This window comes from Azospirillum sp. BE72, from assembly GCF_031455875.1.
Taxonomy (GTDB): Bacteria; Pseudomonadota; Alphaproteobacteria; order Azospirillales; family Azospirillaceae; genus Azospirillum.
Genome location: NZ_JAVDTO010000016.1, coordinates 1 through 57671 on the forward strand (window position 1 = coordinate 1; position 57671 = coordinate 57671).

Annotated in this window: 50 protein-coding genes (1 of these 50 running past the window's edge); 17 read left to right on the top strand and 33 right to left on the bottom strand. The window is 67.9% G+C overall.

What is annotated here, in order from left to right; all coding sequences use genetic code 11:
• Positions 1–230: 230 nt before the first annotated feature.
• From J2Y49_RS26395 to J2Y49_RS26435, 9 genes are all read right to left on the bottom strand, one after another.
• Positions 231–1697, bottom strand: coding sequence for an AMP-binding protein (locus J2Y49_RS26395; protein WP_310118268.1), 1467 nt, complete (start codon positions 1695–1697; stop codon positions 231–233).
• 25 nt (positions 1698–1722) lie between these two features.
• Positions 1723–2271, bottom strand: a complete 549-nt coding sequence (locus J2Y49_RS26400; protein ID WP_310118269.1) for a biotin transporter BioY — start codon at positions 2269–2271, stop codon at positions 1723–1725.
• Between the two features lie 27 nt (positions 2272–2298).
• Positions 2299–2946, bottom strand: a complete 648-nt coding sequence (locus J2Y49_RS26405; RefSeq protein WP_310118271.1) for an energy-coupling factor transporter transmembrane protein EcfT — start codon at positions 2944–2946, stop codon at positions 2299–2301.
• A complete protein-coding gene (locus J2Y49_RS26410; RefSeq protein WP_310118273.1) occupies positions 2946–3620 on the bottom strand; it encodes an ATP-binding cassette domain-containing protein in 675 nt (224 codons plus the stop codon). The genes J2Y49_RS26405 and J2Y49_RS26410 overlap by 1 nt, the downstream gene beginning before the upstream one ends.
• A gap of 256 nt (positions 3621–3876) precedes the next feature.
• Positions 3877–4704, bottom strand: coding sequence for an amino acid ABC transporter ATP-binding protein (locus tag J2Y49_RS26415; protein ID WP_310118274.1), 828 nt, complete (start codon positions 4702–4704; stop codon positions 3877–3879).
• Positions 4704–5408, bottom strand: coding sequence for an amino acid ABC transporter permease (locus J2Y49_RS26420; protein WP_149225857.1), 705 nt, complete (start codon positions 5406–5408; stop codon positions 4704–4706). Before J2Y49_RS26420 ends, J2Y49_RS26415 begins: the two co-directional genes overlap by 1 nt.
• A gap of 4 nt (positions 5409–5412) precedes the next feature.
• The gene (locus J2Y49_RS26425) at positions 5413–6060 is read right to left on the bottom strand and encodes an amino acid ABC transporter permease (RefSeq protein ID WP_310118277.1); all 648 of its coding nucleotides are present in this window, start codon (positions 6058–6060) and stop codon (positions 5413–5415) included.
• Between the two features lie 187 nt (positions 6061–6247).
• Positions 6248–7078 (bottom strand): transporter substrate-binding domain-containing protein, encoded by an 831-nt coding sequence (locus J2Y49_RS26430; protein WP_310118278.1) that lies wholly within the window; start codon positions 7076–7078, stop codon positions 6248–6250.
• A gap of 66 nt (positions 7079–7144) precedes the next feature.
• The gene (locus J2Y49_RS26435; protein ID WP_310118280.1) at positions 7145–7987 is read right to left on the bottom strand and encodes a GntR family transcriptional regulator; all 843 of its coding nucleotides are present in this window, start codon (positions 7985–7987) and stop codon (positions 7145–7147) included.
• A gap of 211 nt (positions 7988–8198) precedes the next feature.
• Here J2Y49_RS26435 and J2Y49_RS26440 point away from each other — a divergent pair, with 211 nt between their 5' ends.
• From J2Y49_RS26440 to J2Y49_RS26450, 3 genes are read left to right on the top strand one after another with little or no spacing between them, the layout of a single operon-like run.
• Entirely contained in the window at positions 8199–9485 is a 1287-nt protein-coding gene (locus J2Y49_RS26440) for a paraquat-inducible protein A (RefSeq protein ID WP_310118281.1), read from the top strand.
• Entirely contained in the window at positions 9478–11157 is a 1680-nt protein-coding gene (locus J2Y49_RS26445) for an MlaD family protein (protein ID WP_310118283.1), read from the top strand. Before J2Y49_RS26440 ends, J2Y49_RS26445 begins: the two co-directional genes overlap by 8 nt.
• A 15-nt stretch (positions 11158–11172) precedes the next feature.
• Positions 11173–11763, top strand: a complete 591-nt coding sequence (locus tag J2Y49_RS26450) for a PqiC family protein (protein ID WP_310118285.1) — start codon at positions 11173–11175, stop codon at positions 11761–11763.
• Positions 11764–11797: 34 nt separating this feature from the next.
• On the opposite strand, the gene J2Y49_RS26455 is transcribed toward J2Y49_RS26450, so the two are convergent.
• Both J2Y49_RS26455 and J2Y49_RS26460 read right to left on the bottom strand, forming a co-directional pair.
• Entirely contained in the window at positions 11798–12337 is a 540-nt protein-coding gene (locus J2Y49_RS26455; RefSeq protein ID WP_310118287.1) for a hypothetical protein, read from the bottom strand.
• A gap of 89 nt (positions 12338–12426) precedes the next feature.
• Entirely contained in the window at positions 12427–13326 is a 900-nt protein-coding gene (locus J2Y49_RS26460) for a LysR family transcriptional regulator (protein WP_310118289.1), read from the bottom strand.
• A gap of 165 nt (positions 13327–13491) precedes the next feature.
• On the opposite strand from J2Y49_RS26460, the gene J2Y49_RS26465 reads away from it, so the two are divergent.
• Both J2Y49_RS26465 and fghA read left to right on the top strand, forming a co-directional pair.
• Positions 13492–14610 carry an S-(hydroxymethyl)glutathione dehydrogenase/class III alcohol dehydrogenase gene (locus J2Y49_RS26465; RefSeq protein WP_045583058.1) on the top strand — a complete coding sequence of 373 codons (1119 nt, stop codon included), beginning with the start codon at positions 13492–13494 and terminating at the stop codon, positions 14608–14610.
• An 87-nt stretch (positions 14611–14697) separates the two neighbouring features.
• Entirely contained in the window at positions 14698–15549 is an 852-nt protein-coding gene (fghA, locus tag J2Y49_RS26470; RefSeq protein WP_310118295.1) for an S-formylglutathione hydrolase, read from the top strand.
• A gap of 143 nt (positions 15550–15692) precedes the next feature.
• On the opposite strand, the gene J2Y49_RS26475 is transcribed toward fghA, so the two are convergent.
• The 8 genes from J2Y49_RS26475 to J2Y49_RS26510 all read right to left on the bottom strand — a co-directional run bounded on the left by J2Y49_RS26475 (position 15693) and on the right by J2Y49_RS26510 (position 26183).
• Positions 15693–16838 carry a DUF1513 domain-containing protein gene (locus tag J2Y49_RS26475; protein WP_310118296.1) on the bottom strand — a complete coding sequence of 382 codons (1146 nt, stop codon included), beginning with the start codon at positions 16836–16838 and terminating at the stop codon, positions 15693–15695.
• A gap of 3 nt (positions 16839–16841) precedes the next feature.
• Complete coding sequence (locus J2Y49_RS26480) at positions 16842–17954, bottom strand: imelysin family protein (RefSeq protein ID WP_310118298.1); 1113 nt, start codon at positions 17952–17954, stop codon at positions 16842–16844.
• Positions 17955–18004: 50 nt separating this feature from the next.
• The gene (locus J2Y49_RS26485) at positions 18005–19276 is read right to left on the bottom strand and encodes a di-heme oxidoredictase family protein (RefSeq protein ID WP_310118300.1); all 1272 of its coding nucleotides are present in this window, start codon (positions 19274–19276) and stop codon (positions 18005–18007) included.
• The gene (locus J2Y49_RS26490) at positions 19269–20753 is read right to left on the bottom strand and encodes a multicopper oxidase family protein (RefSeq protein ID WP_310118302.1); all 1485 of its coding nucleotides are present in this window, start codon (positions 20751–20753) and stop codon (positions 19269–19271) included. The genes J2Y49_RS26485 and J2Y49_RS26490 overlap by 8 nt, the downstream gene beginning before the upstream one ends.
• A gap of 134 nt (positions 20754–20887) precedes the next feature.
• A complete protein-coding gene (locus tag J2Y49_RS26495) occupies positions 20888–22162 on the bottom strand; it encodes an imelysin family protein (RefSeq protein ID WP_310118304.1) in 1275 nt (424 codons plus the stop codon).
• A gap of 179 nt (positions 22163–22341) precedes the next feature.
• Positions 22342–23499: a PLP-dependent aspartate aminotransferase family protein gene (locus tag J2Y49_RS26500; RefSeq protein WP_310118308.1), complete on the bottom strand. Its 1158-nt coding sequence runs from the start codon at positions 23497–23499 to the stop codon at positions 22342–22344.
• A gap of 102 nt (positions 23500–23601) precedes the next feature.
• Positions 23602–24696 carry an AbrB family transcriptional regulator gene (locus J2Y49_RS26505; RefSeq protein WP_310118309.1) on the bottom strand — a complete coding sequence of 365 codons (1095 nt, stop codon included), beginning with the start codon at positions 24694–24696 and terminating at the stop codon, positions 23602–23604.
• Between the two features lie 122 nt (positions 24697–24818).
• Positions 24819–26183, bottom strand: coding sequence for a globin-coupled sensor protein (locus J2Y49_RS26510; RefSeq protein ID WP_310118311.1), 1365 nt, complete (start codon positions 26181–26183; stop codon positions 24819–24821).
• 573 nt (positions 26184–26756) lie between these two features.
• Here J2Y49_RS26510 and J2Y49_RS26515 point away from each other — a divergent pair.
• Complete coding sequence (locus J2Y49_RS26515) at positions 26757–27947, top strand: glycine betaine/L-proline ABC transporter ATP-binding protein (protein ID WP_310118314.1); 1191 nt, start codon at positions 26757–26759, stop codon at positions 27945–27947.
• Positions 27940–28851, top strand: a complete 912-nt coding sequence (locus J2Y49_RS26520) for a proline/glycine betaine ABC transporter permease (RefSeq protein ID WP_310118315.1) — start codon at positions 27940–27942, stop codon at positions 28849–28851. The genes J2Y49_RS26515 and J2Y49_RS26520 overlap by 8 nt, the downstream gene beginning before the upstream one ends.
• 2 nt (positions 28852–28853) lie before the next feature.
• On the opposite strand, the gene betI is transcribed toward J2Y49_RS26520, so the two are convergent.
• Entirely contained in the window at positions 28854–29429 is a 576-nt protein-coding gene (betI, locus tag J2Y49_RS26525; protein WP_149225872.1) for a transcriptional regulator BetI, read from the bottom strand.
• Between the two features lie 349 nt (positions 29430–29778).
• Here betI and J2Y49_RS26530 point away from each other — a divergent pair, with 349 nt between their 5' ends.
• Positions 29779–30753 (top strand): choline ABC transporter substrate-binding protein, encoded by a 975-nt coding sequence (locus J2Y49_RS26530; RefSeq protein ID WP_310118319.1) that lies wholly within the window; start codon positions 29779–29781, stop codon positions 30751–30753.
• A 119-nt stretch (positions 30754–30872) separates the two neighbouring features.
• Positions 30873–32525 carry a molybdopterin-binding/glycosyltransferase family 2 protein gene (locus tag J2Y49_RS26535; RefSeq protein WP_310118321.1) on the top strand — a complete coding sequence of 551 codons (1653 nt, stop codon included), beginning with the start codon at positions 30873–30875 and terminating at the stop codon, positions 32523–32525.
• Here J2Y49_RS26535 and J2Y49_RS26540 read toward each other — a convergent pair.
• Complete coding sequence (locus J2Y49_RS26540; RefSeq protein ID WP_310118322.1) at positions 32482–33180, bottom strand: type 1 glutamine amidotransferase; 699 nt, start codon at positions 33178–33180, stop codon at positions 32482–32484. The two genes, J2Y49_RS26535 and J2Y49_RS26540, sit on opposite strands and share 44 nt — an antisense overlap.
• A 187-nt stretch (positions 33181–33367) precedes the next feature.
• On the opposite strand from J2Y49_RS26540, the gene J2Y49_RS26545 reads away from it, so the two are divergent.
• The 4 genes from J2Y49_RS26545 to J2Y49_RS26560 all read left to right on the top strand — a co-directional run bounded on the left by J2Y49_RS26545 (position 33368) and on the right by J2Y49_RS26560 (position 37852).
• Positions 33368–34894, top strand: coding sequence for a 5'-nucleotidase C-terminal domain-containing protein (locus J2Y49_RS26545; protein ID WP_310118323.1), 1527 nt, complete (start codon positions 33368–33370; stop codon positions 34892–34894).
• A 109-nt stretch (positions 34895–35003) separates the two neighbouring features.
• Entirely contained in the window at positions 35004–36059 is a 1056-nt protein-coding gene (locus J2Y49_RS26550; RefSeq protein WP_310118324.1) for a hypothetical protein, read from the top strand.
• Positions 36060–36064: 5 nt separating this feature from the next.
• Positions 36065–37063 (top strand): hypothetical protein, encoded by a 999-nt coding sequence (locus J2Y49_RS26555; protein ID WP_310118326.1) that lies wholly within the window; start codon positions 36065–36067, stop codon positions 37061–37063.
• Between the two features lie 66 nt (positions 37064–37129).
• Entirely contained in the window at positions 37130–37852 is a 723-nt protein-coding gene (locus J2Y49_RS26560; protein ID WP_310118328.1) for a fused DSP-PTPase phosphatase/NAD kinase-like protein, read from the top strand.
• Between the two features lie 15 nt (positions 37853–37867).
• Here the strand turns inward: J2Y49_RS26560 and J2Y49_RS26565 are convergent, their stop codons facing one another.
• The 12 genes from J2Y49_RS26565 to J2Y49_RS26620 form a co-directional block, all read right to left on the bottom strand.
• Positions 37868–38524: a YitT family protein gene (locus J2Y49_RS26565; RefSeq protein ID WP_310118329.1), complete on the bottom strand. Its 657-nt coding sequence runs from the start codon at positions 38522–38524 to the stop codon at positions 37868–37870.
• A gap of 221 nt (positions 38525–38745) precedes the next feature.
• A complete protein-coding gene (locus J2Y49_RS26570; protein WP_310118330.1) occupies positions 38746–39726 on the bottom strand; it encodes a pyridoxal-phosphate dependent enzyme in 981 nt (326 codons plus the stop codon).
• A gap of 381 nt (positions 39727–40107) precedes the next feature.
• Positions 40108–41532 (bottom strand): diguanylate cyclase, encoded by a 1425-nt coding sequence (locus J2Y49_RS26575; protein ID WP_310118331.1) that lies wholly within the window; start codon positions 41530–41532, stop codon positions 40108–40110.
• 47 nt (positions 41533–41579) lie between these two features.
• Positions 41580–43202, bottom strand: coding sequence for an ABC transporter substrate-binding protein (locus J2Y49_RS26580; RefSeq protein ID WP_310118334.1), 1623 nt, complete (start codon positions 43200–43202; stop codon positions 41580–41582).
• On the bottom strand, positions 43203–45878 hold the full coding sequence (locus tag J2Y49_RS26585; RefSeq protein WP_310118337.1) for a HAMP domain-containing sensor histidine kinase: 2676 nt from the start codon (positions 45876–45878) through the stop codon (positions 43203–43205).
• A 208-nt stretch (positions 45879–46086) separates the two neighbouring features.
• A complete protein-coding gene (locus J2Y49_RS26590) occupies positions 46087–46803 on the bottom strand; it encodes an XdhC family protein (protein WP_310118339.1) in 717 nt (238 codons plus the stop codon).
• Positions 46800–47129, bottom strand: coding sequence for an XdhC family protein (locus tag J2Y49_RS26595; protein WP_014249406.1), 330 nt, complete (start codon positions 47127–47129; stop codon positions 46800–46802). The genes J2Y49_RS26590 and J2Y49_RS26595 overlap by 4 nt, the downstream gene beginning before the upstream one ends.
• Positions 47126–48343, bottom strand: coding sequence for a VWA domain-containing protein (locus tag J2Y49_RS26600; RefSeq protein ID WP_310118341.1), 1218 nt, complete (start codon positions 48341–48343; stop codon positions 47126–47128). Before J2Y49_RS26600 ends, J2Y49_RS26595 begins: the two co-directional genes overlap by 4 nt.
• Positions 48344–48350: 7 nt before the next feature.
• Complete coding sequence (locus J2Y49_RS26605; RefSeq protein WP_310118343.1) at positions 48351–49274, bottom strand: MoxR family ATPase; 924 nt, start codon at positions 49272–49274, stop codon at positions 48351–48353.
• Between the two features lie 186 nt (positions 49275–49460).
• Positions 49461–50252 carry a xanthine dehydrogenase family protein subunit M gene (locus tag J2Y49_RS26610; protein WP_310118345.1) on the bottom strand — a complete coding sequence of 264 codons (792 nt, stop codon included), beginning with the start codon at positions 50250–50252 and terminating at the stop codon, positions 49461–49463.
• A 25-nt stretch (positions 50253–50277) separates the two neighbouring features.
• Positions 50278–52680, bottom strand: coding sequence for a xanthine dehydrogenase family protein molybdopterin-binding subunit (locus tag J2Y49_RS26615; protein WP_310118347.1), 2403 nt, complete (start codon positions 52678–52680; stop codon positions 50278–50280).
• A gap of 64 nt (positions 52681–52744) precedes the next feature.
• Positions 52745–53245 (bottom strand): 2Fe-2S iron-sulfur cluster-binding protein, encoded by a 501-nt coding sequence (locus tag J2Y49_RS26620; protein ID WP_310118349.1) that lies wholly within the window; start codon positions 53243–53245, stop codon positions 52745–52747.
• A gap of 346 nt (positions 53246–53591) precedes the next feature.
• Between J2Y49_RS26620 and J2Y49_RS26625 the strand changes: the two genes are divergently transcribed.
• The 4 genes from J2Y49_RS26625 to J2Y49_RS26640 all read left to right on the top strand — a co-directional run.
• Entirely contained in the window at positions 53592–54566 is a 975-nt protein-coding gene (locus J2Y49_RS26625) for a TAXI family TRAP transporter solute-binding subunit (protein WP_310118351.1), read from the top strand.
• 25 nt (positions 54567–54591) lie between these two features.
• Positions 54592–56688: a TRAP transporter permease gene (locus tag J2Y49_RS26630; RefSeq protein WP_310118353.1), complete on the top strand. Its 2097-nt coding sequence runs from the start codon at positions 54592–54594 to the stop codon at positions 56686–56688.
• Between the two features lies 1 nt (position 56689).
• Complete coding sequence (locus J2Y49_RS26635) at positions 56690–57067, top strand: DUF1850 domain-containing protein (protein WP_310118355.1); 378 nt, start codon at positions 56690–56692, stop codon at positions 57065–57067.
• A 113-nt stretch (positions 57068–57180) separates the two neighbouring features.
• Positions 57181–57671, top strand: partial view of a sodium:proton antiporter gene (locus tag J2Y49_RS26640; RefSeq protein WP_310118356.1) — the start only. Its footprint extends 985 nt past the window's final position; the window shows 491 of its 1476 coding nt (coding positions 1–491); the start codon lies at positions 57181–57183; the stop codon falls past the right edge of the window.

Sequence of the window (57671 nt, forward strand, 5' to 3'; positions counted from 1 at the left end):
GGCCCCGGCGGTGGCGCCGCCGGGGGGGGCGCGGGGCGCCGACGTTTTGGGGCGGGGCACGGGGGGGTCCCCCCCCGCTCCCCCCCCCCCCCGGGGGTTGTGGTTTGGGGGGGGGGGGCTCCGCAGCTTGGATCTCTTCGGCTGATCCGGCGCTTCCCCCCACCCCGGCCCTCCCCCGCTGGGCGGGGGAGGGGGATTGGCGTCGGGTCGGTTAAGTCGACGCACGACTGTCACTCCACCACCTCCAGCCCGCCGGTCTTCGCCCGCTCGCGCACATCGGAGCGGGCGATCTTGCCGCTGCCGGTCAGGGGCATGTCGGCCGCCGCGAAGACGCGCCGCGGCGCCTTGTATGCCTCCAGCCGCTCCTGGCACCAGCCGCGCAGCTCCGTCAGCGATGCGCGTCGGGATCCGCGCCACCAGACCACGGCGGACAGGGCGTCGCCCCAATAGGGATCGGGCAGGCCGAACACCACCGCCTCCGCAACCGCGGGATGGGCGCGCAAGGCCGCTTCGACCTCCGCCGGGTAGACGTTCAGGCCACCGGTGATGACCATGTCGCCGGCCCGTCCGACCAGCCGCAGCCAGCCCTCGCCATCGATCCAGCCGTAATCGCCGACCGTGCCCCAGCCGTCCCGCTCGCGATAGCCGGCGCCGTCGGTGGTGCCGAGATAGCCGTCGCTCAGCATGCCGCTCCGCACCCAGACGGTGCCGGGCCGGCCGCGCTCCACCGGGGTGCCGTCATCGTCGCGCAGGCTCAGCTCCACCCCGTGGAAGGGCCGGCCGACGCTGTCCGCCGGAGCGTTCTCGTGCGACGAGCGAAGACTGACGAAGCTCAGTTCCGATGCGCCGTAATATTCCAGCACCGCGGCATCGGGGCACAGCGCCGCCAGCCGGTCATGCACCGCCGGCGCCAGCTTCGCGCCGGAGCAGATCACCCGGCGCAGGTTGGGGAAATGCCGGCCTTCGCGTTCCGCCGCGTCGAGGATGCCGACCAGCATCGTCGGCACCAGCACCAGCGTGGTGACATCGCACTCGGCCAACTGCGCCGCCGCGTCTGAGGCGTCGAACTTCGGCTGCACGCGGATCGTAGCGCCGGCCGACAGCCCTTCCACCGCGCCATAGAGGCCGAGGCCGTGGACGAGCGGCCCCGGCACCAGCACGACATCGTCCGGCCCGATGCCGAACTCCACCCGGCTCGCCTCCAGCGTCGCCAGCCACGACCCCTGATTGCGGATGAAAGCCTTCGGCCGCCCGGTGGTGCCGGAAGTGAAGCCGACCAGAAAAGGCGTCCTCGGGTCGACCGCCGGAATACGCCAGTCCGCCGGCTGTCCGGCGATCCAGGCGGCGGCGGTCTCCGTCGTCAGGTGCAGGTCGGGACGGAAGGTTTCGAGCGCGGCGACGGTCTGCGCCGCGCTCCATTTCGGGTCGAACAGCCCGACGATCCCGCCGGCCGCGACGATGCCGAAGAACAGCGCCGGCAGCTCTGCACGGTTGCCCAGGCTGAGCGCCACGCGCGGCGGCTCACCCCCTGCCCGCAAGGCGGCCACTCCGGCTCCGGTCCGCCGCGCCTGATCCAACAGGGCAGCATAGGACATGGCGACGCCATCGAACACCAGGGCGGGATGGTCAGGGCTGCGCCCGGCGGCCAGCGCGAAGGGGCGGGCGAGGTTGTCCGCCCCAAGATAGCCAATGCTCAAGGACGGTCGATCGGTCGCCATTCTCTCAGGCATGGATCGGCAGGATGCCGGCGCGGCGGACGCCGGCCGCGGCCACGGCGGCGATACCGGCCTTGATCAGGTCGCCCGGCACGAAGGCCAGCGAGCCGAAGACGGCCTTCTCGATCGGCAGGCCGGCGACCAGCCACAGCCAGGGAATGCCGCCGGCATAGACGACCAGGATGCCGCCGACGACGCTGACGGCGAACAGCCGGATCGGGTTGGCGTTGGTGGCGAAGCGCTCCGCCAGCCAGCCGGTGACGAAGGCGGCGACCGGCCAGGACAGCACGAAACCGCCGGTCGGCCCCATCAGCACACCGATGCCGCCACGCCCGCCCGCCAGCAGCGGCAGGCCCGCGGCCACCAGCAGCACGAACAGCAATGCTGCGATGCCGCCGCGCTTGGCGCCCAGGATGGTGCCGGCCAGCATGACGCCCAGCGTCTGCGCGGTGACCGGCACCGGCAGGAAGCCGAGCGGGATCGGCGGCGCCATGCCGAGCCCGCCCAGAAGGGCGGCGAACAGGGCGCAGAGAACGAGGTCGCGGGTGGACAGCATTGCGGACGCTTCCTTCGGCTGGTGACGTTATCGTTGTGTACTGTTCTTTGTTGCGGCTTGTGATCCGGAGTCTGCCGGATCGTAGCCGCGCGCCTCAAGTGCGGCGGTCAGATCATCGGCCATGGTGAGGATCTTGACCAGCAGCGGAACGAACAGGGCGGCTATGTTGCGCTCGACCCCGCGGGCGCGCTGGGCCATCCGCACCTCGCGCACCTGCTCGCCCAGCAGGGGGATGAAGCGGATGGTCAGCGCCAGCATCAGCGCCATCTTGGCCGGGTTGACCCCGACCGGGCGCAGCAGGCCGAACAGCCGCTCGAACAGGTCGACCATGTCCATGACGCGGGTGGTCAGCGTGACCAGGGTCGCCAGCAGGATCAGGGCGGCGAAACGGGCGACGGCGACCGCGGTTTCCTCCCACCCGCCGCCGGACAGCAGGGCCTGGAAGCCGAACAGCAGGGTCAGCATGACGACCGGCGCCCGCAGCTCCTTCAGCACCCGCCCGGTGGGCAGCTTCGCCGCAGCCAGCACCGCGGCACCGATCAGCCCGGCGGCTGCTGCCCCCCAGGCACCGGGCAGCGCCAGCACGACGACGGTCACCAACAGCAGCCCGCCCAGCTTCGCCCCCGCCGGCAGGCGGTGGATGACCGACTCCCGATGCAGGTAGAGCCCCAGCATCAGCCGAGCCGCTCGATATAGGCCGGCACCGTCTCTGCCGGCGGGCCGTCGGCAACGACGCGGCCCTCCTCCAGCACCAGCGCCCGGTCGAAGTCCTTCACCATGTCCAGGTCATGGGTGACGACGATCACCGTCTGCGGCAGTCCGCGCAGCAGTTCGATCACCTTGCGGCGGTTGCGCAGGTCGAGCAGCGTCGTCGGCTCGTCGAAGATCACATAGGCCGGTTCCAGCACCAGCACCCCGGCGATGGCCAGCAGTTGCTTCTCGCCGCCGCTCATCTGGTGGGCAGGCTGGTGGCGGTAGCGGTCGAGGCCGTAGCGCTCCAGCGCCCCGGCGACGCGGCGGGCGATCTCGTCCTTCGGCAGCTTGCGCGCCTTCAACCCGAAGGCGATGTCCTCCTCCACCGTCGGATAGACGATCTGGGTATCGGGATTCTGGAAGACGAAGCCGACCCGCCGACGCACCGCGCGCCCCTCGGTTCGCGTGTCGAGCCCGTCGACGGCGACGCTGCCGGCGCTCGGCACGATCAGCCCGTTCAGCAACCGCGCCAGCGTGCTCTTGCCCGACCCGTTGCCGCCGAGAATGGCGATGCGCCGCTCCGTCAGCCGGAGCGACAGGTCGTGCAGGACGGGACGGTCGCCATAGGCGTGAGTAACGGACCGGAGTTCGATCATCGACGGGGAGCGAGCTTTCGCGTTGCAGTTCTGTTGCGCATGCGAAAGGTTCTTAGCGAGTATATGAAGCGCGTGCCAGGGGGGAAGTTGCCAAATTCGCAACTTATGCCCCCTCCCTAACCCTCCCCCGCTCCGCGGGAGAGGGGACTGCCGCTATAACGCAAATCCACCCTCTCCCGCGAAGCGGGGGAGGGGAGGGGTCCATGCGTCAGCATGGGAAGGGAGGGGGCAATGCCAGGTGGTGCACTGCAAGAACTTAGAAGCTGTTCCGCTCATGGTACGTCTGCAGGAACTGCTGCACCCGCGGTTCCGTGGATTCGTGGAAGACCTCGCGCGGGGTGCCGAAGGCGGCGATGCGGCCGTGGTCGAGGAAGGCCACCTTGTCGGCGACGTTGGCGGCGAAGCCCATCTCGTGCGTCACCACCACCATGGTCATGCCGTCGGCGGCCAGATCGCGCATGACCTGCAGCACCTCGCCCACCAGTTCGGGATCAAGGGCGGAGGTCGGCTCGTCGAACAGCATCAGGTGGGGTTCCATCGCGATGACACGGGCGATGGCGACGCGTTGCTGCTGGCCGCCGGACAGGCGGGCGGGATAGCTGTCGGCCTTGGCGGACAGACCGACGCGGTCCAGCATCCGGCGGGCGTGGGCGGATGCTGCGGCCTTGTCCATGCCGCGGACCTGCACCAGGGCTTCGGCCACATTCTCCAGCGCCGTCATGTGGGGCCACAGGTTGAACTGCTGAAACACCATGCCGACGTTGCGCCGCAGATCCCGCAGGTCGCGGTTCGACAGGCGGCGGCGCGGCGTCTCTTCGGTGTAGCCGACCAGCTTGCCTTCGATACGGATCTCGCCGCGGTCGTAGACCTCCAGGAAGTTGACGCAGCGCAGCAGCGTGCTCTTGCCCGACCCGCTGGGGCCGATCAGGCAGACGACCTCCGACTTGTTGACGGTCAGGTCGATGTCGCGCAGCACCTCGTTGGTGCCGAAGCTCTTGCTGACGCCGCGGATGGAGACCATCGGCGCGGCATCGCCGGCGGTGGCGGAACGGGGCGAGGTGGCGGTTTCGGAAACGGTGGTCATCACGCCCTCGCTGTTGCGGTCTGGGTCGAGGATCCCTGCGGCGACGCATGGGTCAGGAAACGGGTGACGCGGGCCTCCAGCCGGCGGCCCAGGCGCGACACCACCTCCACCAGCAGCCAGTAGAACAGCGCCATGCCGACGATGGTCTCGAAGGTGGCGAAGGTCTCCGCCGCCATCGTCTGCATCTCGTACATCAGTTCGGGTACGGTGATGATCGACAGCACCACCGTCTCCTTGGTCAGGATCGCCATCATGTTGACGATGGACGGGATGGTCGACACCAGCATGGCCGGCACGATCACCCGGCGCAGGATCGAGCCGTAGGACATGCCGAGGCTGAGCGCCGCCTCCACCTGCCCCTTCGGCACCGCCTGATAGCCGGCGCGGAAGATCTCGGCGAAATAGGCGCTGCCGTAGATGCCGAGGCCGAGGATGCCGGCCGCCGTCGCCTCCAGCCGCAGGCCGATGGACGGGCCGCCGCTGTAGAGCAGGAACAGTTGGATCAGGAAGGGCGTGCCGCGGATCACCTCGATATAGGCGCGGATGACCCAGCGCAGCGGCTTCACCGGGATTTGGCGCAGCAGCATCAGGATGAAGCCCAGCACCATGCCGATGAGACAGCCTGCGCCCCAGCACAGGATGGTGACGCCGAAGCCGCGCAGCAGCGCCGGGCCGTACTGGACGAGAAGGGAGAGGTCCAACATCGGATCAGGCCTGTTGCAGGCGGCGTTCGACCAGCGTGCCGAACAGGGCCAGCGCGCCGTTGATAGCCAGATAGATGACGCCGGCCGCGAGGTAAATCTCAAGCGGTCGGTAGTTGGCGGCCGAAATGGTCTGGCTGGTCCGCGTCAGCTCCGCCACCCCGACGACGGAGATCAGCGAAGATGCCTTCAGCAGCAGGATCAGTTCGTTCACCAGGGCCGGCACCGAGATGCGGAAGGCCTGCGGCAGCAGGATGCGCGTCCAGATCGACGATCCGGGGAAGCCCAGCGCCAGCGCCGCTTCCGACTGGCCGTGCGGGACGGCATTCAGCGCGCCGCGGTAGATCTCGGACACATAGGCGCCCGATGCGAGGCCGAGAGCGGCGATGGAGGCGACCAGCGGCGGCACGTCGATGCCGATCAGCGGCAGCATGTAGTAGATCAGCAGAAGCTGGATCAGCAGCGGCACGCCGCGGAAGAAGCTGACATAGACGCCGCCGGCCATGTCCGCCGCCCGGCCGCCGGACTGCCGCGCCACGCAGACGGCAAGGCCGATCACCTGCCCCAGCAGCACGCCGAGCAGCGAGACCCAGACGGTCGTGACGGCCGCCCCCAGCAGATGGGGAAGGGCGTCGATGATGACGCTGAACTTCATGGATGGGCCTTCGTCGAACAATCCTGTCCCTCTCCCGCCCCGGGAGAGGGAAGGGGCCCAAGCAGAGCTTGGGAAGGGTGAGGGGTGATGCGAGGGTTAGAGAATCCATGTTCGGATTGCCCCTCACCCTCCCCACTTCGTGGGTCCCCTCCCTCTCCCGGGGCGGGAGAGGGAAGGTCATGGCCCCTTACAGCTGCGGTTCCGGAACGGTGGTCGGCAGTTCCTGCGAGACGCCGAACCACTTCTTCTGGATGGTCGCCATGCGGCCGTCCTTCTGGATCTTCACGAGAGCGGCATTGACCGCCTCGATCAGGCTCTTGTCGTTCTCGTCCAGACGGCCGACCCAGGAGAAGTAGGAGGGCTTGCCGAAGGGCGGCAGGACGACGGCGAAGGTTTCCTTGCGCTGGGCGGCGGCGAAGGCGAGGTTCGGCAGCGAGTTGACCGAGGCGTCGATGCGGCCGGCGGCCAGATCGGCGTAGGACTGGTTGCTGTCGACATATTCGCGCACGTCCGGCGGAGTCGGCAGGGTCTGGCCGAATTCCTTGACCTGCGCCAGCTGCGAGGTGCCCTTGCCGCCGCCGACCTTCTTGCCGGCGATGTCTTCCGGCTTGTTGATGGTCTTGTCGTCGGCGCGCTTCATCATCGCGGCCGTCGCCTCGGAGATCGGAACGGTGAAGGCGTAGCGCTTCATGCGCTCCTTCGTGATCGTCACCGGGGCGATGACCAGATCGAACTTCTTGGCTTCCAGGCCGGGCAGGACGCTGGTCCAGGGCAGGTCGATGTGCTTGGCCTTGACGCCCAGCTCCTTCGCCACCTCGTCGATCAGGTCGCGGTCGACGCCCTTATATTCGTTGTTCTCCAGGAAGTCGAAGGGCGGGAACTGCATCTCGGTGGCGACGGTGAGGACACCGGCCTTCTTCACGTCGGCCAGCGTGTCGGCCATCGCCGAGCCGGTGGCGGCACCGGTCACCAGCAGAGTGGCGCCGAGCAGCGCCGCCTTGAACATCGTCCGAACCATACCCTTGCTCTCCATCGTGAGTGGTCCCCTGTCGTGGCCGGCCGACTGTAGCCGGTCCTTTTGTGTTTACAAATTCAACTCGGTCGCACTGTCGGTGATCGACGAGCCGCTGAGGCTGAACCGGTCGCCGACCGAGAGGAAATGTACCAGAGTCACCGGCCGGCTCAGATGCATGGTCTGCCGCCGGATCGACAGGCAGGCAGCCCCGGCCTCCACCCCCAGCAGCGCCGCCATCTCCGCCGTGGCGTTGACCGCGCGCACCGTGTGGTCGGCCGACGACCAGGGAACCCGGTCGACCAGCCAGCGGCTGGGCGCCACGCTGTCGAACGGTTCCTCCGCCACTTCCGGAACGGCGTCGAGGTTGACGAGGCGCCGTTCGTGCTGGATCGGCGTTCCGTCGCTGAAATGCAGGCACTCCAACGCCAGGATCGGCGCACCGTCGGGCAGGTCGGGCCAGCGGATGCCCTGTCCGTTACGAAGGCTCTTGCGTTCGCGGATGCGGAACTCGTAAACACGGCCCTCCCGCGCGACGACGTCGCCGATGTCCTCGATGGGCAGGGCGAAGCGGTCGCGGCGGCCGGTGGCGACGAAGGTCCCGGCACGGCGGCGGCGGACGAGGAATCCCTCCCGCGCCAGCAATGCGATGGCCTTGTGCACGGTCTGGCGGGAGACGCCGTAGAGGTTCGACAACTCCGCCTCGTTGGGGAGGCGTTGGCCGGCCTGCCAGCGTCCCCGCAGGATCTGCCCGGCAACGGCGCGCTTGATCTGGTCGAACAGCGCGCCGCGGCCGTCGAGGGTGAGGCCGTCAAGGGAGAGGCCGTTGGGGGAAAGGTCATCCCGCGGGGCGCCGGCCGGCGTGGGTGCCGGTCCGCCAACGCGGTCCTGTCCGGTCAGGCCTTGCCGTGCCACCCCCTGCACCCCGCTCTCCGCGCCGCGATGTGACGTTTCGGCGATAATGTATGTACATAATCTTACGGTCAATCGCCAATTCCCGGTCAGGCAGTCGGTATTGCTGCAATGCGGCGGAAAACCGCCTACCCCGTTCGCCGGGGCTTGCGCAACTGACTGAAAAAGCCAATTGGAGTGTGGGATTTGCATTAAGGTCGGTTCGAGCGCGTGCATGTGGAGATGGCAGGGCAAGTTCGGGTTGAGCGGGAATCCGGCAACCGCGCGGGACGATCTGGTCGGATGTCCGGATTGCGGGCGGCTTCACCGTGTCCGTGAGTTGCCCCGCGGCGGCCGGGCCGTCTGCACCCGGTGCGGCGCGCTGCTGTACCGGCATGTGGCGGGCGGGGTGCATCATGCCCTGCCCATGGCGCTGACTGCGCTGCTGCTGCTGGGACTGATCGCTGTCAATCCGCTGATGGCGGTGCATATCCAGGGCAACGACCGCGCCGGTCTGGTCACCACCGGGCTGGAGGCGCTGGCCGACCAGGGGATGTGGCCGCTGTCGCTGCTGGTCGGGCTGCTGGTGCTGGGTGCGCCGGTGGTCCGCGTGGTGGGGGTGATCGCCGTGCTGCTCCGCCTGCACGGGGGGCGCCCGCCGGAATCGCCGCGTTCGACCGCCCGGCTGTTCGCCCTGACCGAGACCCTGCGCCCCTGGGCGATGCTGGACGTCTTCCTGCTCGGCCTGCTGGTCGGCTATTCCAAGCTGTACGGATTCGCCAATGCGGAACTGTTGACCGGCGGGCTGGCGCTCGGCGGCTATGTGCTGGCGATCACCGCGATGGACCAGGGGCTCGACCGCCGGGCGCTGTGGTCGGCCATCGACCACGTGCCTGCAGATCCTTCACCGTCCCCGCAACTCTGGGTCGCCTGCCCGGTCTGCCAGCGGGTCCACGGCCACGACCATCAGCCCGCGCCGCACCGCTGCACCCGCTGCGGCAGCCGCATGCATGTGCGGGAGCCCGACAGCCTGGGACGGACCACGGCGCTGGTGGCGACCAGCGCCATCCTCTACGTGCCGGCCAACCTGCTGCCGGTGATGACCGTCGTCAATTTCGGCCAGGGCGATCCCAGCACGATCCTGGGCGGGGTGGGCGAACTGGCCGGGTCCGGCATGTGGCCGCTGGCCCTGCTGGTCTTCGTCGCCAGCATCGCGGTGCCGCTCCTGAAACTGGGCGGACTGGCGTGGTTCGTCGTTGCCACTTGGCGCGGATCGGCCGCGCGGCTGCAGGGTCGGACCCGGCTCTACCGTTTCATCGACGCCATCGGGCGCTGGTCCAATGTGGACGTATTCATGATCGCCATCCTCACGGCACTGGTGCAGTTCGGCGCCGTCGCCTCCGTCCGCGCCGATTCCGGCGCCATCGCCTTCGCCGCCGTGGTCATCCTGACCATGCTGGCAAGCCACGTCTTCGACCCGCGCGTGATGTGGGACCGGGCGGACGGGGTGCGGCATGACTGACGCCGGCCAGCCGCCGCCTCCCGCTACACCGCCGCACCCGCCGGAGGTCGAGGTGTCGACGCGCCGCAGGCTGTCCTTGCTGTGGCTGCTGCCGCTGGTGGCGGCGCTGATCGCCGGTTGGCTCGGCTGGCGCTGGCTGGAGGACCGCGGCCCGCAGATCGTCATCACCTTCCAGTCCGGCGACGGGCTGGAGGCCGGGCGGACGCGGATCAAGCACAAGAACGTCGATCTCGGCGTGATCGAGTCGGTCCGCCTGTCCGACGACCTGTCCCAGGTGATCGCCACCGCCCGCATGGACCGCACCGCCGGCCGCCACCTGAAGGAGGGAACCCGCTTCTGGATGGTGGCGCCGCGCCTCAGTCTGGGCGGGGTCTCGGGATTGAGCACCGTGGTGTCCGGCACCTATGTGGAGATGGAACCCGGCGGCGGCGAGGACCGGAGCGAGTTCGACGCGCTGGACGAACCGCCGGTGATCCGTGCCGACGTGCCGGGCCGCAGCTTCTCCTTGAAGGCGGAACAGCTGGGATCGCTGGCGCAGGGCTCCCCGGTCTATTTCCGCGGCGTCCAGGTGGGCGAGGTGATGGGCTACAACCTGTCGCCGCAGGACCGCACGGTGTCGGTCTCCATCTTCATCCGCGCGCCCTACGAGGGGCTGGTGCACGAGGGCAGCCGGTTCTGGCGGTCGTCGGGCGTTCAGTTCACCGCCGGGGCCGAGGGTCTCAAGTTCCAGACCGAGTCGCTCAAAACGCTGGCGCTGGGCGGCGTGGTTCTGGAAACCCCGCCCGATCCGGAGGCCGGGGAGCAGGCGAAGGACTGGTCGACCTTCACCCTCTACGAAGATCAGGCGACGGCCGCCGCAGCACGGGACCGGCTGCGCGTGCGCTACCGGCTGGAGTTCCCCGGTTCGGTTCAGGGACTGCAGGCGGGGGCGCCGGTGCTGATGCGCGGGCTGACGGTCGGGCATGTGGCCGCCGTCCGGCTGGAGTATGACGAGGCGACGCAGGAACTGCGCATTCCCGTCGACATCGATTTCGAGCCCGATCTCGTCGCCCGGACCTATTCCGTCGTCGATGGCCGGCCGATGGACGAGGCGACGGTGCGCAAGCTGATTGCCACCCAGGTGGACAAGGGACTGCGCGCCCGTCTGGCGTCCGGAAACCTGCTGACCGGGCAGAAGCTGGTGTCGTTCGACTATGCGCCGGGCGTGCCGCCTTCGCCGGGGTCCGAACGGTCGGAACTCCCGACGGTGGCGTCCAGCGATCTCGATTCGATCATGGCGTCGGCAGGCGTGGTGATGGAGAAGGTCTCAGCATTGCCGCTGGACGCGTTGATCGCCGACCTGCGCGGCACCCTGCAGTCGGTCGGCGGGCTGGCCGGGTCGCCGGATCTCGCGCGTTCCCTGGCGGCCCTCGCCAAGGCGCTGGGCAGCGCCGACGCGTTGATGCGCGATGCTGACCGCCAGCTGCCGGAGCTGGTGAAGAGCCTGCGCGGGGTGGCGACGGCGGCGCAGGGAACGCTGAACAGTGCCAACGGGCTGCTGGGCGGTGGCGGCGGGCAGGCCGATCTGGCGGGGGTGATGCGGCAGTTGAACGACGCCGCGCGGTCCTTCCGCGTGCTGGCCGACTATCTGGAACGTCACCCGGAGGCACTGCTCCGGGGCAAGAGACCGTAGGGGATGGGGGAAGGAATGGCGATGGGACGGGTGCGGGCGGCGGCGATGGTCCTGCCTTTGCTGGTGCTGGCTGCCTGCCAGTCGACGCCGGAAAGCCGGCTCTACACGCTGGCCGTGGTGCCGCCGGCCGCGGCGACGCAGCCGGTCCGCACCGCACCCCAGACCTTGGCATTGGGATCGCTGGACCTGCCGATGCTGGTCGACCGGCCGCAGATCGTCCGGCGCATCGATGGCAACCGGGTGGAAGCGCTGGAGTTCGACCGCTGGGCCGAACCGCTGGCCGACGGGCTGCGATCCACCCTGGCCGGCGACTTGGCGGCGCGCCTGCCGGGCGTGACCGTCCTGCCGGTGGCCGGCAGCGCAGTGGGGGAGGGCACGGCGGTGCTGGCCGTCACCGTTCTGCGATTCGACGCCGACGTCGGCGGCCGGGTGGTGCTCGACGCGCAATGGAGCCTGTCGCAGTCCGGCGGCGCACGGAAGAGCGGCCCGTCGCGCGAGACGGTGGAAATCCCCGCCGCCAGCGCCGAGCCGGATGCCCTGGTGCGGGCGATGAGCCAGGCGGTCGCGACCCTCGCCGACCGCATCGCCGCCGGGGTGCGCCGCTGAGAAAGACGGCGCGCTCTCCCGGAGCGGCGTCTCTTCAGTGAAGCAGGGTGGCGCCGCGGTCGGCCGTCGGGCGGGGGCGGTCCATGCGATCGGCCACGGTCCGATGGGGTCGCAAATCCTCCGCGTCCGGGTCGGGCATCTGCAATCCGGCACGGGTGAGGGCGGAGGCCAGGACACAGAGCGGCGCCATCGCCATCCGCACGCCCGGCAGCGGCAGCCAGTCGTTCATCAGCAGGCCGGCCTCGCCATGCTGCCCCTGCTGGGCCAGCCGCAGCATGTCGAGCAGCAGCGCCTCGTCGATGCCGAGCGATGGGCAGGGCGGCCGGTGCAGGTCCAGCGGACGGGTGGTCGCCGCCAGAACGATGCGCATCAGCGTGTCGAATGCCACCGCGGCGTCGTTGGACAGGCCCGCCGCGGTCATTCCGTCCTGCCAATGCGGATGCTGGCGGTCCGGCTCGCGCAGGGGTTCGGCCCACAGGCGCAGAACGGACACGACCAGCGCCTCCGCCGCGTGCAGATCCTGGAAACGCTCGCGGGCCGGCATGGCGCGGCGATGGGACGACATGGAGGGCATGGCGAACTCCGCTCTGGGGAACAGGCGGAGGGTAGGGCGTTTCAAATGATAATGCAAGTCATTCGCATTTGCATTGTGGCGAACCGCCTTCAACGGTATTCCGCCCGCCGCGCCAGCCCTTCCTTCAGATGCCGGATCGCCGCGTGGACCTTGGGCGGCACATGGCGCTTCTGCGGATAGACCGCCCAGACCGCGGTGTTGGGCGGCCGGTGGCGGTCCAGCAGGGAGACCAGCCGCCCTTCCGCCACCGGACCGCGCACGTAATAGTCCGGCAACTGGCACAGCCCGAAACCGCGCAGCGCCGCGTCCAGAACGGAGAAGCCGCTGTTGCAGCGCCAGCGGCCACGCGGACGGAAGAGCCAGTCCTGCCCATTGTCGTCGAACAGCCAATGATCCGACGTGCCGATCAGGCATTGGTGGCTGCCGAGGCTTGCGAGGCTGTCGGGGATGCCGTGGCGGTCCAGATAGGCCGGTGCGGCGCACAGATGCATGACGCGCGGGGCGATGCGCGTCGCCACCATGCTCGATTCGCTGAGCCGGCCGAGGCGGATCGCCAGATCATAGCCCTCCTGCACCAGATCGAGCTGCCGGTTGGTCAACTCCACCTCGATGCTCAGCTGCGGGTGCAGTTCCATCAGGTCGTTGATCAACGGCATGACGAACTGTTCGCCATAGGCGGTGGCGCAGGTCATGCGCAGCATCCCCTTCACCTCTGCGTCGCTGCCGCCCTGCAGCGCGCCCACCGCGAGGATGGCCTCGTCGCGCTGTTCGGCCAGCCGCCGGCAGCGGGCGAGGAAGGCGTGGCCGCTCTCCGTCAGGCTGACCTTGCGGGTGGTGCGGTAGAACAGGCGGGCCTGCAGCCGGTCCTCCAGCCGTGCAACGCTGCGGCTGACGTGGGAGGAGGAGACGCGCAGCCGCTCCGCCGCGCGGGAAAAGCTGCCGGTTTCGGCCACCGCCACGAATTCGTCTATGCCGTCCCAGCCGCTCATCATCCTTCTCCCAGGGCTTTCTCCCAGGGCCGTCCGGCCATTATCCCCATACGGCAAAAATCTATTCCCGAAATCGCCGTTCTGGCAATGACCGGTCGCGGTCTACACTGCGGGAATCAAATGCCAATCCGCATTGGCCAAACCGTTCTCGGGAAGGAAAGCCACATGGTCCTGTCACGCGCCGCCGTCGCCTGGGAAGCCAACCGTCCGCTGGAGATCGAGGAGGTCGAGGTCGCGGCGCCCAAGGCCGGCGAAGTGATGGTCCGCATCGTCGCCACCGGCGTCTGCCACACCGACGCCTACACCTTGTCCGGCAAGGATTCGGAAGGCGTCTTCCCCTGCATCCTCGGCCATGAAGGTGGCGGCGTGGTGGTGGAGGTCGGCCCCGGCGTCACCTCCGTGGCGGTGGGCGATCATGTGATCCCGCTCTACACGCCGGAATGCGGCAAGTGCAAATTCTGCCTGTCCGGCAAGACCAACCTGTGCCAGGCGATCCGCGCGACCCAGGGCAAGGGCCTGATGCCGGACGGCACCAGCCGCTTCTCGCTGAAGGGCAAGGAGATCGCCCACTACATGGGCACCTCGACCTTCTCCGAATACACGGTTCTGCCGGAAATCGCGCTGGCCAAGATCAACAAGGCGGCGCCGCTGGAGAAGGTCTGCCTGCTGGGCTGCGGCGTCACCACCGGCATGGGCGCGGTGATGAACACGGCGAAGGTGGAGCCGGGCTCGACCGTCGCCATCTTCGGCCTGGGCGGCATCGGCCTGTCGGCCATCATCGGCGCCACCATGGCGAAGGCCAGCCGCATCATCGGCATCGACATCAACCCGTCGAAGTTCGAGATCGCCAAGCAGCTGGGCGCCACCGACGTCGTCAACCCGATGGACTACGACCGCCCGATCCAGGAAGTGCTGGTGGAGATGACCGATGGCGGCGTCGACTACAGCTTCGAGTGCATCGGCAACGTGAAGATCATGCGCGCCGCCCTGGAATGCTGTCACAAGGGCTGGGGCGAGTCGGTGATCATCGGCGTCGCCGGCGCCGGCGAGGAGATCTCCACCCGTCCGTTCCAGCTGGTCACCGGCCGCGTCTGGCGCGGGTCGGCCTTCGGCGGCGTCAAGGGCCGCTCGGAGCTGCCGGAATATGTGGAGCGCTACCTGCGCGGCGAGTTCGAGCTGGACACCTTCATCACCCACACCATGGGGCTGGAGGACATCAACCATGCCTTCGACCTGATGCATGAGGGCAAGAGCATCCGCTCGGTCATCCTGTACAATCAGTAAGGCGGCGGCCGGTAAGATGACGACGCTCCCCTCTCCCGCACCGGGGGAGGGGGCGATCAGGGCAGCGACTTACGAGAAGGCAGTTCCATGACCGACCCCCTCACCACCCTGTCGGAAACCCGCGTCTTCGGCGGCCGGCTGAAGCGGGTGCGGCACCAGTCCGCGGCAGTGAATTGCGACATGACCTTCGCCATCTTCCTGCCGCCGCAGGTGGAGACCGGTGCGAAGGTGCCGGTCTTCTACTGGCTGTCGGGCCTGACCTGCACCGACGAGAACTTCACCCAGAAGGCCGGCGCCTTCCGCGTCGCGGCGGAACTGGGCCTTGCCATCGTCGCCCCCGACACCAGTCCGCGGGGCGAGGGGGTGCCGGGCGATCCGGACGGCGGCTGGGATTTCGGCCTCGGCGCCGGCTTCTACGTCGATGCGACGGAGGAGCCGTGGGCGCGGCATTACCGCATGCACGACTATGTGACGCGGGAACTGCCGGCGCTGATCGAGGCGAACTTCCCGGTCGGCGACCGCCGTTCCATCGCCGGGCATTCGATGGGCGGGCATGGCGCGCTGGTCTGCGCGCTGAAGCATCCCGGCTTCTACAAGGCGGTGTCGGCCTTCGCCCCCATCGTCAACCCGGCGGCGGTGCCCTGGGGCGAGAAGGCGTTCGGCCGCTATATGGGACCGAACCGGGACCGCTGGCTGGAGTGGGACGCCTGCGCACTGATTGCGAACGCTTCGGAACGTTTGCCGATTTTGATAGACCAGGGCGACCGCGACGGCTTCCTGGAGGCGCAGTTGAAGCCGCAGGCGCTGGTCGAAGCGGCGGAGGCGGTCGGACACCCGGTGACGCTGCGCATGCAGCCGGGCTACGACCACAGCTACTTCTTCATCAGCACGTTCATCGAGGACCATTTGCGCCACCATGCGGCGGCGCTGGTGGGGTAGGTGGCAGGCTTCGATTGCCCCCACCCCAACCCTCCCCCGCTGGGCGGGGGAGGGGGTAAGTGCTTATTCGGGAGAGTGACGGCAGTCCCTCCCCCGCCCAGCGGGGGAGGTTAGGTGGGGGTCTAACTCCGCACTACCGAACCTCACCCCACCCGCCGCGTCAGGTGGTTGTCCCACCGGAACTCCGGCGCCCGCCATTCCGGTCCCGCCTCGGCGGTGTTCGACACCGGCTCGATCACGCCCAGCCCGCTGGTCGCCAGATACCCATCGCCGTTCGGCGCCAGCCCGCAGCCATCGGCCAGCGCGGTCGAGCCCAGCCATGCGCCCGTCGCGGCGTCCCACAACCCGATGATCCCGCCCAGCGGCGAACTGGCGGCGACGGTCCGGCCGTCCGACGCGACGCTGCCGATATAGCCCTGCATGCGCGACAGCACGTCCTCCGGCGTGTCGAACAGGCGGGCGGCCCCGCTGCCGGGGCGGTGTGCGCCGGTCAGGGGCTGCAGCATGCCGATGGGCCGCTCGTCCTGCGTGCCGAAGGCGATGCCGCCATCGTCCAGCAGCGCGATGTGGCGGATGCCGAGATTGCCGTGCTCCTCCGGCAGGCGGACCTTGTCGAGCAGCCTGCCGGTCGACGCCTCCACATAGGTCAGCGAGGCGTCCATGCTGTCGAGGTTCAGCTTGGCCCGGCCGGTGTCGGGATGGGTGATGACGCCGCCGTTGGCGACCGCCAGCGTGCTGCCGTCCTGCATCAGGATCAGTTCATGCGGTCCCAGCCCATGGGTCGGGATGGCGCCGATGCGGCGGTAATTGTCGGTGGCGTCATAGATGCCGATCGCCCCCTCTTCGCGCGGAACGTCGTCCTCGGCGACGTAGAGGGTGCGGCCGTCGGCGGAATAGTCGCCATGGCCGGTGAAGCGGCGGTCGTCCGGCGCCCGCACCACCGGACCGGCGGCGCCATCGGTCAGCGACAGGATCTGGAACCAGCGGCCGGGCCGGCGGGCGAACACCACCGCCTCGGCCATCCCCGGACGCGGCACGATGCCATGGGCGCGGCCGGGGGTGGGGATGGTGAACAGCACCTTCCCGGCGGGATTCAGCGCCGCGACGCCGTAGCTCGGCTCCGCCCCGGTGGTGGCATAGGCGTTGAGGTAGATCGCGCCGTTGCCGGCGGCATGGGCCTTGCCGGTCAGCATGGCGAGCAGCCCGCCGCCCAGCAGGCGCCCACCCAATGCCGGAGCGGCGAGCAGGCCGAGGATGTTCCGGCGGTCCATCGCGCCCTTACCGGCCATGGTTCAGTCCCCGTCCAGTTCGTTGAAGCCCAGCGTGATGTCCAGCAGCGGGGCGAGCGTGCCCAGCATCTCCACCCGCGCCGCCTTGATCAGGCGCAGGGCGCCGTCGGCCTTCTTGCGGGCGGCGGGGTCGGTCACGGCCTTGTTCAGCGGACCGGGCACCGCCTCCACCGCGCCGATGGCAGCGGCGAAACTTTCGTCGATCGCCTGCTTCGCGGTCGCCCCGTCCTCTCCCGGCGGCAGCAGCGAGACGAAGCCCGGCCCGCCATTCTCGCCCATCAGCAGGGCGCGCAGCCCTTCCAGGTTCAGCGCGATGTTGCGCAGCGCCCGGCCGCTGCGCAGAGCCTCCACCACCGTCGGCTTGGCATCCTCGATGCCGGTGCCGAGCGGGGCCATCAGCTTCTGGTCGATGATCACCTGCATGGCGGTGATGGCGGAAGCGTAGAGCGTGTTCACGGCCTCCGAGGCGGTGGGACCGAGGACGGTCGCCTGACCGGCGGCCAGCGGCGCCTCCAACTCCTTCCAGCCGTCGCGCGCATCGGCCGCGATGGCGGCGACGTTGCGGGCGGCAGCGGCGGCGAGCAGCCCGCGGAAGCGCTTGGCGTCGCTGCCGGTGAAGCTCTCCACCGTGACGTTCTCGTCGAACAGCAGCCGTTCCAGCACGGTCAGTCCCTGCACGGCCGCGCTCTGGCGGGCCAGCGCCCCCGGCTGCAGCAGCTTCGGGTCCTGGTCGCGCAGGATCTGGCCGATCTGCCGTTGGACCACGCCCGCCCGTTCCGGCCAGAAGGACAGGCGGTCGGCGCGCAGGTTCACGGTCAACGGACCCGGCCGCAGATGCTGGACCGCGGCCCAAGCATCGGTGACCCGGGTGTGGGCCGTCCGCGCCTCCGCAAGGCCGGCGGCGCTGGGGCCGGCGGCGAAGCGGTCGAGCGTGTCGGCATAGGCGGTGGCTGCTGTCACCAGCGCGTCGAAGCGGGGCAGGGCGTGGCTGCGGACCATGCCGGCCAGGAAGGCGCTGTCCTTGTCCGACTGGCGGGCGGCGAGGGCCGGGGTCCGGGGCAGCAGGGCCGCCACGGCGGCGGCGGACATCAGCCCAAGCACTATGCGGCGTCGCATACGATCAAATCCCTTCTGCCGGTTACGCGGATCGAAACCCCGTCCATCCTTTACAAACCCAGCACGTAGCGCACCAGCCGTTTCCGCTCCGCCGCAGGCAGGGTCATGAAGCGGTCCTTCGCTCTCTCCGCCTCGCCGCCATGCCACAGGATGGCTTCGGTCACGCTGCGGGCGCGCCCGTCATGCAGCAGCGACAGCTGGCCGTCCTTGGCCGCGAGCCGGTTCAACCCCCACAGCGGCGTGGTGCGCCAGTCGCTTCCGCGCGCCTCGCCCATCGGCAACGCGTCGCCCAGGGCGGGGCCGAGGTCGTGCAGAAGCATGTCGCTGTGCGGGAAGATGTCGCGGTCGGACAGGGCAGGGTGCGCCGGATCCTCCACCGTGCGCCAGGACGGGCGGTGGCAGGCGGCGCATCCGGTGTCGGCGAACAGCCTGGTGCCGGCCTTGTCCTTCGACGCCTCCAGGCTGCCGTCGGGCGGCAGGTCGCGCAGATAGCCGTCGATCAGGCCGATCACCGTGCTGGGGATCTCCAGCCCCTCGAACTGCTTGGAGTCGCCGTGCGGGGCATTGCGGCAGGCTGCTTGGGCCGGGGTGCAGTCGCCCCAGGGTTCGGGAAAGGCCGGGGTCGACATGCCGATGTCGAGGCTGAAGGCCTCCGCATCCTGGTGGTCGAGCGTGGGGTGCATCGCCTTCCAGCCGAAGCGGCCGACCTGCGTCCTGCCGTCCACCGTCACGTGGTTGACCCGTCCGGCCACCGGGCCGCCGGACGCCGCCTGCCTTGCCGCCTCCGCCTCGATCTCCTCGGCCGGGATGCGGTCGAGCAGGCCCATGCCATGGACACGCGGAGGCACGCGGGCCGACATCGCAGTCGCTTGTGCCAGCGGGCCATAGCCGAGATCCTCGACGGCCGGTGTGGGGTGGCGCAGCCGGACGGTCTCGCCATCGGGGAAGCGCACCACTTCCTCCCGGTAGGTGACGCGGGGGCGTCCTTCGATCACCTGTCCGAGGATGGCGTTGGATTGGATCTGCCGGCCATAGACAGGGTCGTCGTTCAGCTTGATCGCATAGCCGACGCCCTGGTCCCCCTCCACCGCCGGGTCGGGCGGACGGCCGCCGCCGCCGCGCGGATGGCAGGTGGCGCAGGAGCGCGCGTTGTAGAGCGGACCGAGGCCGTCGGCCGCCTGCGTCGCGGTGGGCGCCGCCACCCACATGCGGCGGAACAGAGCCTCGCCGATGCGGTTGTCGAGGCTGTCTGCGGCCTGCGCGGCGGGGGCGAGGAGCAGAAAAAGCGCGGTTGCTGTGCCGCGGAGCGAAATCTCAAGCAACGCGGATATATCCCATCATGCCGGTGTCCTGGTGTTCGATGATGTGGCAGTGGAACATCCAGTCGCCGGGGTTGTCGGCCTTGATGGCGACGCGCAGGCGTTCCTTCGGCTCCAGCAGGACGGTGTCGGCATGGTGGGGCACCACCTCGCGGCTGTCGGACGACAGCACCTTGAAGGTGTAGCCGTGGATGTGGATCGGGTGCAGGTGCGGCGTCAGGTTGGCCAGTTCGAAGATGTAGCTCCGGCCCTTCTCCAGCGTGACCAGCGGCGGGGGCAGATGCTCGTGCCCACCCTCCGGCCAGCTCTGCTGGTTGATCGCCCAGAAGGTCTTCTCCGACAGGCAGAGCGAGTCGGCATAGGGCAGGCCGGCCAGGATCGCCGGGTCGAAGCTCTGCGCCACCGCGGTGGCGGAGAAGGCCATCGGGATGACGGGCGCGTTCTTCAGGTCCGGTTCGGGAATGGCGGAGGCGGGCAGGGCGCGCGGCTTGAAGCGCTTGTTGGGCAGCGCAGGACCGACGGCGCGGAAGGTGGCGAGCGGCCGGGGCTCGGCCGAATAGACGTTGGTCAGCCGCAGGGTCTGGCCGGCCTTGGCGGGAGCGCGGAACAGCACGTCGATGCGCATCGCCGGTCCCATCGGCCAGCCGTCGAGCGGGCGGGGCGGCAGCGGGTTGCCGTCGACCGCGATGATCCAGGCATCCGCGCCCTCCACCCGCAGGTCGACGACGCGCGTGCTGTCGACGTTGTAGAAGCGTGCGCGGATGTCGCCGTTGGTCGGGACCTCGATCACCGGATCGATGGCGCCGTTGACGGTCGACACGCTGCCGAAGGTGCCCGCGCGCGCGGCGCCGCGGTCGGTGATGAAGGTGCCGAAGCTGCCGGTCCTGTCCAGCTGCCAGTCCTTGACCAGGCAGACGATGTCGGCGTCGACCTTCGGCGCGTCCGGCTCCTCCACGATCAGCACGCCGGCAAGGCCGCGGCCCAGAAGCTCGACCGTGTTGCAGTGGGGATGGAAGAAGAAGGACCCGGCGTCGGGCGGAGTGAATTCATAGACATGGCGTTCGCCGGGCCTGGTCGGCGGCTGGGTTAGGTAGGGCACGCCGTCTTCCAGGTTCGGCAGGCGGATGCCGTGCCAATGGATCGAGGTGTGCTCGTTCAGTTCGTTGACGAGCGTGGCGCGCAGCCGCTGGCCCTTGCGCATGCGGATGATCGGACCAGGAAAGCGGTCGGCGTAGGTGATCAGCGGCGACGGTTCGGCTGGTTCCGGCAGGATGCGCTGAAGACGCTGCTTCGCGACCAGCTCCACCTCGACCAGATCGCCGGCGGAGGTGATCGGCGCCGGCCCGCCAAGGCTGGGCTTCAGGGCGCCGGCAGCCGGCGCGGCGGCCCCCGTTCCGCCCAGCGCGGCCGCCGCGACGGCGGCTCCCCCGGCGCGCAGCAGGGCACGGCGGGACAGGGCGGCGGCGAGGCGGTGCGGCATGACGGCGGTCCGAATACGACAGGCAGGAAAAGACCGGCTCCGGCCCCGCCCCTTCCGCGCCGGATCGGTCCGGAAGGGAAGGTGGGGGAACGGTCATGCGCGGATGAGGCGCGGGACCGGAGCCGGATGCAGGCTTACTTGCCGACCTTCGACGGATCGTCGAGGCTGTCGGAACCCTGGACGCTGATGGAGACGCCGAGGGTGCTGACGGCGCCTTCCAGCGCCTTCTTCTGGTCGACAAGACGGTCGACGGCGGCGGCCACCAGCTTGTTGCCGTCCTCGTTGTCGGCGGCGATCATCTGGTCGTATGCCATCTTGCCGCTGTCGGCGGTGTCCTTGATCGCCTGCATCGCCTTCATGGTCTCGGCCATGGCGGTCTTCACCGCGGCGTCGGCGTCGGCGGACTTGGCGGCGACCAGCTGCGACAGCGAGGCGCCGGAGACGGTCTTGCCGTCGGTGCGCTTGTAGCTGCCGTTGTAGACGTTCACCATGCCGACTTCGTCGTAATAGTGCGAGTTGTGGGTGTTGTCGGAGAAGCAGTCATGCTCCTCCTCCGGGTCGTGCAGCATCAGGCCGAGCTTCATGCGCTCGCCCGCCAGCTCGCCGTAGCTCAGCGACCCCAGGCCGGTCAGCATGCGGGCGATGCCTTCGCCTTCCGGGGCCTTGGCGATGGAGGCGCGGGCCTTGCCCTTCGCCGCCCACTCCGCCGTCATCTCGGCGAGGTCGTCGACCAGCATCTGGGTGGCAACGGTCAGATACTGGGCGCGGCGGTCGCAATGGCCGTTGGTGCAGTCCTTGCCCTTGGCGTAGTCGGTGGCCTTGCGCTCGCCGGCACCGGGGCCGGTGCCATGCAGATCCTGGCCCCACAGCAGGAATTCGACGGCGTGGTAACCGGTGGCGACGTTCGCCTCGACCTTGCCGGCCTCGTGCAGCTTCTCGCTCAGCAGGCCCTTGTTGATCTTCGCCGCGTTGATCGTCTTGCCGCCGGCCGTGATCTTCGGGTTGGCGATGACATTGGCCTTGGCGTAGGGGTTGCTCTCGCCGCCGGCATAACCGTCGTCGACATAATCGATCAGGCCCTCGTCCAGCGGCCAGGCATTCACCTTGCCTTCCCATTCGTCGACGATCGGGTTGCCGAAGCGGAAGGCTTCGGTTTGCATGTAAGGCACGCGGGCGGTCTTCCAGGCCTCGCGCGCCTTCGCCAGAGTCTCCTCCGTCGGGTTGGCGACCAGGGCGTCCACCGCCTTCTTCAGCGCCTTGGCGCTGATGGTGGCGTCCTCGTAGGCGGCATGGGCAATGTCGGCGTAGTTCTTCGCCACGTCCTTATAGGCCGGTGCCGCCGCCTGGACGGCGAACGGCATCAGGGCAACGACGGCTACGGCGGCAAGGCCGGCAGCGCGCTTCGACATGGAGGTCTCCTCGAACGTCGGTGGTCTGAAATGACAGCAAGTGCGACTGATTCTCAGCGAATAACGTCGCGAATCATTCTCACTGTCAAGCCCTATCCGCGTTGGGGGTACTCGGAAAAGCGGCTGCGGTCGGCGGCTGCGTCGATATCACCCGGTGATGGGGGAAGGGAGGCCGTTCGTCACCCCTGGCGGAGAGCCCGATTGAGCGCCTGGCCCAGATCTTCGAACAGGTCGTCGGGCGACTCAAGGCCGACCGACAGGCGCAGCAGGTCGCCGGGAACCGGGGAGGTCGGGCCTTCGATGCTGGCGCGGTGTTCGATCAGGCTTTCCACCCCGCCCAGAGACGTGGCGCGGCGCCAGACGCCGACATGGGCGGCGGTGTCGATGGCGGCCTGGGCGCCGGCCTTCACCCGGATCGACAGCATGCCGCCGAAGCCGCCGGTCATCTGCCGCGAGGCGATGCCATGGCCCCGGAAGCCGGGCAGACCGGGATAGAGCACCTCCGACACCTGCGGGTGGGCGGACAGACGCTCCGCCAGGGTCATGGCGGCGGCGCACTGCCAGCGGACGCGGGCGAACAGGGTGCGCAGCCCGCGTTGGAGAAGCCATGCCTCGAAGCTGCCGAGGATGCCGCCCTGCTGGGTCTGCACCGCCTTGATGCGGCTCCAGAACTCGTCCTTGCGGGCGGCGGTCAGGGTGCCGGCGACGACGTCCGAATGGCCGTTCAGGTATTTGGTCGCCGAATGCATGACGATGTCGGCGCCCAGCTCCAGCGGACGGGTCAGCACCGGGGTCGCCACCGTGCTGTCCACGGCGAGCCATGCCCCGGCCTCATGCGCGAGTTCGGCCACCGCGGCGATGTCGGTGACGGTCCACAGCGGGTTGGCGGGCGTCTCCAGCCAGACCAGCCGCGTCTCGCCGGGGCGGAGTGCGGCCCGGACCGCGTCGGTGTTGCTGGTGTCCACCCCTTCCACCCGCAGGCCCCAGCGGGTGGCCGGACCATGCACCCAGTTGCGGAAGGCCCAGTACATCACGTCGGGAACGATCACATGGTCGCCGGGATCGAGCGCCTGGAACACCGCCGTCGCCGCCGCCATGCCGGAAGCGAACAGCAGCGTGTCCGCACCCTTTTCCAGTTCGGTGATGGTCCGCGCCGGAATGTCGAAGGTCGGGTTGTCGGCTCGGGCATAGACCCGGCCGCGGTCATAGCCGTTGTCGGGGTCGCGGATGTAGGTGGTGGAGGGATGGATCGGCGGAATGACCGCGCCGCTGGCGGCGTCCTCAAATCCCAGGGCGCCGGCGGCGATGGTTTCGGGACGGTGGGGGCGGTCGGTCATTGCCGGGGCACTCCGGATCGGGGCGTAAGGGGGGACGAAGGATACGCTTCGAACCAGAGCCGGCGCAACGTCCCGTCGGGCAGTGCGCCTTTCGCCGAAGGCTCAGGCGTAACGGGCGATCAGGCGGGCGAGCGGCGGTCCGGACAGCACCACCACGAACAGCCGCAAGGTCTGCAGCGCCAAAACCAGCGGCAGGTCCACCCCGGTGCCGAGCGCGATCACCACGACGGAATCGAGCCCGCCCGGGCTGGTGGCGAGAAAGGCGGTCAGCGGGTCGGTCGGCAGCAGCGTGACCAGCATCCAGGCCGACAGGCTGCACAGCGCGATCATCAGCGCGGTCGACAGCAGCATTTGCGGCACCGCACGGAACGCGTGGCCCAGCACCTCGCGGGTGAAGCGCAGCCCGATGCTCCAGCCGATCACGGCATAGGTGACGGTCAGCAGCGTATGCGGCAGTTGCAGCGATATCCCGGCGCCGGTCTGGACCAGCGCCCCCAGCACCATCGGGACCAGCAGGGCGCCCGACGGTATGCGGAACCGGTGCCCGATCCAGCCTCCGACCAGGGCGACCAGCAGGGTCGCCGCCAGCCCCGCCGGGTCCAGCGCCTCGACCGGTGCGGTTGCCGGGGCGGCGGCCGGCGTCGCACCCTGCGGGCCGGCGGTCAGCGCGTGGGTGACCAGGGAGGCGCTGAGCACCACCAGAACCACGCGCAGATATTGCATCACCGCGACCAGCCGGGCGTCCGCGCCATGCTGGCCCGCCATCGCGACCATGGCCGCGGCGGCTCCCGGCGACACGCCCCAGGCTGCGGTGGTGCCGGGCAGGCTGCCGTAGCGGACGAAGAGCCAACCGACGATGCCGCTGACCGTCACCGTCAGGCCGACCGTTCCCAGCATCAACGGCCAGTTGCGGGCGATGGACAGCAGGATCGACGCGGTGACGGCATGGGCGACGAGGCAACCGATGATCGCCTGGGCCACGGTGAAGCCGGATGGCGGCACCCGGATGGAGGCTCCGCCGACGCCGAACACGATCGCTCCGATCATCGGACCGATCAGCCAGGCAGCCGGCAGCCCGATCCAATCCAGCCCCAACGTAAGCGCCGCCGACAGCCCGAGCAGGCCCGCCCATTGCGCCAGCTTGCCGGCCCGGCCATTCGGCCGGCCGGCTCCCGCCCGATCCTCCGTACCCGCCACGGATTCATACCTGTACGAATAATTTGCGACCGGAGCATGCTGCCTGCCGCGGGACCTTTCCGTCCAGCGGCAGGGCGGGCGCGGCAGCCATGCAGCCGGTGGCGGTGCGATCGGGTTGGGGATCAGCCGGCGGAGCGGATGCGGCTGAGGAAATCGCCGACCCCCTGGTTCAGCTCATCCGCCTGACGGTGCAGCAGGCCGGCCGCCGACAGCACCTCCTGCGCGATGCCGCCGGTTTCGGCGGAGGATTGCGTCACCTGCCCGATGGACCCGGTGATCCGGCGGGCGCCGATGGCCACCTCCTGCACGTTGCGGGTGATCTCCTGGGTGGCGGCGGTCTGTTCCTCCACCGTGGCGGCGACGGTCGTGACGATCTCGTTGATCTGGGTGATGGTGCGGCCCACCGCATGGATCGCCTCGGCGGCATTGCCCGCCGCACTCTGCATGCCGGCGATCTGGGTGGAGATATCCTCCGTCGCCTTGGCGGTCTGATTGGCCAGATGCTTCACCTCGTTGGCGACCACGGCGAATCCCTTGCCGGCTTCCCCCGCACGGGCGGCCTCGATGGTGGCGTTCAGGGCCAGCAGATTGGTCTGGCTGGCGATGCTGTTGATCAGGTTGACCACGTCGCCGATGCGCCGCGCCGCTTCGACCAAACCGCTGACGGTCCCTTTCGTGCGTTCCGCCTCGTCGACGGCGGAGGACGAGATGCGGGAGGATTCGTTGACGTGGCGGCTGATGTCGGAGATGGAGGCGGAAAGCTGCTCGGTCGCGGCGGCGACCGTCTGCATGCTGGACGAGGCGATCTCCGTCTCCGATGCGACATCGGTGGAGCGGCGGCTGGTGGCGGTCGCGATTTCCGACATGCGGCGGGCATGCGCCTGCATCTGGTCGGACGCGGCGACGGTGCCCTCCACGATGCTCTTGACGCTGCCCTCGAAATCGCCGGCCAGCCGGTCGAGCGTGGCGCGTTTGCTGTCCTCTTCGGCGGCCTTGTAGGTCTCCAGCAGCAGTTCCATGTCGAACCAGGCGATCTTGGTCAGCGCCTCCAGCTGGGCGGCACGGGTGCGGCGGGCACCGGCACCGAACAGGCCTGCCATCACGCCGTCGTCGCCGCCCCCGGTCAGGCCCAGTTCACGGGCGATGTTCGTGCTGACGATGTAATGGCAGATCGACACCGCATAGGCCGGAACGCCGTTGCGGTAAAACAGCGAAGCCAGCCGCCGGGCGGACTCGCCGAAACCCTCGTCGAGCCGTCCGGAGGCGGCGCGGGACCAATGGTCGACACGGGCGGCATGCACCTCCGGCAGCTTCAGCGCCGATTGGATTTCCGGCCACGCATCGAAATGCCGATGCCACTGTTCGAGAAGGCCAGGAAGCCTGCGCTCGGCGAAATCCCGGTTGGCCCGAAGTATGGCAAGATCATCCTCGGTGATGGCGAAGGCGGCAAGGCGCTTTGCATGCCCGTTGGACAGCGCGACACTCATGATCGGACGATCCTCTATTCCGAAATTCCTGGTGCGGCTACCGCTGCCGCCGGCCACTGGCCCGCTGCCCGGATGGATTGTTGCTGCCAACAATCACTGCATACCGCAGTATGGCGTGTGATAACTAAGCACGAACATGGCGCATGACTGAAGTGTAATCTTTTAGATAAATATTTCGTCTGCAGGAAAACGAAAATCTAAAACGTTCGGTCCTGCACATTTTACTTACCGTTCCGAACGGCGTGTCGGTCATTCGTCAGAGACATATTTGCCGAAGGTGAAACAAACCCTCCGATAACCACAGACGAAAAGAGGAAATGCCGTTGATCGCTTCCACCCTTCCATACCTCTCCCGGTTGAGGCTGGAGGCATGAAGTGGCCTCCAGCCCCCACCTGTATTTTTCATTGAACGACCAATCAAAATAAAATGCGCCGTGCTGTGCGGCGAAATGGACGACGGCGTCAGCAAAATGCAAACTCCGCGAACGTGGCTATCGACCGCGCCCCTCGTCTCGGGGCAATCTACGGCCCGATTGCCATCATCCCGTTCTGTTGCGTTCCGGAAGTCTTGCCATGTCCATGAACCTGCCCACGCCGACCGGCTCGTCTTCGACGGGGATGGGAGAGGTGCGCCTGGCGGTTCGCGGCCTGCGCAAGGTCTTCGCCGACGATCCGCGTCCGGCGCTGGAGATGCTGCGCTGCGGCGCGACGAAGGCGGAGGTGCTGAAAAAGCTGAACGTCAATGTCGGCGTGGCGGAGGCCAGCTTCGACATCCGCGCCGGCGAGATCTTCGTCATCATGGGCCTGTCCGGGTCCGGCAAATCGACAATCGTCCGTCTGTTGAACCGGCTGATCGAACCGTCGGAGGGGGAGATCCGGCTGGACGGCCGCGACCTGACCCGCTTGTCGCGCGGCGAACTGGTCGAGGTGCTGCGGCGGGACATGAGCATGGTCTTCCAGTCCTTCGCCCTGCTGCCCAACCGCACCGCCCTGGAGAATGCCGCCTTCGGGCTGGAGGTCGCCGGGGTTCCGCGCGGACAGCGGCGCAAGGCGGCCATGGCGGCGCTGGAACGGGTGGGGCTGGGCGCCTATGCCGACCGCTACCCGCAGGAGCTTTCGGGCGGCATGCAGCAGCGGGTCGGGCTTGCCCGCGCGCTTGCCAAGAATCCGACGATCATGCTGATGGACGAGGCGTTTTCGGCGCTCGACCCGCTGATCCGCACCGACATGCAGGACGAGCTTCTGCGGCTTCAGCGCGAGGACGCCCGCACCATCGTCTTCATCTCCCACGATGCGGAGGAGGCGATGCGGATCGCCGACCACATCGCGGTGATGGAGGACGGGCGGATCGCCCAGATCGGCACGCCCGCAGAGATCCTGCGCGCGCCGGCCGACGACTATGTCCGCGCCTTCTTCCGCGGCGTCGATTCCTCCCGCGTTCTGCGCGCCCGCGACCTCGCCCGCCTGCCGACACCGGCAGACGCCATAGGGGAGGGGGAGGGTGCGCGTTTCCGCTACCGCACCGACGCCGCCGGCCATTTCCGCGGCGTGCTGGCCGGCGACGGCACATCGGCGTTGTTCGGGCTGGAACCGGTGGCGGCGGATACGCCGCTGCACTCGCTGCTGGGCCGCGCCGCCGCGGCGCCCTGCCCGCTGCCGGTGGTGGAGGCGGACGGACGCTTCGTCGGCGTAATCTCCCGCGCAGGTCTGCTGGCTGCACTGGACCGGGGCGAGGGCGCCGGCCGCGAGGTACGCCATGGCTGAGGCGGCGATCCTCGACGTGGAGTGGTTGAGCGAGACCATCGGCGGCGGCATCGCCCGCGGCTCCGAATGGCTGGTTACGACGATTCTGGACCACGGCCAGCCGGCGCTGGACGCAATCGCCGGGGTGGTCGACGGGCTGGGCGGCGCGCTGGACGGGCTGCTGCTGGGGGTGCCCCCCTGGCTGCTGACGCTGGTGCTTGCGGCAATCGCGCTGTGGCGGGTCGGGCGCGGCTTCGCCCTGTTCACGCTGCTGGCGTTCGGTGGCATCTTCGTGATGGGCCTGTGGGAGCCGACGGTCTCGACCCTCGGCCTCGTGCTCGCCTCCACCGCGCTCAGCCTGATCGGCGGGGTGCCGCTCGGCATCTGGATGGCGCGCAGCAAGATCGCCGACGGGGTGGGCAAGACCCTGCTCGACCTGATGCAGACGATGCCGGCCTTCGTCTATCTCATCCCGGCGGTGATGTTCTTCGGGTTGGGACGGGTGCCGGGCATCATCGCCACGGTGGTGTTCGCCATGCCGCCGGCGGTGCGGCTGACCGCGCTCGGCATCCGGCAGGTGCCGGAGGAGCTGGTGGAGGCCGGCCGCGCCTTCGGTTGCCGCGGCCACCAGCTGCTGTTCAAGGTCCAGTTGCCCAATGCCCTGCCGTCGATCATGGCCGGCGTCAACCAGACCATGATGATGGCGCTGTCGATGATCGTCGTCGCCTCGATGATCGGTGCCGGCGGGCTGGGCAATGTGGTGCTTCAGGGCATCCAGCGCCTGGACATCGGTCTCGGCGTGCAGAGCGGATTGAGCGTGGTGCTGCTCGCCGTCGTGCTCGACCGCATCACCCAGAGTTTTGGGCGGGGCATTCGCCATCGGGCCGCCGCCGGAACGGCCAAGCGGCGCTGGTGGCGGCGGTGAGGTCAGGCATTCAGCTCCGAATCGAGGTAGCCCAGCGCCACCGCCCTTGCGGCGCTGCCGTCGATCGCGCCGGTCAGGGCAAAGCGCAGCCACAGCCCGTCGATCATCGCCGCCAGCCCGACCGCCACCCGCTCCGCCCGCTCGGCCGGAAGCAGGGGGCGCAGGGCGTGCAGCAGGTTGGAATGCAGGCGGCGGGCGTTGATCCGTTGCAGCCGCGACAGCGCCGGGTTGTGCGGCGCCTGCGCCCAGAAGCCCAGCCATGCGGCGACCACCCGCGGCTCGAACTGGCCGGGAGCAAAGTTGCAGTCGACGATCGCCTCCAGCCTTGCACGCGGAGAATCGGCGGCCGCCAGCCGCTGGGTCGCGTCGTCGCGCAACTGTTGCAGCATGCTGCGCATGGTGGCGGCCAGCAGTTCGTCCTTGCCGCCGAAATAATGATGGATGATGCCGGGCGACACGCCGGCCCCGCGGCTGATCGTCTGGACCGTGGTGTCGACCAGTCCATGCTCGCCCATCGAGGTGATGGTCGCGTCGATCAACTGACGGCGGCGGATCGGTTCCATTCCGACTTTGGGCATGGGGCGAGCGGTCTCCTGTCCTTCTCCGCCATGGCCGGCCGCAACCGGGACCTTGGCTTGCGTCGCAACAAATGCGCCATTTTCGCCGCTCCGTCGATGACGAAAACGGCAGAGCTGTGCAGAGGACCTGGGCGTCGGGAGATCGGCAAAAGCCCCTCTCCCCTTGCGGGAGAGGGGTTTGGGGTGAGGGGTGCGGTCCAGTTTGAAAAGCTGGGAAGCAATTCCCGGCCGGCATTCGCCGGCCCCACCCTCACCCCAACCCCTCTCCCATCGAGGGAGAGGGGCTTTGAACTGCAGCCTGACAAGCAGACCGGACGAACCGGAAACACAGGAAAGAGGAGTTGAGGATATGAGCGGATGGATGGCTGTGGCCAAGGGGATCGCGGGCGTCGGTGTCGCGGCGGCGGTGGCGCTGGGTGCCGGCGGGGCGCTGGCCGCCGATCCGGCGTCCTGCAAGGCGGTGCGCTTCGGCGACGTCGGCTGGACCGACATCGCGGCGACGACCGCGCTCGCCTCCGTCACGCTGGACGCGCTGGGCTACAAGCCGACCACCACCATGTCGTCGGTGCCGCTGGTCTATACCGGGCTGAAGACCAAGTCGCTCGACGTCTTCCTCGGCAACTGGATGCCGACGATGGAGCCTTTCCTGAAGCCGGTGCTGGAAGACGGCTCCGTCGAGGTGACGCGCGTCAACCTGGAAGGCGCCAAATACACGCTTGCCGTCCCGAAATACGCCGCCGAGGCCGGGTTGAAGACCTTCGCCGACATCGCGAAGTTCAAGGACAAGCTGGGCGGCAAGATCTACGGCATCGAGGCCGGCAACGACGGCAACCTGATCATCGACAAGATGCTGAAAGCCGACGCCTTCGGCCTGAAGGACTTCAAGCTGGTGGAGTCCAGCGAGGCCGGGATGCTGGCCGAGGTGAAGCGGGCCGCCCGCAACAAGGGCTGGGTCGTGTTCCTGGGCTGGGAGCCTCACCCCATGAACAAGAGCTTCGAACTGACCTATCTGGAGGGTGGTGACGACTGGTTCGGCCCCAACCTGGGTGGCGCCACCGTCGCCACCAATGTCCGCAAGGGCTACGCCGCCGAATGCCCGAATGTCGGCAAGCTGCTGTCCAACCTGTCCTTCACCCTGGACATGGAGAACGCGGTGATGGACGACATCATGAACGGCAACAAGAAGCCCGATGCAGCCGCCAAGGCCTGGCTGAAGAAGAACCCCGACGTGCTGAAGGGCTGGCTGGACGGCGTCACCACCATCGACGGCAAGGACGGTCTGGCGGCCGTGCAGGCCAAGCTGGGCGTCGCCACCAAGTCGTGACCTGACGGGGGGCTTCGGACGGCGGTCACGCCTGCCTAAGGCGGCAACCGGGCCATTGCCTGGTGATGGTCCGGTCGCCATATGCGGTTGGCATTCCTTCGTGCCCGCCCGGAGCCCCCATGTTTTTCGGTCCGCTTCCCCTGTCCGACGCAGAAGGCGCGATCCTCGCCCATTCGCTCCGCCTGGGGGCGCTTGCCTTCAAGAAGGGTCGGCGTCTGTCGGCCGGGGATGTGGCGGCATTGCGGGAGGCCGGAATCGGCGAGGTGATCGCCGCCAAGCTGTCGGAAGTCGATATTGCGGAGGATACGGCCGCCACCCGCATCGCCGCCGCGGTGGCGGGCGGTGGCGTGCAGGTCGCCGCCGCCTTCACCGGCCGCGTCAACCTGTTCGCCGAGGCGCGCGGCCTACTCCGCCTCGACCCGGCGTGCCTCGACGCGATCAACGTGATCGATGAGAGCGTCACCATCGCCACCTTGCCGGATTTCGCCCCGGTCGAGCCGGGCCAGATGCTGGCGACCGTCAAGATCATCCCCTTCGCCGCCCCCGCCGCCGCGGTGGAGCAGGCGGAGCGTCTGGCGGCCGACGGTGCGCCGCCGCTGGCCGTCCTCCCCTTCCGTCCACTGTCGGCAGCGCTGATCCAGACCCGGCTGCCGGGGATGAAGGACAGCGTTCTCGACAAGACCGTGGCGGTGACGCGGGAGCGGGTGGAGGCTCTCGGCGGCACGCTGGTCCATGAGGCGCGCTGCGCCCATGACGAGGGCGCGCTGGCGGAACTGATCGCCGCGATGCCGCCTGCGGACCTGCTGCTGATTGCCGGCGCTTCCGCCATCACCGACCGGCGCGACGTGCTGCCTGCCGCCATCGAGCGGGCCGGCGGCGTGGTGGAGCATTTCGGCATGCCGGTGGACCCCGGCAACCTGCTGCTGCTGGCCCGGCGCGGGGACAGGCCGGTGCTGGGCCTGCCGGGCTGCGCGCGCTCGCCCAAGCTGAACGGCTTCGACTGGGTGTTGCAGCGCATCGCTGCGGGCGTGCCGCCGGGCAGGGCGGAGGTTATGCGGATGGGTGTCGGCGGGCTGCTGGCGGAGATTCCGACGCGCCCCCTGCCGCGGGCCGGCGTGGCCGCGGAGACGCCGCGGGCGCCGCGCGTCACCGCGCTGGTGCTGGCGGCCGGACGCTCCAGCCGGATGGGACCGACCAACAAGCTGCTGGCGGAAGTGAACGGCGCGCCGCTGGTCGCCCGCGCGGTCGATGCGGCCCTGGCCTCGCAAGCCGCCAACGTCATCGTCGTCACCGGCCACCAGGGGGAGAGCGTGGCGCGGGTGCTGTCCGACCGTCCGGTGACCTTCGTCCACAACCCCGCCTTCGCCGAGGGGCTGAGCAGTTCGCTGCGCGCCGGGCTGGCGGCGGTTCCGAGTGAGTCGGACGCAGTGGTGGTGTGCCTGGGCGACATGCCTCGGGTGGCATCCGCCGTGATCGATCGGCTGATCGCCGCCTACAGCCCGTTGGAAGGCCGCGCCATCTGCGTGCCGACCACCCATGGCAAGCAGGGCAACCCCGTGCTGTGGGACCGCGCCTTCTTCACCGAGATGGCGGGGCTGACCGGCGATGCCGGGGCGAAGCGGCTGATCGGCCAGCATGCCGACCGGCTGTGCGAGGTGTCGGTGGAGGATGCCGGCATCCTCTATGACGTCGACACCCCCGACCTGTTGGCCCGCTTCGCCGAAACCGTCAGCGAGCCAGACCCAGCCAGCGCCGGGTCATGGCGCGGGTGAACTGTTCCGCCACCGGCATGTGGGTGGCGATGGAAGCCTCCAGCCCGTGCAGCATGTCGGCATTGCTTTCCCTCGCTTCCTCCCGGATGCGGGAGGCCCAGCCGCGCAGGATGTCGCCGGTCGCTTCCGGATGGAACTGGAAGGCATAGGTGGCACGACCGAGCCGGAAGGCCTGCCGGTCGCAGGCGGCGCTATAGGCCAGCGGCACCGCGCCCTCGGGAAACTCGAAGGTGTCGTAGTGCCACTGGGCGAGGTTCAGCTCCGGACCGAAGCCGCCCAGCAGCGGGTCGTCCTGGGCCCCATCGGTCAAGCTGACCCGGTGGATGCCCAGTTCCGGCGTGGTATGGCGGTAGACCTTGGCGCCATAGGCGCGGGCGGCGAGTTGCGCACCCAGGCAGATGCCCATCACTGGACGGTCGGCGTCGGTGAAGTCGCGGATCACGTCCATCACCCGGCCGAAATGCGGTCCCTTCGCGTCGTCCCAGGCGTCCTGCGGACCACCCAGCACCACGAGGCCGGCATAGCCGTCCTTCTCGGGAATCGCTTCTCCCTCGTTGGCGGCAATGGCGTGGAGGGTGGCGCCGTTGTCGGTCAGCGCGTCGCCCACCAGACCGATGGGAGCGGTGCGGCTGTTCTGAACGACCAGGATGCGCATGGGTCTGCTCGGCTCGCGTCGTTGGCACGGGTGTCATCAAGTTGTGAGACCGTCGCGGGCGGAGTTCAAGCCGCAGGCGCTCCGGAACCCATGCCGCGCCCCGCAAAGCCGCTATGCGTGCCGCCGGGCAGCTGGTTTAGAGTGCCCGTCAACCGTCCTGTCCCGCTCCGCGCCGGAGGTCCGCCCCATGCCGTTCCGCATCCGTCTTCTCGCCGCTCCGCTGATCGCCGCCATTCTCGGCATGTCCATGCCGGTCTCCTTCCCCGCGTGGGCGCAGAGCGGCTCGCTGACCTTCCTGCACATCAACGATGTGTACGAGATCGCACCGGTGAAGGGGCAGGGCGGGTTCGGGCCGCTGATGACCCTATTGAAGCGCGAACGCGCCTCGGCCCCCGATGCCTTCACCACCGTCGGCGGGGATTTCCTGTCGCCGTCGCTGCTGTCGGGGACGACCAAGGGCGAGCAGATGATCACCTTGTTCAACGCCATCGGCGTCGATGCGGTGACCTTCGGCAACCATGAATTCGACTTCGGTCCCGACGCACTGAAACAGCGGATGGCCGAATCGAAGTTCCCCTGGATCGGCACCAACGTGCGCGAGGCCGACGGCTCCGCCTTCGCGACCACGGTGCCGAGCTGGACGAGGACCGTCGACGGCATCACCGTCGGCTTCATCGGCCTGATCACCCCAGACACCGCCCGCCTGTCGAGCGCCGGCACCAGCCTCAGCTTCCCGCCCGTGCCGGAGACCGCCGCAGCGGCAGTGAAGGAGTTGCGCGCCAAAGGGGCGGCGGTCGTGGTGGCGCTGACCCACCTGACCATCGAGGAGGACCGGCAATTGGCCGCCAAGGTCAAGGGCATCGACCTGATCCTGGGCGGCCACGACCATGACCCGATCAGCTTCTATGAGGGCTCCACCCTGATCCTGAAGGCCGGGCAGGACGCGCGATATCTCAGCGTCGTCAAGCTGGCCGTGGAAACCAGGGACGCCGGCAAGGGGCCGGCGACCACCACCCTGCCGACCGAATGGCGCTTCGTCACCACCGCCGGCGTCGCTCCGGACCCGGAGGTGGACGCGGTGGTCGAGGGCTACACCAAGCGGCTGGACAGCGATCTTGCCGCCGTGATCGGCACCACCGCGACCGAACTGGACAGCCGCAAGGACGTGGTGCGCAGCCGCGAGGCCAGCATGGGCAACCTGATCTCCGACGCCCTGCGAGAGACGTTGAAGGCCGATGTCGCGATCACCAACGGCGGCGGCATCCGTGCCGACGCGTTGCATCCCGCCGGTTCCCGCCTGACCCGCCGCGACATCTTCGCCGAACTGCCCTTCGGCAATGTCGGGGTGCTGGTGGAGATGTCGGGGCAGGATCTGATCTCCACCCTGGAGCACGGCGTCGGCAAGGTGGAGGAGAAGGCCGGCCGTTTCCCGCAGGTCTCCGGCCTGACCATGACCTACGACCCCAAGGCGCCGGCCGGGCGCCGGGTGACCGCGGTGACGGTCGGCGGCAAGCCCATGGACCCGCAGGCGACCTATCGCGTCGCGACCAACGATTTCATGCTGAAGGGCGGTGACGGCTATGCCGCCTTCCCGCGCGCCAAAGTGATCGTCGATGCATCGGGGGCGGTGTTGTTGGCGACCATCGTGATGAACCACGTCGAGTCCAAGAAAACGGTCATGCCTGCGGTGGAAGGGCGGATCGTGGCAAAATAACGCAGCGGCCGGGACATTATCGGGCCGCGACACGACACTCCGTTGCGCGGGCGCGGCATTTCCCTTTAGGGTAGCCCGTCCGCCCTATATCCGCGCCGGAAGCCGCCGCATGTCCGATACCCTGCCCAGCCGTTCCAACGACTTCGCCCAGACCTTCAACACCGCCCATGGCGAGGCCGGTCTGGGGCGGGTGTCGATCGCCCATATCCTGCAGCGCATCCAGGCGGATCCGAACTTCCTGTTCAGCGAGGAGTTCCGCCAGGGCGGCGGCCAATGCCCGTTCCATGCCGGCAAGACCGAGGGCGCGCCAAAGGAAGCTGCGGAGGGATCGGCGCCGATCTCGCAGGACGATGCCGACAAGGTGGCGGTCAACAGCCTGCTGGCCCTGCTGTTCAACCGGCTGCGCGACCACATCGCGGAAACGCTGCCCTTCGATGCGGAAGGGCGGCCGATGCTGCCGATTCCGCCGCGCTCCCCACATGGACTGGATCCGGCCGACCGCGCCGCCATGGCTGCTGCGGCGCCGGACGTCTTCTGCTCCGTCCTGCGCGATGCCACCTGCCACCTGCTGGACGGGCTGATCACCGGCTGGGCCGTCGGCCTGGTGCAGGAGGAGGAGTATTTCCGTTCCCAGGGCTCCGGTGCCATTTCGCTGGAGGCGGCGGCCACCTTCGTGCTGCGCAGCGTGCTGGAGCATTCGCCGCTCTACCAGCGCGCCGGCTACGACATGCTGTCGATCACCAAGACCGGAAGCCATACCGCCATTCACATCTGCTGGGCTCTGGTGGAGGCGGCTCCGCTGCTGGTGCCGGGCCGCGATGCCGCCTTCTACGACGACCTCGTCCGCCGCAGCCTGAAGCAGATCGTGCCGCTGTCGATGGCCAGCCTCGGCATGCTGGTCCATTACATGGAGGAAAGCGGGATCGAGCCGGCCGACGGGCTGGCGGTGCACCGGCTGCCCAAGGACCAGACCGCCTTCGTTCTGGACGGCAACGGGCTGATCCGGCTGAACGCCGATCCCATCGTCACCTTCGCCAAGCCGGGCGAGCGCTACTACACCGGTTGCCCGGCCTTCTACACGACGAACCTGATCAAGCTGTATCTGGACATCGTGGCCGGGCTGGCCCTGGAATATTCCGTCTACGACCGCCTGCAGGAGGGCTGAGCCCGATGGCCCGGACCAACGATTTCGCCCTGACCTATGCCGGCGCGCATGAGGAGGCCGGGATGACCCGGATCAACCTCGCGCCGATCCTGCACCGCATCGCCGAGGAGCCGAGCTATCTTCTGAGCGAGGAACTGCTGAAGCTGGCCGGCCACTGCCCGGCCCATGCAGACACCCGCAAGGAAGATTTCGAGAAGGTCGCGATCAACACCCTGCTGGGCTTCCTCTATGTCGACCTGCGGGAGCACATCATCGCCCGCATGCCGCTGGACGACGCCGGCCATCTGGTGCTGTCGACCCCGCCGGACTCGCCGCACGGGCTGGATTTCGCCGATGCGGAAGGCATCGACGCCGCCGATCCCGACCGCGTGGTCGGCTTTCTGCGCGATGCGGTCTGCCACCTGTTGGACGCCATCATCAAGGATTGGGCGATCAAGGTGATGGTGGAGGAGGACCGCTGCCGGACGGAGGGAAACATCACCGACATGGCCGCCGCCGGCTATGTGCTGGGGCGCGAGTTGCAGAGGTCGGTCCTGCACGGGCCGTCCGGCTACGACATGCTGTCGATCACCAAGACAGGCAGCCACACCGCCCTGCATGTCTGCTGGAACCTGGTGGAAGCCGCCCCGCTGCTGCGTCCGGGGTTGGAAGCCGCCGCCTATGACGACCTCGCCCGCCGCAGCCTGAAGCAGGTGCTGCCGCTCGCCATGGGTAGCCTGGGCATGCTGTGCCAGTTCATGGCGGCGGGAAAGATCGAGGCCGACGACCATCAGGCCATCCACCCGCTGCGCCCCGACCAATCGGCCTTCCTCTATGATCCTGACAAGGATCTGATCGTCCTGAACACCGACCTGATCGAGCCGACGGCGATGGAGGGGGAGCGCCATTACACCGGCTGCCCGGCCTTCTACGCGAACGGGCTGATCAACCTGTACATGGAAATCGTGCTGACGCTTGCGGCGCAATACGGCATGTATGTGCGACTTCAGGCGAAATCAGCATGACGCAGGTTCTTGACGGAACGGCGACCATGCCTATGTTGGCGTTCCGTCAGAGTCGAAAGGTCTAAGTTGGCGAAGAAAAGCTATCTGCGGGCGGTCACCACCACCGCGCTGGCCGACGCGATCAAGCGCAGCCGCAGCCGCATGGCGACGCCGTGGCAGCGTGCGCTCGGCCATCTGGAAAGCGTGTTCATCGACCACGCCTGCTTCCGGCTGATCTATTCGAACACCTACCGCATCTCGCCCAACATGTACCGGGCAAGCCAGCCATCGCCTTCGCACATCGCCGCGGCGGCGCGCAACGGGATCAAGTCGATCCTGAACCTGCGCGGCTCGCGCGACTGCGCCTCCTACATCCTGGAGGCGGAGGCCTGCCGCGCCCATGGTCTGGAACTGGTCGATTTCCCGGTGAACTCCCGCGACATGCCCAAGAAGGAAACCCTTCTGAAGGCGCGCGAGCTGTTCAAGACCATGACCTATCCGGCGCTGATGCACTGCAAGTCGGGAGCCGACCGCGCCGGCTTCATGTCGACGCTGTACCTGTTCGCCCATGAAGGCAAGCCGCTCGACGAAGCGATGAAGCAGTTGTCCTGGCGCTACGGCCACTTCAAGCAGGCGAAGACCGGCATCCTCGACTACTTCTTCGAACTGTATGCCGCCTACAACCAGAAGCGCCCGATCGAGTTCTGGGATTGGGTCGAGCGCGTCTATGACCCGGTCGAAGCCAAGGCGAGCTTCCGCTCGCGCGAATGGGCCGATGCCGTGGTCGACCGGGTGCTGGGCCGCGAATAAGGCGGCCCGCTCCTTTTATCGGGCGACATACCAGTCGGCGCGGTGATTGAAGGCGACGAAAGCGTTCAGCACCGCCGCCCCCAGGATCGAGGCGAGCAGCGCCGGCCACTCCAGAACGAAGGCGGCGGCGGAGAAGACCGCCAGATCGAACAGCGACTGCAGCCAGCCGGCGCGGAAGCCGGTCTTTTCCTGCAGGTAATAGGCGAGGATGCCGACACCGCCGCCGCTGGCGCCGTGGCGGAACAGCCCGATCACCCCGATCCCGACGCAGAAGCCCGCCAGAACCGCCGCGACATAGGGGTTGATGGCGCTGAAGCTCATCATCGACGGCAGCAGGCTGGACAGCAGGGAAATGCCGGTCACCGCGACCAGCGACTTGACCGTGAAGCCGACGCCGATGCGGGCCAGTGCAAGGAAGTAGAAGGGCAGGTTGACGAGGAAGAACAGAATTCCAAAGTCGATGCCCGTCGCATAGGAAATCACGAAGCTCAACCCTGCCGCCTGCCCGGTGACCAGCCCGGCGGCATGCAAAATGGCAATGCCGAACGACGTCATGACGACGCCGAACAGTTGCCCTTGCAAATTGTCAAAGACGCTATGCGCCGCCTTTGGTCGCTCGTAAATGACCGATGAGGGGGATGACGAAATAGTCGGGGCGGAATTGTTCGTCATGCCAATCACCCTTGGTCCTCGCCTGTGTGTTTACACGCGACAACCAATATAGGTCATTTCTGCTGACCTATCCATACTTCACTTCGGTGACGGGGGAGCTATGCGATTTGCGGAGGGTGGGCGCGAAGACGGTCCTTTGGTGCCGGCAGTCCCGCCTTTCTCCCGCTCTTCCAAATCGCGGAAGAGCGGGCGAGCATTGCGATCCGGCATCATTCGCAAGGTCACGCCGCCAACGTCCGCGCCAGCGTGTCACCGTCGACGTTGCGGCCGGACAGCACCGCCACCGTCCGTCCGGTTCGTCCCAGCCGACCGCTCAGCACCGCGGCGACGCCGGCTGCGCCCGCTCCCTCGGCCACCACGCCGAATGAGTCGTGCAAGGCGCGCATCGCCGCGGCGATCTCCGCCTCTTCCACCTCGACCACCCTGTCGACCAGCGTGTCGACGATGGCCTGGGGCAGCTTGCCCAGCGCGTGGACGTTGATGCCGTCGGCCAGCGTCGGGCCGCCCCGCCGGGCCAGCCTCACGCCGATCACCCGCACGCGCGGGCGCTGCGCCTTCACCGCGGCGGCGACACCGGCCAGCAACCCGCCGCCGCCGACGGGAACCACCACCGTCTCAACATCCGGCCGGTCGGCAAGGATTTCCAGCCCGACGGTGCCCTGGCCGGCGATCACGTCGGGATCGTCATAAGGGTGGAGGAAGGTCAGCCGCCGGTCGGCCGCCAGTTCCAGCGCCTTTCCCTTGGCCTCGCCCACCGTGGCGCCGTGCAGCACCACCTCCGCCCCGAGGGCAGCAGTCCGCTCCACCTTGCAGCGGGGGGCCGTCTCCGGCATCACGATGGTGGCCTTCACCCCCAGCCGCGCAGCATGCAAAGCCACACCCTGCGCGTGGTTGCCGGCCGACATCGCCACCACGCCGCTGGCCCGTTCCGGCGCGGTCAAGCGCAGCAGGCGGTTCAGCGCGCCGCGCTCCTTGAAGGCGCCGGTGGCCTGGAAGACCTCCGCCTTCAGCCATAGGTCCCGACCCAGGGCCGACGCATGGAGCAGGGGCGTCCGGACGATCTGGCCGGACAGCCGCCGGGCGGCATCGGTCACCGCCGACAGCGGCAGCCAGGCCGGCAGACGCTCCTCATCGAAGGCGGGGGTGTGGACAGGCGTGCAGGCGGACAGAGTGCGCGCGGCATCGGCATGCGCGGTGAGCATCGCGAAATTCCTCGACGAACGAATTTTGGGTAGGACGGGCTTGACCCGGACCGCCTCAGCGGACCGGGTGAGTAATTCGCGCCGAGCCACACATTCGCTCGCCGAGACGGACGTCGAGCTGCGACGCCGCGACAGCGGTCAGACGGTTGGACTTGTCATGAACCGGATTGAGGGTTCCGGAGACCACAGGGTGCAGCGACACGCCACACTCTCCACACGACCAGTGAACACGAATACGGCAACTGTCCGACGCTCTCAGAGCGCCGGGCCGGTAATTCGCATTCGCATGGTGGCGGTGGTGTTCATGGGATCTGAATACCCGCTGCCGCAGCATCGGTCAAGCCGTGATCGAGCAAAATGTCGCAGGCCGCTCACCTGTCGTCAGTTCAGCTCGACCCGGTTTCGCCCGAGCGCCTTGGCACGGTACAGCGCCTGATCGGCGCGGCCCAGCACGCTTTCCACTGTATCCGCCAATGGACGGACTTCCGTCAGGCCGAAACTGCCGGTCAATTGGAACCGTCGGCCATCCGGCAACGGGATCGCCAGAGCCGCCAGACCACTGCGCAGCCGTTCCGCGATTGCCGCACCGTCGTTCCGACCGGTATCCGCCAGCAGGATCGCGAACTCCTCCCCGCCGATGCGGCCGATCTGGTCGGTTGCGCGCAGATGGCGGCGAATCTCCTCCACCACGTTGCGGATGGCGGCATCGCCGGCCGCATGGCCCAGCCCGTCGTTGATGCGCTTGAAGTGGTCGATGTCGAGCATGACGAGGCAGGCCGGCTCGACAATGGGCCTGGGTTCGGCACCGCCTTGCCCGGCCAGCAGCCGGTCCAGCAGGTCCAGGATATGACGGCGGTTGTGGGCGCCGGACAGCGGATCGGTGGTGGCCAGACGGTGCAGTTCATGCTCCATCCGCCGGCGCTCGGTGATGTCGGTGGCGATGCCGATCAGGCCGGCGGCCGTACCGTCCGCCCCGGTCAGCGGGCGCTTCACCACCAGCAATTCGCGCGGGGCTCCATCCGGCCCGACCACGCTGGTCTCGAAAGAAAAAGCCTCCGTGCCGGTGCCCGTCCGCGCCTGCCTGTCGATGGTCCATTCGATGCCGTCGTCCGCATCCGGGAAAAGTTCGCGGAAGGCCCGGTTGCAAAGGGTGCTGCGGCCGGCGGCGTCCCGGTACCAGACCGGGCTCGGCATCATCTCCACCAGATTTTCGATGAAGCGGCGCTGCTCGTCGGCCAGCGCGGTCTGCCTTTCCAGTTCCGCCGTGCGCTCGGCAACGCGGCGTTCCAGGGAGTGGTTCAGGGTCTCGATGGTGACGAGGTCGCGCCAGCCGCGCACCGCGCCGATGAGGCTGGTGAACAGCTTCTGCGCGGTCAACTCGGCCTTGCTCTTGTAGTCGTTGATGTCATAGGCGACGATCACCTCGCGCTCCGGCGCCTGACCGGGTTGGCCGGTGCGCAGGATGATGCGGATGTGGCGGTTGCCCAGGTCACGGCGGATGTGATGGACCAGCCGCAGCCCGGCGTCATGGGTCTCCATCACCACGTCCAGCAGAACCACCGGCAAATCCGTCCGCTCAGCCAGGATCGCCCGTGCCTCCGCCGCCGAAAAGGCACTCACGATGGCGAAGCGGCGGCCTTCGAACTCGAAGTCGTTCAGCAGGACACGGGTCATCGCGTGCACCTGCTCGTCATCGTCGACCACCAGGATAGGCCAGGGGGCCGCGCCGACGGACGGCTGTTCCGGCGGCTGTTCGGACGACGTCTCCGCCTGTTCGTCGCCGAACAGCAGGTCGTCGGGAGACATGGCTGCGGACGAGTCTTGTCCAGGAGAGGTTTGCATATCCCTGTCGCTCACTGGGCTTCTATATCGACGCCTGAGAAATCCTGTTTGAATAAGTTGTTCGTGTAATTCTTCACCTCTTTGCGATGAACCACCGCAATGAAAGTGTTGGCTATAGGGAACCACGGCATTTCACGATTGAATATCTGTTGCGCCTTGCGATAATACTCCGCGCGCTTCTCGATATTGTTATCGGATTTTGCTTTGGTGATCTGTTCTTCGAAATCCGGATTGCACCATCTTGCGACGTTGGTGCCGCCCGGATGCACGCCGGTGCAGCTCAGCAGGAAATACAGGAAGTTGTCGGGATCGCCGTTGTCGCCGGTCCAGCCATAGATCACCATGTCCTGGTCGCCCTGCGTCACGCGGCTGCGATAGTTGCCCCAATTCTCCGTCTTCAGCGTGACCTTGATCCCAACGCGCTCCAGGTTCTCCCGGATCATTTCGGCGGCGCGCTTGCCGTTGGGCATGTAGGGGCGCGTGACCGGCGGATACCAGAGATCCAGGGTGAAGCCCTCCGGAAATCCTGCTTCGATCAACAGGCTGCGCGCGGCCACGGGATCGAACGGGTGGTCTTCGATGCTGTCGTCGTAAGACCACATGCCGGGCGGGATCGGGTTCTTTGCCGGCCGCCCTCCATTCTGATAGACGGCATCGACCAACGTGCGCTTGTCGATCGCCAGGGTCACGGCACGCCGCACCCGCACATCGTCGAGCGGCGGCTTGCCTGTGTTGAGCGCCATATAGGCGACATTCTTCCCGTCCTGCTGCTCGATGACCAGATTGGGGTCCTTTTCGATCTTTCCCAACTCCGCCGGGTTCGGGAATATCATCACATGACACTCGCCGGACCGCAGCTTGTTCAGGCGCACGGCGATGTTCGGGGTGATCGAGTAGATGAGGTTGTCCAGAGGCTGGCGCCCCTGCCAATAGCCGTCGAACGCCTTGTAGCGGATGGCGAGATCGCGCTGATAGGACACAAGACGGAACGGTCCCGTGCCGATGGGCTCCTCGTCGAACAGGTCCGGCCGCTTCGCCTTCATCAAGCTGTCGGCATATTCCGCCGACTGGATCGACAGGAACGGCATGGCGAGATCGGCCAGGAACGGAGCTTCCGGCCGGTTCAGCGTGATGCGAACCGTGTGGTCGTCCAGCTTCTCCACCGACTTCAACAGGGTCGGCAGCCCCATGCCGCGGAAGTAATCGTAAGTTGCCGGACCGACAGTGTGATAGGGATGATCGCTCTTCCATTGCCGCTCGAACGAGAACAGCACGTCATCGGCATTGAGCGGCCGGCTGGGCTTAAAATACTCGTTTGAATGAAATTGGACGTTCCGGCGCAAGCGGAAATCGTAGACCAGACCATCGTCGGAAACCGTATAGGATTCGGCAAGAGCCGGTGTGATGATCTGCGTGCCGCGGCCGAATTCCACCAGATTGTTGAACAGGGGGCTGGCCGCATTCACACTGGTGCCGGAGGTGGACACTTGCGCGTTGAAGCTCTGCGGATTTCCTTCCGTGCAGTAGACAAGTGACTTGTCGGCCTGTGCAGCGCCGGACGTTCCCGCAAGCAAGACGAGAACAGACAGCCCCTTCGCAAGCCTCTTCGAGAACGTCGTCGGCGGCAAAGGCATTTACTGCTCCTGCACGGATTGTGCTTCCATCGCAAGAGCGACGTTATCAGTAGCAAGTCGTCGTGGAAAGCGAATGGTGAAGCGTACACCCTGGCCGGGACGGCTCTCCACCACAACCTTTCCACCCAGCCTATTCGCCACGAGATTGTAAACAATGTGCAGCCCGAGCCCGGTGCTGCCGGTTCCGCGGCGGGTGGTGAAGAACGGATCGAACACCCGTCCCAGATCGGCCGGCGGAATACCCTTGCCATTATCGGTATAGACCAGTTCCACCAACTCCGGGCTCGGCGCGCAGGCAGTGATCAGAAGGTGCCCCTGCTGTCCGTCCTGATATCCATGGATGAGGGAGTTCATCACGAGATTGGTGAGGACCTGAGCCAGGGCGCCGGGATAGCCGTTGATCTCGATGCCATCGGGGCACTCGACCCGCAGGCCGTGGCCCGCGCGGCGCCAGGACGGGCTGAGACTGGTCGCCAGATCCTCCAGATAGGGTTTCAATTCGAAGCGCCGCCCCTCGCCGCTGGTCTGGTCGGCGGCGACCTGCTTGAAGCTCTGCACCAGTTCGCCGGCCTGACGCAGGTTCAGCACCATCAGCCGTGCCAATTCCTCCGCCGTCTCCTGGAAATCGGCGAAGTCGCTACGGCGCAGGTTTCCCTCTCGGGCCAGGCGCCCGATCGATTCCAACCGGTCCTGCAGATGGGTGGCCCCCATCAGGGCATTGCCGAGCGGCGTGTTGATCTCGTGCGCCACGCCGGCGACCAGTGCGCCGAGAGAGGCCATTTTCTCCGCCTGGATCAGATCGGCCTGGGTGCGGCGCAGGTCCTCCAAAGCGCGGTCTGCACGCTCCTTCGCCTCGCGGGCCGCCAGCTCCCGCAGACCGATTTCGCGGATGAAGAAGGCCGCGGCGCGCGCCATCGCGCCGAATTCGTCCTGACGGCGCGTGCCGTCGATCGGGCCGGCCAGCGGATCCTCGGCCAGCCGGGTCATCTGCCGCTGCAGCCGCAAGACCGGCCTGCTGATGGACCGCGCGACCACGACCGCCGCTCCACCGCCCAGCAGCAGGCCGATGGTCGCCCCGATGATCAGGATGCGGCTCAGCAGGTCGCCGATGCGTGCCGCCTCGTCGCGGAAGGTCTCGTCCAGTTGCCGGGCGGTCTCCACCAGGGCACCGGCATCGCGGTCCATGGCGATCAGAAGCTGGTTGAGGCGGCGCAACCCCGCCGCGGTCCGGCCGAGGCTGTCGCGCCAGCTGCGGATGGCCGACAGCACCTCGTCCTGCAGCAGCGGCGACATGGGAAGCCCGCGGACGGCTTCCAGCAACGTACCGGCATCGTCGACGATGCGGTCGGCTTCCTCCGCGTCGCGCACCGCCACCGCGTCGGCCGCCCGCCGCCCCAGGCGCAAGGCGACGATGGCGATATTCTGGGTTTCCTGCTCCGTATCATTGGCCTGGATGGCATAGGCGATCAGCTGCACCACCTCTTCCTGGAGTGCGGTGTATCCGGTCGCCTTCACCATCAGGATGCGGGCGGTCAGCGCCTCGATGGCGGAGGCTGCTTCGGCGCTGGCATGCTGGGCGTCGGCAAGCCTCCGCTGCGCAGCGGTGGAGCGCGCCTGCACCTCATGCAACCCGTCCAGTGCCGGGCGGACCGATGGCAGGAGGGTGGATAGGAGGGTCACGTCCGGCTGTTGGTTCAAGGTGCCGGTCAGGACCAGCGCCCGCACCACCGGCAGGGTCCGGATGACCTGCTCCGCCAGCATCCGTTCCCCAAGGCCGGCGCCCGACCTGCCGTCTTCGCTAAAGCCGGCCGCCGCCTGGAGCGCCTTTTCGAACCGGTTAAGCGCCGCGTCGCGCTCCGCCCGCGTCTCGTGCAGCGCCTGCACGGCGGACTGCAGGTCGGCGACCGCCGCGGCATAGCGGCCGGCGGTTTCCGTCGCCGGATAGCGGTCGGCCAACGGGTCGGTGCGGCGCAACGCCGCCTGGAGCCGGCCGGCGGTGGCCGTCAGCTTGTCGGTGGCGATGCGGAAATCCGCGGCGGTCAGCGGCCGCCCGGTGCCGAAGACTCCGGCTCCGAAGGCCAGTGCCGCGACATGCTGCGCTTCCGCCCGTTGCAGGGCCAGCATCGCCTCGCGCAGTTCATGGGCCCCGTCGACCACGTCGCGGCTGTCGCGCAGGCGCTGGTCCGCTTCCGTCAGCGAGCCGAGGGAGTCCACATTGGCGGCGTGCTGACGCTTTCGGGCACGATCGGTCAGGGTCATCAGGCTGGCGGCATGCCGGCCCATATCGGCGACGGCCGCATCATTGGCGCCCGTCACTTCGATGAAGGCGCGCATCTGGCCGACGTAGCGCTCCAGCACAGCGGTGGCGCGCTCCACCTCATGCCGGTGGGCGGCGGCCGATCCCGATGTGTCCAACTGCCGCAGTTCGGCATCCGCCGAGGCCGACAATGCTTCGAACCGGGCGACACGGCCGGCGCGATCGGTGGGAGCGACCTGGAGATAATCGATCCGCGCCGCTGTCGCTGCCAGCACGTCGCGATAAACGGAACCGGCAAGCACCGCCGCCTCGTAAACCCGTTCGCTGCGGTCCAGCAGAAGACCGCCGGTGACGGCGATCACCGCGGCCACCGCCACCGGGACGCCCCCCACAATCGCGATGCGCGAGCGAATCCTCATGCGCACCCCGCCGCGGTCATCCGCGCGCAGGCCGTCCCGGCGGGATGCCGGGGTAACGAAGAGGATGACCGGCGGTCCGCCACGAACGCTCCGCACACAGGATCACTGGTGCCTTATCAGAGCAACAGGCGGGGGCAAAGGGGTAATGATGAACGTACGAAAGCGGTAACGCGGGCGGGTCGTCGTCACGCCCGCCCGCGAGCCCCGATCAGCAGGGGTGGTTCTCTCCGCGGCGCACGCAGGTGATCTGTCCCATGATCGAGATGGCGATCTCGGCCGGGGTGACGGCGCCGATGGACAGGCCGACGGGGCCGCGGATCCGCTTGACCTCGGCCTCGCTCAGCCCTTCGTCGCGCAGGCGGTCAAGACGCAGCGCGTGAGTGCGCTTGCTGCCCAGCGCGCCGACATAGAAGGCGGAGGAGCGCAGGGCGGCGATCAGTGCCGGATCGTCCAGCTTGGGATCGTGGGTCAGGGTCACGACCGCGGTGCGGACATCGGGCTTCAGTTCCGCCAAGGCCTCGTCCGGCCAAAAATGGTTCAGCTTGACGCCGGGGAAGCGCGCCTCGGTCGCGAAGGCTCCACGCGGATCGATCACCGTCACGTCATAGCCGGTCAGCGCCGCCGCCGGGGCCAGCGCCTGGGCGATGTGCACCGCGCCGACGATCAGCAACCGCATGGCCGGGTTGTGGACATGCACGAACAGGCGGAAGCCGTCCTCGTCCTGCGGATCGACCAGCAGGCCGGAACGGTCCTGGCGGATGCGCCGACGCACCTCGTCCAGCAGGTCGGGCTCCAGCCCGAAGCCGCCATGGATGGTGTCTTCGAAGACAAGGGTTTGCAGACCGCTGTTGAGGTCGGTCACCAGGGCGGCCGGGATCGCGGCGGCCTTCGCCGCAAGCAGCCGGTCCAGAATTTCGCGTTTCATTCCACGGCCTCGATATAGACCTGTACCTGCCCGCCGCAGGCCAGCCCGACTTCCCAGGCCATTTCGTTGGTGATGCCGAAGGACAGCACGCGCGGTTCGCCGTCCTCCATGGTCTTGGCGGCCTCATGCGCCACGGCGCCTTCGATGCAGCCGCCGGACACGGAACCCGCCATCGACCCGCGGTCGTCGACCGCCATCTGGCTGCCGACCGGCCGCGGCGAAGAGCCCCAGGTCGACACGACGGTCGCCAGGGCCACCCTGCGGCCGGCGGCGCGCCAAGCGGCTGCCTGCTCCACGATGTTGTCCGCCATCAGGGTGTCGTTCATCCCGCCGCCTCCTTCAACCAGCGGCGCAAGCCCGGGTTACGTCGCGGACGGTCGGCCGACAGGACACCGGCCAGATCCGCGAGGCTGTTCAGGCTGTGGGCCGCAAGAAAATCGTCCACATGCGGCAGCAGCGCCCGGATGCCCGAGGATTTCGGCGCGAAGCCTTCCCAGCGCAACAAAGGATTCAGCCAGACGAGCCGCCGACAGCTTTTGTGCAACCGTTCGGCCTCTGCCGCAAGCCCTTCCCCTGCATCCCTGTCCAGCCCGTCGGTAATGAGAAGCACGACCGCGCCCTGGCCCAGCACCCGCCTCGCCCAGGTCCGGTTGAAGGCGTGCAGCGCGGTGCCGATCCGCGTGCCGCCCGACCAGTCGGCGACCGCCCCCGACACCGCGTCGAGCGCCACGTCGACATCCTTGTGCCGCAGATGGCGGGTGATGTTGGTCAGCCGCGTGCCGAAGACAAAGCTGTGTACCCGGTCGCGGTCGTTGGTGACGGCATGCATGAAATGCAGCAGCATCCGCGAATAGCGGGTCATCGAACCGGAGATGTCGCACAGCACCACTAGCGGCGGCGGCCGGGTGCGGCGGCGCTTGCGGGCCAAATCGGACAGGTCGCCGCCGCTGCGCAGCATCCGTCGCAAGGTGGCGCGCGGATCGACGCGTGGCCCCATCGGGTCCGCTCGAAAACGCCGGGTCGTGACCTCCGCCAGCGGCAGGGCGAGACGGGTCAGCAGGCGCTTGGCCTGCGCCATCTCCTCCCCCGTCATCTTCTCGAAATCCTTGTCCTGCAGGCGTTCGGCGGCCGACACGGTGAAGGAGGCGTCGAGTTCGATCTCGGTCTTCTCGGGTTCCTCCTGTTCGGTGCCGCTGCCGTGCAGGGCCTCGGCGAGGCGCTGGGCCATCTCCGGCCGGTCGGGCGGTGCCTCCGTCCGCACCTTCGGCAGCATCAGCGACATCATCTTCTTCAAGATGTCGGGATTGCGCCAGAAGACATGGAAGGCCTGGTCGAACAGCTCGCTCTGGTCGTGGCGGTTCACGAAGATCGCGTGCAGCGCCCAATAGAAGTCGGTGCGGTTGGACAGGCCGACCGCCTCCACCGCCTCGACCGCCTGCAGGACCTTGCCCGGCCCGACCGGCAGGCCGGCGGCGCGCAGCGCGCGGGCGAAATGCATCAGGTTGAGGGTGAGGCGGCCGGCCGGCGCGTCGTCCGTCATGGCGGCCTCAGCGCGCGGTGGTGGCGGCCAGCTCGGTCTTGACCTGGGTCAGGATGCGCGCCGCCTCGCTGCCCTGGATGCGGGCGATATCATCTTGGTATTTCAGCAGCGTGCCCAGAGTGTCGTTGATGACGGAGGGCTCAAGCTCCAGCTGGTTCAGTTCGACTAGAGCCTGCGCCCAGTCCAGCGTCTCCGCCACGCCCGGCGCCTTGTAGAGGTCCATGCCGCGCAGGGTCTGGACGAAGCCCACCACCTGGGCGGCCAGCCGCGCGTCGGCCTGCGGCGCCTTGACCGCCAGGATCTCCCGCTCCCGCGCGGCGCCGGGGTAATCGACCCAATGGTAGAAGCAGCGCCGCTTCAGCGCGTCGTGGATCTCGCGCGTGCGGTTGGAGGTCAGGATGACGATGGGCGGCTCCGGCGCATGGACGGTGCCGAATTCCGGGATCGAGACCTGATAGTCGGACAGGATCTCCAGCAGATAGGCTTCGAACGGTTCGTCGGTGCGGTCCAACTCGTCGATCAGCAGAACCGGTGGCCCGGCAAGGTCGGGTTCCAGCGCCTGCAGCAGCGGACGCTTGACCAGGAAGCGTTCGGAGAACAGATCGGAGGCCAGCGATTCGCGGTCCTGCCCGCCCGACGCCTCGGCCAGCCGGATTTCCATCATCTGGCGGGCATAGTTCCACTCATAGACGGCGGACGATGCGTCCAGCCCTTCATAGCATTGCAGCCGCAGCAGCTTGCGGCCGAGCGTCGCCGACAGGACCTTGGCGATCTCCGTCTTGCCGACGCCCGCCTCGCCCTCCAGGAACAGCGGGCGCTTCAGCTTCAGCGCCAGGAACAGCGCGGTCGCCAGCGAGCGGTCCGCGACGTAATTGCCGCGGGTGAGAAGCGCCAGCGTGTCATCGACGGAGGCGGGAAGGGGGGTGGTCATGAAGGGCCTTGGAGATGGTCGATAAATACCCTCTCCCGCCTCGGGAGAGGGAGGGGACCCACCGAAGGTGGGGAGGGTGAGGGGTGAGGCAAGAATCCAGTGCTTGGATCCTTGGAGCCACCCTCACCCTTCCCACCGCTTCGCGGCGGGCCCCTTCCCTCTCCCGGGGCGGGAGAGGGATCTAAATCACCCAGCCGCTTCGACCGCGCGCTTCGCCATCACTGTGACGAGGTGGGCGCGGTAGTCGGCGCTGGCGTGGATGTCGGCGTTCAGGCCGTCGGCCTCCACCGACAGGCCGTTCAGGGCGTCGGCGCGGAAGTCGGCGGCGAGCGCCGTCTCGAACGCCTCGGCGCGGAAGACGGAGCCGGCGGCACCGGTCACCGCCACCCGAACCTCCCCACCGAACCGGGCGACGAACACGCCGACGATGGCGTAGCGGCTGGCCGGGTTGCGGAACTTCGCATAGGCCGCCTTGTCGGCACGGGAGAAGCGCACCGACTTGATGATCTCGCCCGGCTCCAGCGCGGTTTCGAACATGCCGGTGAAGAAATCTTCGCCGGCGATGCTGCGGCGGTCGGTCGTCACCGTGGCCTTCAGCGCAACCACCGCCGATGGATAGTCGGCCGACGGGTCAGCGTTGGCGATGGAACCGCCGAGCGTGCCCATGTTGCGGACCTGCCGGTCGCCGATGCCCTCGGCGAGGCTGGCCAGGGACGGGATCACCCGCTTCACGAGGTCGGAATGGGCGACCTCGGCGTGGCGGGTGAAGGCGCCGATCTCCAACCCGCCATCCACCTCGCGGATGCCCTTCAGCTCCGGAATGGCGCCGAGGTCGATCAGGTCGGTCGGTCGGGCGAGGCGCTGTTTCAGCGTCGGCAGCAGGGTCTGGCCGCCGCCCAGCAGCTTGGCCTCTTCCGCCTGGATGGCGGCCGCCGCGTCGGCAAGCGTTGTCGGCCGTTGGTACGTGAACGCGTACATTCTCTAGCCTCCTTCTTCGGCCGTCTTATTCCGCCGCCATGGCAGGAGTGGGGGCGGGCGTGGCGTCGCGGATGGTCCGCCAGACCTTCTCCGGCGTCGCCGGCATGTCCATGTGGGTGACGCCATAGTCCGACAGCGCGTCCACCACCGCATTCATCACGGCGGCGGCGGCACCGATGGTACCGGCCTCGCCGCAGCCCTTCACGCCCAGCGGGTTGTGGGTGCAGGGCTGGTCCTCGTGATAGCGCACGGTGAAGGATGGGACATCGTCGGCCCGCGGCATGCAATAGTCCATGTAGGAGCCGGTGACGAGCTGCCCCGATTCCTCGTCATAGACGCAGTTCTCGTACAGCGCCTGGCCGATGCCCTGGACCAGGCCGCCATGCACCTGCCCCTCGACGATCAGCGGGTTGATGACGTTGCCGAAATCGTCCACCGCGGCGAAGCTGACGATGGTGGTGACGCCGGTGTCGGGGTCGATCTCCACCTCGCAGACATGGCAGCCGTTGGGGTAGGTGAAGTTCTTCGGATCGTAGAAGGCCTGCTCGTCCAGTCCCGGCTCCAGCTCGTCGAGCGGGAAGTTGTGCGGGACGTAGGCCTGCAGGGCGATGTCGCCGATGCCCAGGCTCTTGTCGGTGCCGGCGACGGTGAAGCGGCCATCCTTCACCTCGATGTCGGTCTCGGCGGCCTCCAGCATATGGGCGGCGATCTTCTTCGCCTTGCGCTCCACCTTGTCCATCGCCTTCACCAGGGCGGAGCCGCCGACCGCGAGCGAGCGCGAGCCGTAGGTGCCCATGCCGAAGGGGATCTTGTTGGTGTCGCCGTGGACGATCTCGACATTCTCGATCGGGATGCCGAAGCGGTCCGCCACGATCTGGGCGAAGGTGGTCTCATGGCCCTGGCCGTGGCTGTGAGAGCCGGTGAAGACCGTCACTGAACCTGTTGGATGGAAACGGACTTCCGCGCATTCATAAAGTCCCGCGCGAGCACCGAGGGCACCGGCGACATTGCTGGGGGCGATGCCGCAGGCCTCGATGTATGTCGCGAATCCGATGCCGCGCAGCTTGCCACGCGCCTTCGATTCGGCCCGGCGCTGCTGGAAGCCGGGGTAGTCGACCAGCGGCAGGGCGATGTCCAGGTTCTTGGCGAAGTCACCGGTGTCGTATTGCAGCGCCACCGGCGTCTGGTAGGGCATCGCCTCCTTCGGCACGAAATTGCGGCGGCGGATCTCGGTCTTGTCCATGCCCATCACGCCGGCGGCGACATCGACCAGCCGTTCGATCAGATAGCAGGCTTCCGGCCGGCCGGCGCCGCGATAGGCATCGACGGGGGATGTGTTGGTGAAGACCGCCTTCACCTCGGCATAGATCGCCGGGGTCTTGTACTGGCCGGCCAGCAGGGTGGCATAGAGGTAAGTCGGGATCGACGGCGCGAAGGTCGACAGATAGGCGCCGAGATTGGCCAGTGTCGAGACGCGGAGCGCCAGGAAATTGCCGTCGGCGTCCATCGCCAGCTCGGCATGGCTGACATGGTCGCGGCCATGGGCGTCGGTCAGGAAGCTCTCGGAGCGGTCGGCGGTCCATTTCACCGGACGGCCGACTTTGCGCGCCGCCCAGGTGACGACGGCCTCCTCGCCGTAATGGAAGATCTTCGACCCGAAGCCGCCGCCGACGTCGGGCGCCACCACCCGCAGCTTGTGTTCGGGAATGCCCAGCACGAAGGCGCCCATCAGCAGGCGGGTGACGTGCGGGTTCTGGCTGGTGGTGGTCAGGGTATATTCGCCACTGGACTGGTCGTATTCGCCCATCGCCGCCCGCGGTTCCATCGCGTTCGGCACCAGCCGCTGGTTGACCAGATCGATCTTGGCGACATGGGCGGCGTTGGCGAAGGCGGCATCCACCGCCGCCTGATCGCCCAGATGCCAGTCGTAGCAGACATTGTCCGGCGCATCGTCATGGACCAGCGGCGCGCCGCCGGCGATCGCGCGGGTGGAGGAGCCCACCGCCGGCAGTTCCTCGTAATTGACCACCACCATCTCGGCGGCGTCGCGCGCCTGCTCGCGGGTCTCGGCGATCACCACCGCCACCGCGTCTCCGACATAGCGCACGCGGTCGCGTGCAAGCGGATAGTGCGGCGGCTCCTTCATCGGCGAGCCGTCCTTGGAGTGGATCTGCCAGCCGCAGGGCAGGCTGCCGACCTTGTCGGCCTCCATGTCGGCCCCGGTCAGCACGGCGACCACGCCCGGCATCGCTGCCGCGTCTGTGAAGTCGATGCCCAGGATGCGGGCATGGGCGTAGGGGGAGCGCACATGGACCGCATGGGTCATGTTCGGGCGCTTGAAATCGTCGGTGTAGTTGCCGCGGCCGGTCAGAAAGCGCTGGTCTTCGCGCCGGCGCACCGAGGCGCCGATGCCATTGGGGTTCGCCATCTCGTGTTTCCTCCCACAGGAACGCGTAAGATGCGGAAATGCTTGGTTTTTGAGCTTTTCGCCCTTATTCGGCCGCAACCGGCGCCGGTTGCGCGCCCGCCATCGCTTCCGCCCCTGCCTTCACCGCCTTGACGATGTTGTGATAGCCGGTGCAGCGGCAGATGTTGCCCTCCAACCCCTCGCGGATTTCGGCCTCGGTCGGGTTCGGGTTGTCGCGGACCAGATCGACCGCGCTCATCACCATGCCCGGCGTGCAGAAGCCGCACTGCAGCCCGTGATGCTCGCGGAAGGCGGCCTGCATCGGGTGCAGCGTGCCGTCGGCCGCCGCCAGCCCTTCGATCGTCGTGACCTCCGTTCCATTGGCCTGGACGGCCAGCGCGGTGCAGGACTTCACCGACCGGCCGTCGACAAGGACGACGCAGGCGCCGCACTGGCTGGTGTCGCAGCCGACATGGGTGCCCGTCAGGCCGAGATGCTCGCGCAGGAAGGCGACGAGCAGGGTGCGCTCCTCCACCTCGCGCGAGACCGTCTTGCCATTGACGGTCATCGAAACGGTACAGGACATCGGTTTTCCTCCCGCTGGCTGAAGTCTGGCTTGCAGTCGTTTGGCGTGCAGTTGGGACTTGTTGCTGTCGTGTGACGCGCCTTGAGCCGGAGCCATGGTGGTGTCCGCTTCGGCCGGCGTCTTCCGCCACAAGGATAGGGGGTGACTCGCCGTCGAGGTCAAGAAGCCTGTGCGTGCCTTGGCCGAAAGAATGGCGCGCGGACCGTCATTCTATCGGATTGTACGTACTGGCGCGCAATTTTGTGACGCGTTACAGTGGGTTGGGGCCGCCCGCACACTTGCGGGCACACGAACAAATCAGCCCGGCACCGATCCGGGTGCAGCAACGATAATGGGGAGAGCCGCTATGAATCGCCCGTCCGTGAAACGTCACGTCCTGGCCCTGTGCACTGCCGCCGGCCTTGGACTCGGCCTTGGCCTTGCCGCTCTGCCGGCCAAGGCGGAGACCTTCATCACCGTGCTGACCGGCGGCACCAGCGGCGTCTATTACCCGCTGGGCGTCGCCCTGTCGAACGTGTACGGCAAGGCGCTGCCGGGGGCCAAGGTGACGGCGCAGGCGACCAAGGCGTCGGTGGAGAACCTGAACCTGCTGCAGGCCGGACGCGGCGAGATCGGCTTCACCCTGGGCGATTCGCTGAGCGACGCCTGGAAGGGCAACGAGGAGGTCGGCTTCAAGCAGAAGCTGGAGAAGCTGCGCACCATCGCCGCCATCTATCCCAACTACATCCAGGTGGTCGCTGCCAAGGAGTCCGGCATCAAGACCCTGGCCGACCTGAAGGGCAAGCGTGTGTCGGTCGGCGCGCCGAAGTCGGGGACGGAGTTGAACGCGCGGGCCATCTTCGGCGCCGCCGGGCTCGCCTACAAGGACTTCGCCAAGACCGAGTATCTGCCCTTCGGCGAATCGGTGGACCTGATCAAGAATCGCCAGTTGGACGCGACGCTGATCTCCGCCGGCCTCGGCGTGGCGGCGATCAAGGATCTGTCGGCCTCGCAGGAGGTCACCATCGTCAGCATCCCGGCCGATCTGGTGCAGAAGGTCGGCGATGCCGCCTACATCACCGAGACGATCCCGGCCAACACCTATCCGGGACAGACCGAAGCGGTGCCGACCGCCGCGGTCCGCAACCTGCTGGTCAGCCATTCCGGCGTGTCGGACGATGCCGCCTATGCCATGACCAAGACGCTGTTCGAGAATCTCGACGCGCTGGCCGCCGCCCATGTCGCCGCCAAGCAGATCAAGCTCGACCAGACCGCCACCCAGTCGCCGGTGCCTCTGCATCCGGGCGCCATCAAGTACTTCAAGGAAAAGGGGCTGATGTAAGCGGCGGCCGAGCGGAGAAGACGCAGTGAGCGCAAACAAGACGCAGGCGGACTCCGAGATCCGCCAAGCCATCGACCGGGAAAACCCCGCCACGGTCGCCGCATTCGAGGGGTTCGACGGGCGGGCCGTTTTCGCCATCGCCGTCGCCTTCTCCGCCTTCCAGATCTGGACCGCCGCCTTCAACCCGGTGTCCACCATGGTGGTGCGGGCGGTCCATGTCGGCTTCCTTCTGCTGATGACGTTCACCCTGTTCGGCTTCCGCCAGACGTCGGTGCGCAGACGGGTCCCCTGGTACGACTGGTTCCTGGGACTGACCGCCTTCGGCATCGGTCTCTATCATTACGTGTTCGAGGTCGACCTGATCCAGCGGGCGGGCGATCCCAGCACCACCGACCTGATCGTCGGCACCGTCGCGGTGGCGCTGGTGTTCGAAGGGGCGCGGCGGATCATGGGAATGGCCCTGCCGATCATGTGCGGCGTGTTCATTCCCTACGCCTTGTTCGGCCGTCATCTCCCCTTCGGGCTCGCCCACCGCGGTTACGACATCGATCAGGTGATCGACAACCTGTATTTGTCGACGGAGGGCATCTACGGCACACCGACCTTCGTGTCGGCCAGCTACATCTTTCTGTTCATCCTGTTCGGCGCCTTCCTGGAGCGCGCCGGCATGATCAAGCTGTTCAACGACGTGTCGCTCGGCCTCGTCGGCCATGCCAAGGGCGGGCCGGCCAAGGTGGCGGTGATCTCGTCGGGGCTGATGGGCACCATCAACGGATCCGGCGTCGCCAACGTGCTGACCACCGGCCAGTTCACCATTCCGCTGATGATGCGATTCGGCTATCGCCCGGCCTTTGCCGGTGCCGTGGAGGCCACCGCCAGCATGGGCGGGCAGCTGATGCCGCCAGTGATGGGGGCCGCCGCCTTCATCATGGCGGAGACCATCGGCGTGCCCTACAGCGAGGTGGCTATCGCCGCCGCGATTCCGGCGATCCTCTACTTCGGCAGCGCCTTCTGGATGGTCCATCTGGAGGCTGGCAGGCACAATCTCGTCGGCCTGCCGAAGGACCAGTGCCCGAGCGCGCTGCGCGCCGTGGTGGAGGGCTGGTACCTGATCCTGCCGCTGGCGGCCCTGGTCTATCTGCTGTTCTCGGGCTTCACCCCGCTGTTCGCCGGCGTGATCGGCATCGCGGCGACGGCTGCGCTGATCCTGGGCACCACCATCGTCGGCACCATCGGGCCGATGGCGTTGCGCATCGCCTTCTGGGTGGCAGTGGGGCTGGTTGCCGCCGGGCTGTGGAAGCTGGGATTCCGGACCGAGCATCTGGCCTTCGCCATGGTCGTCCTGCTGGTCGTTCCCTGCCTGCTGTTCAAGGGCGGGCGGCAGACCCTGGTGCTGGTGGTGAACAGCATCGCCGACGGTGCCAAGAACGCCGTGGGCGTCGGCGTCGCCTGCGCGCTGGTCGGCGTGCTGATCGGCATGATGACTCTGACGGGGCTGGCCTCCAGCTTCGCCTCCACCATCGTCGACTGGTCGGGCGGCAACCTGCTGGCGGCACTGGTGCTGACGATGATCGCCTGCATCGTGCTGGGCACCGGATTGCCGACGACGGCGAACTACATCATCACCGCCTCCATCGCCGCGCCCGCCCTGCTGAGCATGGGTGTGCCGCTGATCGTCAGCCATATGTTCGTCTTCTACTTCGGCATCATGGCCGATTTGACCCCACCGGTGGCCCTGGCGGCCCTGGCGGCTTCGTCGATCTGCAAGGCCAACCACATGGACATCGGCTGGATCGCGACGCGGGTGGCGATGGCCGGCTATGTCGTGCCCTTCATGGCGGTCTACGACCCCGCACTGGTGATGCAGACCGGAAGCTGGCTTGCAGTGGCCTACGTCTTCTTCAAGGCCTGCGTCGCCATCGCCCTGTGGGGTGCGGCAACCATCGGCTTCTTCTGGACGCCGTTGCCGCTGTTGGCCCGCCTCTATGCGGCCGTCACCGCCTTCCTGTTCGTCGTGGCATTGCCGATCACCGACGAGGCTGCCTTCGTCCTGACCGGTCTGTTCCTGCTGTGGCAGTACCGCCGCCGGCGCAGTGTCCCGGCGGCTGCACCAGCCTTGTGAGGTGGGCGGACTCTGCCTGTTCGCCCTCGGCGGCGCGCTTCTCGCGTCGCTGCCGGGGGCGGATTTCACCCTGTCCTGGACCCATTCCGTCGAGAAGACGGAATGGGTCGAACGCTGGTCGGTGGACTCCGGACGGCTGCGGCCGGTGGAGGCCCGCGTCCGCGGGACCGGTGCCGGAATGGAACCGGGACCGGACGCCCGGCTGACCGGCGACGGCTGGCTCGTCTGGGTGCCCGGCCTGCCGCCGCAGGAGAGCGTCGCCCTGGCGGCCTCCGGTTTCACCGGTGAGCACCGGCTGTGCACGGGAGCCGATTGCCGGCCGCTGTCGGGCTGGACCGGGGTTGCGGATCAAGCGGTGGTGATGCGGCCCTGCCGGTGATGCGTTCCTGCGTCAGTCCGCGAAAGTTGGTATGGTAGTGTCCCTTCCGGCTTGGCTTACGTTCTGTCAGTCCGCATACTCCCGGTCCTTTCGTCAGCCTACCGTTCGGACCGATGACCAACTCCTCCCCCTCCCGCCGCCCATCACTTTTCCCGGCCTTCTTCGCCTTGGCGCTGGCCGCCGGCGGCCTGTTGCTGGGCACGCATGGTGCCCTGGCGGCGGAGGTCGCCCATGGCGGGGCACCTCATCTGGACGGTGGGATGCTGAGTGCCGTGTGGGTGGTGCCGTTCGCCGGCATCCTGCTGTCGATCGCGCTGTTTCCACTGCTGGCGCCGGTGATGTGGCACCATCATTTCGGCAAGATCTCGGCCGTATGGGCACTCGCCTTCCTGGTGCCCTTCGCCGCGACCTTCGGGCTGGAACTGGCGACCTACGAGCTGCTGCATACGGTCCTGCTCGAATACATCCCCTTCATCGTTCTACTGACCGCGCTGTTCACGGTGGCGGGCGGCGTACGCGTGACTGGATCTCTGGTCGGGACACCGCTGGCCAACACGGTCGGGCTGGCACTAGGCACCGTACTGGCCAGCCTGATGGGTACGAC

Coding starts and splice junctions, on each gene's coding strand:
- J2Y49_RS26400 (WP_310118269.1), bottom strand. CDS start 2,271: ATGCTGTCCACCCGCGACCTCGTTCTCTGCGCCCTGTTCGCCGCCCTT.
- J2Y49_RS26405 (WP_310118271.1), bottom strand. CDS start 2,946: ATGCTGGGGCTCTACCTGCATCGGGAGTCGGTCATCCACCGCCTGCCG.
- J2Y49_RS26410 (WP_310118273.1), bottom strand. CDS start 3,620: ATGATCGAACTCCGGTCCGTTACTCACGCCTATGGCGACCGTCCCGTC.
- J2Y49_RS26415 (WP_310118274.1), bottom strand. CDS start 4,704: ATGACCACCGTTTCCGAAACCGCCACCTCGCCCCGTTCCGCCACCGCC.
- J2Y49_RS26420 (WP_149225857.1), bottom strand. CDS start 5,408: ATGTTGGACCTCTCCCTTCTCGTCCAGTACGGCCCGGCGCTGCTGCGC.
- J2Y49_RS26425 (WP_310118277.1), bottom strand. CDS start 6,060: ATGAAGTTCAGCGTCATCATCGACGCCCTTCCCCATCTGCTGGGGGCG.
- J2Y49_RS26430 (WP_310118278.1), bottom strand. CDS start 7,078: ATGGTTCGGACGATGTTCAAGGCGGCGCTGCTCGGCGCCACTCTGCTG.
- J2Y49_RS26440 (WP_310118281.1), top strand. CDS start 8,199: ATGTGGAGATGGCAGGGCAAGTTCGGGTTGAGCGGGAATCCGGCAACC.
- J2Y49_RS26445 (WP_310118283.1), top strand. CDS start 9,478: ATGACTGACGCCGGCCAGCCGCCGCCTCCCGCTACACCGCCGCACCCG.
- J2Y49_RS26450 (WP_310118285.1), top strand. CDS start 11,173: ATGGCGATGGGACGGGTGCGGGCGGCGGCGATGGTCCTGCCTTTGCTG.
- J2Y49_RS26455 (WP_310118287.1), bottom strand. CDS start 12,337: ATGCCCTCCATGTCGTCCCATCGCCGCGCCATGCCGGCCCGCGAGCGT.
- J2Y49_RS26460 (WP_310118289.1), bottom strand. CDS start 13,326: ATGAGCGGCTGGGACGGCATAGACGAATTCGTGGCGGTGGCCGAAACC.
- J2Y49_RS26465 (WP_045583058.1), top strand. CDS start 13,492: ATGGTCCTGTCACGCGCCGCCGTCGCCTGGGAAGCCAACCGTCCGCTG.
- fghA (WP_310118295.1), top strand. CDS start 14,698: ATGACCGACCCCCTCACCACCCTGTCGGAAACCCGCGTCTTCGGCGGC.
- J2Y49_RS26475 (WP_310118296.1), bottom strand. CDS start 16,838: ATGGCCGGTAAGGGCGCGATGGACCGCCGGAACATCCTCGGCCTGCTC.
- J2Y49_RS26480 (WP_310118298.1), bottom strand. CDS start 17,954: ATGCGACGCCGCATAGTGCTTGGGCTGATGTCCGCCGCCGCCGTGGCG.
- J2Y49_RS26490 (WP_310118302.1), bottom strand. CDS start 20,753: ATGCCGCACCGCCTCGCCGCCGCCCTGTCCCGCCGTGCCCTGCTGCGC.
- J2Y49_RS26495 (WP_310118304.1), bottom strand. CDS start 22,162: ATGTCGAAGCGCGCTGCCGGCCTTGCCGCCGTAGCCGTCGTTGCCCTG.
- J2Y49_RS26500 (WP_310118308.1), bottom strand. CDS start 23,499: ATGACCGACCGCCCCCACCGTCCCGAAACCATCGCCGCCGGCGCCCTG.
- J2Y49_RS26510 (WP_310118311.1), bottom strand. CDS start 26,183: ATGAGTGTCGCGCTGTCCAACGGGCATGCAAAGCGCCTTGCCGCCTTC.
- J2Y49_RS26515 (WP_310118314.1), top strand. CDS start 26,757: ATGTCCATGAACCTGCCCACGCCGACCGGCTCGTCTTCGACGGGGATG.
- J2Y49_RS26520 (WP_310118315.1), top strand. CDS start 27,940: ATGGCTGAGGCGGCGATCCTCGACGTGGAGTGGTTGAGCGAGACCATC.
- betI (WP_149225872.1), bottom strand. CDS start 29,429: ATGCCCAAAGTCGGAATGGAACCGATCCGCCGCCGTCAGTTGATCGAC.
- J2Y49_RS26530 (WP_310118319.1), top strand. CDS start 29,779: ATGAGCGGATGGATGGCTGTGGCCAAGGGGATCGCGGGCGTCGGTGTC.
- J2Y49_RS26535 (WP_310118321.1), top strand. CDS start 30,873: ATGTTTTTCGGTCCGCTTCCCCTGTCCGACGCAGAAGGCGCGATCCTC.
- J2Y49_RS26540 (WP_310118322.1), bottom strand. CDS start 33,180: ATGCGCATCCTGGTCGTTCAGAACAGCCGCACCGCTCCCATCGGTCTG.
- J2Y49_RS26545 (WP_310118323.1), top strand. CDS start 33,368: ATGCCGTTCCGCATCCGTCTTCTCGCCGCTCCGCTGATCGCCGCCATT.
- J2Y49_RS26550 (WP_310118324.1), top strand. CDS start 35,004: ATGTCCGATACCCTGCCCAGCCGTTCCAACGACTTCGCCCAGACCTTC.
- J2Y49_RS26555 (WP_310118326.1), top strand. CDS start 36,065: ATGGCCCGGACCAACGATTTCGCCCTGACCTATGCCGGCGCGCATGAG.
- J2Y49_RS26565 (WP_310118329.1), bottom strand. CDS start 38,524: ATGACGAACAATTCCGCCCCGACTATTTCGTCATCCCCCTCATCGGTC.
- J2Y49_RS26570 (WP_310118330.1), bottom strand. CDS start 39,726: ATGCTCACCGCGCATGCCGATGCCGCGCGCACTCTGTCCGCCTGCACG.
- J2Y49_RS26575 (WP_310118331.1), bottom strand. CDS start 41,532: ATGTCTCCCGACGACCTGCTGTTCGGCGACGAACAGGCGGAGACGTCG.
- J2Y49_RS26580 (WP_310118334.1), bottom strand. CDS start 43,202: ATGCCTTTGCCGCCGACGACGTTCTCGAAGAGGCTTGCGAAGGGGCTG.
- J2Y49_RS26585 (WP_310118337.1), bottom strand. CDS start 45,878: ATGAGGATTCGCTCGCGCATCGCGATTGTGGGGGGCGTCCCGGTGGCG.
- J2Y49_RS26590 (WP_310118339.1), bottom strand. CDS start 46,803: ATGAAACGCGAAATTCTGGACCGGCTGCTTGCGGCGAAGGCCGCCGCG.
- J2Y49_RS26595 (WP_014249406.1), bottom strand. CDS start 47,129: ATGAACGACACCCTGATGGCGGACAACATCGTGGAGCAGGCAGCCGCT.
- J2Y49_RS26600 (WP_310118341.1), bottom strand. CDS start 48,343: ATGACGGACGACGCGCCGGCCGGCCGCCTCACCCTCAACCTGATGCAT.
- J2Y49_RS26605 (WP_310118343.1), bottom strand. CDS start 49,274: ATGACCACCCCCCTTCCCGCCTCCGTCGATGACACGCTGGCGCTTCTC.
- J2Y49_RS26610 (WP_310118345.1), bottom strand. CDS start 50,252: ATGTACGCGTTCACGTACCAACGGCCGACAACGCTTGCCGACGCGGCG.
- J2Y49_RS26615 (WP_310118347.1), bottom strand. CDS start 52,680: ATGGCGAACCCCAATGGCATCGGCGCCTCGGTGCGCCGGCGCGAAGAC.
- J2Y49_RS26620 (WP_310118349.1), bottom strand. CDS start 53,245: ATGTCCTGTACCGTTTCGATGACCGTCAATGGCAAGACGGTCTCGCGC.
- J2Y49_RS26625 (WP_310118351.1), top strand. CDS start 53,592: ATGAATCGCCCGTCCGTGAAACGTCACGTCCTGGCCCTGTGCACTGCC.